Here is a 57,033-nt window from a genome sequence, read left to right as displayed (position 1 = left end):
TCCGAGCGCAGCAGCGTGTTCTCGCAGTCGATGGCCGTAGCAGTGCCGCTGGTGGCCACGCCGCGGGCGTCCTGGGCGCTTTCGCGCCAGACCGCGTCCCAGCCGCCCAGGTCGGACCAGCCGGCCGAGAAGGGGACGACCGACAGCCCGTCGCTGCGTTCCATGATCGCGTAGTCGATCGAGATGTCCCCGGCCCCGGACCAGGGCTCGGGGGCCAGGCGCAGGAAGCCCAGATCGCTTTTCGCCTCGGCGACGGATTGCGCCACGGGGGGCACCAGCTCGGGGGCCAGGGTGCGGAAGGCGTTCAGGATCGTGCCGACGGAGAACAGGAAGATCCCCGCGTTCCACAGGTACATGCCCGAGGCGACCATCTCTTCGGCGCGGGCGGCATCGGGTTTTTCCACGAAGCGCTTGAGCGCGATGGCGCTGTCGCCGGGCGCCTCGGAGAGTTCCAGGTAGCCATAGCCGGTTTCACCGTGGGTCGGGGTGATGCCGAAGGTGACGATCTGGCCGTTCCGGGCGGCCTCGGTGCCCTTTTCGACGGCGGCGCGGAAGGCCTCGGGGTCGGGGATCACGTGATCGGAGGGCGCGATCAGCATCAGCGCATCCGGGTTGCTCTGCTCGAGATAGAGCGCGGCGGCCAGGATGGCGGGGGCGGTATTGCGCCCCTCGGGTTCGATCAGCACGGCGCCGGGGTCGATGCCGATCTCGGACAGCTGTTCGGTGACGATGAAGCGGAAGTCGTTGTTCGTCAGCACCAGGGGCCTGTCGAATGCGCTGCCGGACAGCCGTTCCGCCGAGGCCTGGAACAGGGTCCTGTCGCCCACCAGAGGCACGAACTGCTTGGGGTAGGATTTACGCGAGAGGGGCCAGAGCCGGGTACCGGAGCCGCCGCAGAGAAGAATGGGTGTGATCATATATATGCTCTTGAAACATGTGTGGTTCGGAAGGACAGGGGGGTTACAGGCGCAGGGTGCCGGCGTCCTGCTGGTCGAGAAACCATTGATAGGTGGTGCCGATCCCGTCCCCGAGCGCGATGCTTGCCTGCCACCCCAGCCGCGACAGCCGGTCGACATTCATCAGCTTCCGCATCGTCCCGTCCGGTTTCGACGGGTCGGTGTGGATCTCGCCCTCGAAACCGACAGCCTGGGCCACGATCCGGGCCAGTTCCAGGATCGTGACATCCGAGCCGGTGCCGACATTGATGTGGCTCAGCATGGGATCGGTTTCGCGGTCATAGACCGCGCGGGGCAGGTCCATCACGAAAAGAGAGGCCTCGGCCATGTCGTCCACATGCAGGAATTCGCGCCGGGGTGTCCCGGAGCCCCAGATGGTGACGGCGGGCGCGCCCTGTTCCTTGGCCTCGTGGAAGCGGCGGATGAGCGCGGGCAGGACGTGCGAATTCTCGGGGTGAAAATTGTCGCCCGGCCCGTAGAGGTTGGTGGGCATCACCGAGCGATAGTCGACACCGTGCTGCCGGTTGTAGCTTTCGCAGAGCTTGATCCCGGCGATCTTGGCGATGGCGTAGGGCTCGTTGGTGGGTTCCAGCGGGCCGGTCAGAAGCGCGTCTTCCGCCATCGGTTGCGGGGCGGCCTTGGGATAGATGCAGGAGGAGCCCAGCTGCAGCAGCCTGCCCACGCCGGCGGCGAAGGCCTGGTGGATCACGTTGCACTCGATCATCAGGTTTTCGTAGATGAAATCCGCCGGGTAGGTGTTGTTGGCGTGGATGCCGCCGACCTTGGCGGCGGCCAGGATGACGGCGTCGGGGCGTTCCTTCTGGAAAAAGGCGCGGACGCGCGACTGATCCCTGAGGTCGAGCTCTGCGGAGGTGCGGGTGATGACGTCGCTGTCTGCGGTGGCGCCGAGGCGTCTCAGGATCGCGCCGCCGACCATGCCGCGGTGTCCTGCTAGGAAAATTCTCATTGGCTCTCTCTCAGGCTTTCAACCACGGAAATATACAAGATCGCCCTCGAACTCCATGGATCAATGTGCTTAGTGTTCTCAATAGGTTCAGGGATTACATGAAGATTTTCAATGGTTGTGAAACTAACTGACTTTTGGCGAGATCTGGCTGCCATCCAGTCCACTCTCGACGAGCAGGAGCGCGCGCATGCGCTGACAAGACTGGGGCAGTTCGTTGCGGAGGATGGCTCTGCGGCACGGAAGCGGATCCTGGAGCAGGTCCTGGACACTTTGCAGATCGAGGCCCCGGTTGCCTGGGTCGGCGCGGGTGCGGGGGCGGGTGAGGACGCCGATACGCTTCCCGCGATCACATCCGAGGGCGCAGAGGGCATTTCCGTTGTCACCTGCGCGATGAACAGGACCGAAAACCTGCTGTCCGCGCTCCGGTCCTGGCTTGGGTTCACGGAAATCTCGGAAGTCATCATCGTGGACTGGTCGTCCGACGTGCCCGTCGCACAGAGCCTGCGGGAGCAGGGCATCGACGACCCGCGCATCCGGATCCTGCGGGTGGACGGAGAGGCGCGCTGGATCCTGTCCTATGCCTTCAACGCGGGGTTCCGGGCCGCGCGTTTCGACAAGATCCTCAAGGTCGATGCCGACCTGCTGCTGATGCCCGATTTCTTCGCGCGCAACCCTCTGCCGGCCCGCAGTTTCGTTGCCGGCAACTGGCGGACGGCCGAGCCGGGACAGGCGCATGTGAACGGGTTCTTCTTCGTCACCCGGGACGTTCTGTCCGAGGTGGCGGGGTTCAACGAATTCATCACCACCTATGGCTGGGACGACGACGATCTGTACCATCGGCTGATCGACATCGGCGCCCGGCGGATCGATGTGGCGGGCAACACGATCCACCATCAGGACCACAGTGACGCAGAGCGGATCGGCGGCGGCGACCGGGCGGCGCCCGGCACGGCCCTGGGCGACATCACCTCGGGCACGATGTACTGCATCCGCCGGAATCGCTTTCTGGCCCATGTCATGCCCCTGTGGAACCGGGACCGACAGCTTCTGCCGTTCCGGATTCTGGGCAGCCGGGGGCCGGTCGTGACAATGGCGCGTGCGGGCGAGGTTCCGCATCCGGTGCCCGATCCGGTCTGGGAGGACGCCGGGCATTACGCGCTGGCCGAGATGGCCTCCTGGCGCTTCGGACCATCCATTCTGTCGGTGCCGCGAGAGGCGCTTCCGGGCCTGCTGGATCGCCCCGGGGCCGAGATCGGGCCCGATCTGATCGCCCGCGCCGCACAGCGGCCCGAGGCGCCCCGGATCGTCTCTTCCCGTCCGCGGCTGTTCATCGATGCGCAGCACGGGCTGGGCAACCGCATGCGGGCCATGGGCTCGGCGGCGGCCATTGCCGAGGCGACGGATCGCGAACTCGTGGTCGTCTGGGAGCCGGATCACCACTGCGAGGGGCGGCTGTCGGATCTCTTCGACTACAAGGGCGCCGTCATCGAAGAGGCCTTCGTCCAGCAGGCCTGGGGGCGGGGGTGCCTGGTGTACAACTACATGGAGATCGAGGAGGGCGCGCAGAAGGATGCGCCTCTGGATCTGAGCTGGGGCGGCGATATCTACGCCCGCGCCGCCTATGTACTGAACGCCGCGCCCTCGACCTGGGAGGCGGAAAACCGCTTTCTGCGCGGGCTGACGCCGGTCGAGGCCGTGCGCGACCTGGTGGCCTCGGTCCGGACCCCCAACGCCGTCAGCGCGCATGTGCGGATGGTGGGCGCGCCGGGGTCGGATAACGCAAGTTATGACCGCGCCGAGAACTGGACCGCCGAAGGCCATGCCGCGATCAACCACTGGCGCGAGAAAAGCCATTATTCGCACTTCATGGCGCGCCTCGATGCGCTGATCGGGGAAGGCCGCGCCGAGCGGATCTTCGTTGCCGCCGACATGCCCGAAACCTACGAGGCCTTCACTCAGGTCTACGGGGGTCGGGTTGCCTATCTGCAGCGCTCTCTTTACGACCGGTCGGCGGAGCAGCTGCACTATGCGCTGGCGGATGCGATGCTGCTGGGGGCTGCGCCGTTGCTGCTGGGGTCGAACTGGAGTTCGTTCACGGAGCTGGCGACGCGGCTGTCGCCCAATCAGGTGAAAATGGAAGTGAGCGGGGTGGATTTCTGATGCATGTCGGCGATGATAGCGAAATAAGACCTCTCGTTCTGATTTCGAACTCAATTCCAAAGTCTGGATCTACGTTTCTATTCGAGCTTCAGAAAAGCTTCCTGATTAATAGCCTTCAGGATTTTGTTTGTCCGGGTGGTGGTGATTATCCAGATGATCTAGAGTTTACAGCAGACTACCTTCACAATCCAGATGCAGATAGCTTCCTGAGATACATTGAAGAAAATGATAAGAGGGCGGGGACGTCTATTGTTAAGGTTCATCGCATTGTCTCGAAAGGGCTGTGCGATCAAATTGTAAAAAATCCATGTGTTTATATGTCTCTGGTGGTGCGTGACCCTATAGATATTTACTTGAGCGCAAGAGACCATTTTCGCCGAAATGGTGAGTTTTCAGAGTTTGGGAGGCCCCAGACTGGAGTGGGGATCGTGAATGGATACTTCTCAAGGATTTTTGATAGCGTTCAAGAAATTTCCACGAGAGAAAAGGTTTCCGTGGTGAAGTACGAAGATATTATTTTAGATCCGATCGACGCTCTGCGACAGTCTCTTCCGAGCAGTGTCGTGGAAGATCTATCTAATAAGGAGGTGGAGCGGCGATTGGATTTAGAAGAAGTGAAGCGACGTTCATCCTTCAGGGTAAATCCAGATAGGAAATCGAGAGATGATCGATTTGAAAGTGATGCTGAGAGGGGCTTTGTAGTGCTGGGTCTCCAAGATTTGCGAGTTCGCATGGGGTACGAAAGCCATGAAGAATAACTGAGTCTGAAATTTCCTGATGGGCTTATAGTTTGTCAGTATCTTATCGATGGCTGCATAAGCGCCGGAGATCCAATTTTTCATTTGCACAAGCGGGCGCTTCCTGAAATCGCAGGAAGCGCCCTGTCTCGTCACTCCAAACTGACCGCCATCTCCATCCCGTGCTCTTTCAGCAAGGCATGGCGACGGGCGGTCTTCAGGTCTTCCGCGACCATCTCGGCACACATCTCCTGTGCGGTGATCTCCGGTTCCCAGCCAAGTTTGGCCTTGGCCTTGGCCGGATCGCCCAGCAGCGTTTCCACCTCGGCGGGGCGGAAATAGCGGGGGTCGATGCGCAGGATCACGTCGCCCGGCTTGAGGGCGGGGGAGATGCTGTTGTCGACCGAAACGACGGTGGCGATCTCGTCCACGCCCTCGCCGGTGAACTCCAGCTCGATGCCCAGCTCGGCGGCGGACCAGCGGATGAAGGCGCGCACGGAATATTGCAGGCCGGTGGCGATCACGAAATCCTCGGCCGCGTCCTGCTGCAGCATCATCCACTGCATCCGCACGTAGTCCTTGGCGTGGCCCCAGTCGCGCAGGCTGTCGATGTTGCCCATGTAGAGGCATTCTTCCAGCCCCTGCGAGATGTTGGCCAGGCCGCGGGTGATCTTGCGGGTCACGAAGGTTTCGCCGCGGCGCGGGCTTTCGTGGTTAAACAGGATGCCGTTGCAGGCATACATGCCATAGGCCTCGCGGTAGTTCACCGTGATCCAGTAGGAATACAGCTTGGCCACCGCATAGGGCGAGCGCGGATAGAAGGGCGTCGTCTCGCGCTGCGGGATTTCCTGCACCAGGCCGTAGAGTTCGGAGGTCGAGGCCTGGTAGAAGCGGGTCTTCTTTTCCAGGCCCAGGAAACGGATCGCTTCCAGCAGGCGCAGGGTGCCGATGCCGTCGACGTCCGCGGTGTATTCCGGGGCTTCGAAGCTGACCGCGACGTGGGACTGGGCGCCGAGGTTGTATACTTCGTCCGGCTGCACCTCCTGGATGATGCGCGTCAGGTTCGAGGTATCGGTCAGGTCGCCGTAATGCAGCTGGAAGTTCTGATTGTTGGTATGCGGGTCCTGGTAGATGTGGTCCACGCGCTGTGTGTTGAACAGCGAGGCGCGGCGCTTGATGCCGTGGACCTCGTAGCCTTTTTCCAGAAGGAATTCCGCCAGGTAGGATCCGTCCTGACCTGTAATGCCGGTGATCAATGCTTTGCGTGCCAAACCAAAACTCCTTTTGGGCCAAGTGCCCCAAAACCGGGGGGAAAAGCAACTCCGAATAGGTCGGAGCGGGGGGCCGCGAAGCCCGCCTGCGGCCTGGTCCGCAGCGCATCGACCCCGCGAACCCGGTTCAGCCGCAACCGGGAGGGGCCAGCGATGTGAGGGCAGGATGGCGGCCCTATGCCCGCGGTGCGGCGGCACTCATGACGCCGCAGACGAAAAGCGGGGCGCCGATGCCTTCGGCCCGAGGCCCGGGATCGGGATGCCGGCAAACCCGACCCCGGAAGAATGGGGCCAGCCGTCTCTCTCGCCGCCCTGCGCGTCGGCGGGGGGCCGCCGATGCCCTCAGGCAGGGCGCGCGCAGGCCTGCTCCAGTTCGGCGACAAGGGCGCTTTGCACCCGGCGGCGCTCTGCCAGCCAGTGCTGCGGCTCCGAGAACAGCGCCTGAAGCCTGACATTGGCCTCCCGGACCGCCTCGGCGTCCTGTTGCCGCGCGCGGTCCTGCAGATGCGCTGCCCCGTCCTCCGGCGTCATTCCCCAGAGGTTGACCCAGGATCCCTCCGGCAGGCCCAACTCGTGGATGCGATGCCCGGGGCTGGCCCAGTAGACCGGCAGCGATCCGCAGGCGAAGGCGTCAAAGACTTTCTCGGTGATGTAATCGGGGTGGTGGGTGTTCTCCAGCGCCCCCATCAGGCGGGCGCGCCCGTCCAGGCGCGTCAGCTTGTCCATGTGCCAGTCGGTGCTCAGCGCGAAGCGGCTCTGCCCGCCCTGCCAGCTCTGGCCCAGGCGCTCGACCACGCCGGTGGTGCAGGCCTCGGTCAGGTCGGTGCGCCAGGAGCACAGGCCCGTCAGGTCGGCCCCGGGCCATTCCACCCAGTGGTGCCGTGCGGCGCGGCGTTCGAACATGAAGGTCAGATCGACCGGGCGGCGGGCGAAATCCGCCTGCCAGTCCGCTGCCGGGCGCGCGGCATTGCGGGCAAAGCGGTAGCGGTAGGCATTGGCAAAGCGGTGGTTGGTCAGCAGGTAGTAGGGGATGCGCCGGAACCGGTAGATCGCGCTGGTGCAATGGTTCAGCTGCCGGACCGGCAGGGCCCCCCAGGCGGTTTCCACGTAGATCACCGGATCCAGCGGGCGCCCGCCCCAGATCGTGTCCCAGAAGGGTTCCTCGGACAGCAGCACCACGGGCGGTTGGCGCGCGCGCCAATCCGCGATCACCTCGTAGGGGGCATCCTGGATATCGAGCACATGGGCAAAGACGCAGAGATCGGCCCGGGACGGGCGGTCGACCAGCGTGATCCGGTCCTGGAACAGCGGCCAGAGCGCGGGGTAGCTGAGCGGCGTGCGAATGCCGTGAGGGCCGGATTTATAGACCTTGAGCATGGGCCCCCCGGAGCGTCAGAGCGCGCGCAGGCGCGTGTAGAGATCGTGCAGATAGGCCGGCCCCGGCAGGGCCAGGTCGAGATCGGCGCGCAGCCGGCCATAGGCGGCGGCCAGGATGTCGCTGCGCTGCTGCTGCTGCTCGGAGAGCTGCAGGCTCAGGGTGACCCTGGCGCCCAGGGGGCCCTCGGCGATCTGCGCCTCGAGCAGGCGGGCAAAGGGTCCGGGCTGGCGCGCCATGTCCCGGCGCAGCGGGCGGGGCAGCAGGGCGACGATCCGGGGCAGGGCGGTGAGAAGGGTGGCACTTTGACCCGGCGGGCAGAGCGTCAGGGCCTCGTCCAGGGCGGGCCGCCAGTCGGCAAGGCAGGCGGCGCGTTCGGCCCTGGGCCGCTCACGCAGGGCATGGGTCAGGGCCTGCAGGGTCGGGGCCGGATCCACGGGCGTGAGGGCATGCAGCAGGGCTGGCGCGCGGGTGACGCTCAGCCCGGAGCTGTCCGCCAGCGCCCTTTCGTAGAAGGCGCGCGCATCCGGTGCGGCGGGCCAGGTGGCCAGGCGGGCCAGCCAGTCGGCGGTGCGATAGACCAGCCGGCGCGGATCCGGCAGCAGCCCGGCGCAATCCGCCGCAGCGGGCTGCGGGGGCAGGCTGTCAAAGGCCGCGCTGTCGCTGCGGGGCAGGGGGTGGCTGTCATCGGCCAGCCACCAGGCGCTGTGCAGCAGGGCCAGGTCCGGCGCCGTCTGCGCAAGGGTCCGGCGCAGGCCGGCGAAGGCCTCGGCCTGCAGGCGGTCGCTGGGCGACAGCACCAGGGTATATTCCGTCTCGGCCATGTCCAGCGCGAGGCGCAGCAGGTCGCGATGCCCCCCCACCGGGCTGTCGGTCCGGATGGTCCGCGTGGGGTATTCGGCGGCAAAGCCCTGCAGCCGCGTCAGGCTGCGGTCGTCGCCGGAATGAAAGACCAGCAGGCAGTCGCCGGGGCCGCTGGCCCGGGCCAGGGCGCGCAGGGCCAGCTCCAGCTCGGGGCCCTCGTCGCGGGTGGCCATGGCAAAGGTCAGCATGGCGCCCGCCCCCCGGCCATCTGCAGGGCGATGCGCAGGGCCAGCACGGGGTCGTGCCGGATCAGCCGGGTCTCGTCCCCGGGGGGCAGGCAGGCCTGCCAGAAGCCGCGCACGGCGGTCAGCAGCTCGGCCCGCCACCGCGGGTCGATGTGGTAATAGATCCAGTCGAACAGCCCGCTGGCGAAATGCCGGAAGGCGTGGCGCAGGGGCGCGCGCGCAGGATCCTGCAGGCTGGCGCTGATTTCTTGCAGCGAAGCGATGGCGTCGATCCTTTCACGTCCGCGGGCATTGGTCATCCGGCTGCCGCCGGGCGAGACGGTATGGCTGGCGCAGATCCGGTCCGAGGCGAGGATGGTCCCGGCGGCCGCGAAGCTGTGCCAATGGGGGGCGACGTCCTCGTGCAGCCTGAGATCGGGAAAGCGGATGCCGGAGGCCTGCAGAAAGCCGGTGCGGTAGATCTTGTTCCAGGGGTAATTCGCCGTCTGGGCCAGCCAGGCGGCGGCCTGCCCGGAGATCGGCGCCAGGTGGCGCCCCCCCATGCCCGCCAGCCGCCAGAGCGCATCGTCATGGGGCATCTGGTGCCAGTGGCCCCGGGCGATGCGGCGGGTATCGGCGTGGCGGAACAGGCAGAAGTCGAACTCCCGCCCGGCCAGGTCGCGCCAGAGCGGGACCATGCCGGGGGTGATCATGTCATCGCTGTCGAAGAACAGCACATGGCTGGTCCGGATCGCGTCCAGCCCGCGGTTGCGGGCCGGGCCGGGGCCGGTGGCGCTGTCCTGGCGGATGACCTCTGCCCGGTCGGTCACGACCGGATCGGCGGACCCGTCATCGACCACCACGATCTGATCGAAGAGGCCCAGCCCGCCGGCCCCGGCCAGCAGCCGCTCCAGTGCGGCGCCGTCGTCGCGCACGGGAATGACCAGTCCGAGGCTCATGCCGCCTCAGACGACGAAGAGGCGCAGATCGATGATCGACAGACGGAAGCTGTGGGTCGGCAAAAAGAGGATCAGCTCGCGCCAGGCGGCTTCCGCCGGCACCGGTTCGCGGTAGTGGACGGGGATCGCATCCACGTGGCTGGCCTCTTCGGGGCGGAACAGCAGGTGCTTGTCGAAGAAGCAGTCGACGAACCCGTCGGGCCCGCCCGAGCGCAGCGCCGCGCGGGCCACGAAGACCTCGGGGGCGGCGATGCGCGCGGCAAAGCCGATGGTGCCCACGTGATGCAGCTTCTCGGCCGGCAGCCGCACATGCAGCCCGCACCAGCCGCCCTGGCCATGGGTCTGGGTCTCCAGCTCCAGGATGCGGCCCTCGGGCGAGCTGTAGCGCCCGCTGATCTCCAGGGCCGGGTCGGCGTGCAGGTCCAGGCCGGGCAGGAAATGGACATCGGTGGCCAGATCCCCTTCGCGGGTCTCCTGACGCATGATGGCCATGGCGTGGTTGGCTTGGCCGTCGGGGCCCAGGGCGATGCTGTCCATGGTCTTCCTTCAACGCAGGGAATGGAGTGAGTGATCAAGAGCTTGCTCACATATAGAGAACAGAGCGATCGAAGATCAACCGCCGCGGCCTGCCCCCCGCAGGCCCGGCCCGCCCAGGGCCGGACCCGGGTCCGGCCTGCGATCGGCCCGCGGTTCAGAGCAGCGCGGCGAGATAGCGGCCATAGTCGGTCTTCTGGAACATTTCGGCCCGTTTCGCGAGATCCGCATCGCTGATCCAGCCCTTGGCATGGGCGATTTCCTCGGGGCAGCCGGTCTGCAGCCCCTGCCGCTCGGTCAGGGTGCGCACGAAGTTGCCCGCGTCCAGCAGGCTGGCATGGGTGCCGGTGTCGAGCCAGGCATAGCCCCGCCCCATGCGCTCGACCTGCAGCTTGCCCGCGCGCAGGTAGATCTCGAGCAGGGCGGTGATCTCCAGCTCGCCCCTGGCCGAGGGCCGGACCCGGGCGGCAAGTTCGGGCGCTTCGCTGTCCAGGAAGTACAGCCCGGTCACCGCGTAGTTCGACGGCGGCCTGGCGGGCTTTTCGATGATCTCGCGGGCCGCGCCCTCGGCATCGAAGCCGACGACGCCGTAGCGCTGCGGATCCGCGACGCGATAGCCGAAGACCGTGCCGCCCTGGGACCGGGCATCGGCCTTGGCCAGCATCTCGGGCAGGGCGTGGCCGAAGAACAGGTTGTCGCCCAGCACCATGGCCGAGGGCGCGCCGTCCAGGAAGTCCGCGGCCAGCAGATAGGCCTGGGCCAAGCCGTCGGGGCTGTCCTGTACCAGATAGTGCAGCGAGATGCCCCATTGGCTGCCATCGCCCAGGGCGCGCTGGAACTGCGCCTGATCCTGGGGTGTGGTGATCACCGCGATGTCGCGGATCCCGCCCAGCATCAGGACCGAGATCGGGTAGTAGATCATCGGCTTGTCGTAGATCGGCAGCAGCTGTTTCGAGAGCCCCATCGTGATCGGGTAAAGCCGCGTGCCCGAGCCTCCGGCCAGGATGATGCCTTTGCGTCTGGTCATGATCGGGCTCCGGGATCGTGCAGGAAACGGGTCAGGATAGGGGCCGGGCTGTCGCGCCGGTCGGGCCGGTCGCGCCGGGGCCCGGCGGGGTGGGCGGGACAGTCGCGCCATGGGCCGATACCGCCCGGGAGATCCGCGGGATCGTCATCCCTGCCCCCCGGTGCCCAGCCGTTGCCCCACGCCCGCGCGCCCCTGCAGCGCGCGCCACCACCCGGTGTTGTCCAGATACCACTGGACGGTGCGCTCCAGCCCCTCGTCCAGCGTGCAGGCGGGGCGCCAGCCCAGCTCGTCCCGGACGCGCGCGGGGTCGATGGCATAGCGCAGGTCGTGCCCGGCCCGGTCCTGCACATGGGTGATCTGATCCGCATAGGGCCGCGCGCCGGGGCGCTTGCGGTCGAGGATGGCGCAGAGGCGCTGCACCAGGTCGATGTTGCGGGCCTCGGCCTCGCCGCCGATGTTGTAGCTGCGCCCGGTCCGGCCGCGTTGCAGCACCAGCAGCAGGGCCTCGGCGTGATCCTCGACGAACAGCCAGTCGCGCACGTTCAGCCCCTGCCCGTAGACCGGGATCGGCAGGCCGGCCAGGGCGTTCAGGATCACCACCGGCACCAGCTTTTCCGGGAACTGGAAGGGGCCGTAGTTGTTCGAGCAATTGCTCAGGACGACCGGCAGCCCATAGGTTTCGTGCCAGGCCCGCACCAGGTGGTCGCTGGCCGCCTTCGAGGCGGCATAGGGCGAGCGGGGGGCATAGGGCGTGTCCTCGCTGAAGCGGCCCGTCTGGCCCAGCGTGCCATAGACCTCATCCGTCGAGACATGGTGAAACCGGAAGCTGTCCGGCCGGCCCTGCGCCTGCCAATAGGCCCGGCTGGCCTCGAGCAGGGTGAAGGTGCCGCCCACATTGGTGTCGATGAAGGTGCCCGGCCCGTCGATCGAGCGGTCCACATGGCTTTCGGCGGCCAGATGCATGACCGCATCGGGCCGATGGGCGGCCAGGATCCGGTCCAGCGCGGCGCGATCGCGGATGTCGGCCCGTTCAAAGACATGCTGCGGATTGCCGTCCAGGCTGGCAAGATTGTCCAGGCACCCGGCATAGGTCAGCGCATCCAGCGAGATCACGGTATGGCCCCGCGCCACCGCCAGCCGCGCCACCGCCGAGCCGATAAAGCCGGCCGCCCCGGTCACCAGAAGCTTCATCATGCGTCACCATATGGGATTGGGCTGTAGTCGAAGGGGCTGTCGAGGCTGGCCAGGCCGGGGGCCTCGGCATCCTTGTCCGACAGGATCGGCGGCCCCTGCAGGCCCCAGTCCACGGCGATCTCCGGATCATCGAAGCGCACGGCCCCCTCGCAGTCCGGCGCATAGTAGCCGGTGCATTTATAGCAGATCTCGGTATCGGGCGCGCGGGTCACGAAGCCATGCAGGAAGCCTTGCGGGATCAGCATCTGCAGGCCGTTCTCGGCGCTCAGCTCATGGCCGACCCACTGGCCATAGGTCGGGCTGCCCCGGCGGATATCCACGGCCACATCGAACAGCGCGCCGGCGGCGCAGCGCACCAGCTTGTCCTGGGCATGGGGCGGCGCCTGGAAATGCAGGCCCCTGACGGTGCCGGCGCGCGCCGATCGGGACTGATTGTCCTGCACAAAGTCCAGCGCGATCCCATGGGCGGCCAGCGTCCTGCGGTTCCAGGTTTCGCAAAAGACGCCCCGGGCGTCCCCGAACCGTGCGGGCTGCAACAGAAGCACTCCGGGCAGGGCGGTCTTGGTGATCTGCACGGGCGGGCGCTCCTTGAGATGTGTCCCCCGGGCTTAGCAAGCAATCGCCGGCTTGTCACGCGAGCGAGACAGCCCCCGGCCTTGCCTGCGGCGGCCGCGCCGACAGGGGCTGCGGGGGGAGGGGCCGGGCCATGGTCCCGGGGTCACGGCGGGCCCAAGCTGTCCGACCGTGGCCGGGCGCGCCGGACCTGTTGCGTTCCGCATGGCCTCAGACCTGCGTCTCTCACGCAGGCCCGGCTCTGTCCGGGCCATGCCCGTTCTCCCTGCGTCTCGGCAGGACAGGGGAAAGCGACAGGTCTGATTTGCGCTGTGGATGTAAATCCACTATCCAGAATTCGCACTTCGTTTATGAAGCCACCCGCCTGCAGGAAAAGGCCTCAGAATCAAGGTTATGTTAATATTTCGGGGCGGGCAGCGCCGCGGGTTCGCGGCAGAAGATCCTGACGGCCCCGATCCTGGTCAAGGCCTCGTTAACCGGATGGCAACCAGGAGCCCTGTGAAATCGCGCCATGGACCCCGCCCCTCATATGGATGATCCGCATCACGCCGCCCCCCTCGTCATCTGCGGCGTCGGAGGCAGCGGCACGCGGGTCGTGGCGGGGGCGGTTCAGGCCCTGGGGGTGGATATCGGCTGCTGCCTCAATCCGTCGCTCGACAACCTGTGGTTCACCTTTCTGCTGCGGCGGCGCGACTGGCAGGAGACCTGGCCCGCCAGGTCCGAGATCGAGGCGGCGCTGACGCTTTTCGCGCGCTGCAGCCGTGGCGGGACGGATCCCCGGGATCGGGCCCGGCTGCAGGCCGAGATCGCCGCGCGCGGCGCCGGGTTTCGCAGGGAAATTCACCCCGACATGGCGGATTTGGCCCTGAACGGCCTGCGGGATGGTCCCGCCTGTCCCCGAACGGGGGCCTGGGGCTGGAAAGAGCCCAATGCGCATCTCTTCCTGCCGGATATCGCGCGGGTCTTTCCCGGCGCCAAGGTGGTCTTCCTGTTGCGGTCGGGACCGGACATGGCGCTGTCGGGGAACCAGAACCAGCTGCGCCACTGGGCGGCGCGCTTTGGTCTGCCGCAGCCTCCGCCGGGGCAGGTGCCCGCCGCCCTTGCGCTCGACTTCTGGCTGCGGGCCAACCGGCGGGCATTGCACCATCTGGCCCGCCATTTCGGCCCCCGCGCGCTGGTGCTGCGCTACGAGGATCTCTGCAGCACCCCCGCGCCCGTCCTGCGGCACCTGGCGGATTTCCTGGAGATCCCGGTGCCGCGGTCGGTGCTGCAGGGGCTCGCCGACGGGGTCCATCCGGTTCGGCCCCGGGCCGCGGAGGACAGGCAGGAGGCCATGCCCGCGGCGCGGATTGCGGCGGCGCGCGCGCTTTATGCGCGATACGCCTATGACACCACGGCCCGGTCCGTCATCCGCCGCCAGTCGGTTCCGTCCGAGAAGGCCATGACGGCCCCCCCGCTTTCGTCGGGAACATAGATCATGCAGCCCGCCCCCATGGCCGCCGGATCCGGCAAGCCCGCAACCGCAAAGCTGCCCGGCCGCACCCCGCCGGCGAATTCGGTCCGCCGCGGTGTCGCATAGAGGAACATATGATCCACGTCCTTGCCATGATCGCGCAGCTTGAAAGACCCGCCCTGCACCGTCTTGAAGCGCCAGTTTCCGCCCGAGGCGTCGTCGATCAGCTCGAATTGCGCGCCCCCTGCCCCGCCGGTGTTGCGGACGCAGATCGTGGGTCCGGTGGCGTTGATGGCCACCCCCAGCGCATAGCTCGTATCCGCATCGGGTCCGATGCCCACATGGCCCGTCGCCGGGTCCACCCGCAGCGCCTGCCGCCAGGTCGCGCCGTCGTCGCTGACCTTGATGGCAAAGCCGTCGCTGCCGGCGGTGCCCATCTCGGCCCGGCCCGACCAGCCGGTCTGGAACAGCAGGCTGGCGGTGTCGCTGGCCGTGGCCTTGTTCACCTTGACCTGATGCCCCGCGCCATCGTGGCTCAGCAGCACCGCCTCGGCGGCCACGGCCAGCCGGTTGGTGGCATCCGCCGTGGCATTGACCCCCAGCAGGTCGGTCGGCTGGATCCCCCAGGCGCCATCCTGCCAGACATGGGCCACGCCGGTGCTGGCCAGCCGGGCCTGCCAGCCCTCCCGGGGGGCGATGAAGATCCATCCCCCGCCGCTGAAACCGGCCAGCTGATGCGCCTGTCCGGCCCAATCCCCCGTGGGCGCGGCGCCGAGGGCAAAGATCGTGCCCTCCACCGGCGCGGCGGGCGGCGTCGCGGCCTCGAAGGCCTGCACGGTCAGCTGCACCAGCAGGTCGAGCCGGGCCAGTGCCTCGTTATGCGTGACATGTTTCTGCGCCTGGGAGGGCGCCAGCAGGGGCAGGGTCAACCGGGGAGAGGTCTGGGACATCGGGCGCTCCATTCTGTGCGCCGGGCACCCTTGCAGCGATCCCTGAACGGTTCGGTAAGAGGACGCGCGCCATGGTAAGGAAACCTTTGGATTTCTTCCTGATCGGGGCCCAGAAAAGCGGCACCACCGCGCTGTTCGCCAAGCTGACGGCCCATCCCGGCATCGTCGCCCTGCCGCAGAAGGAACTGCATGTCTTCGACCGGCCGGACCCGGACCCGGCCCGGTTCGACCGCGCCTTTGCCGGGGCCGATCCCGCGCTGCTCTGGGGCGAGGCGACGCCGGCCTATCTTTACTGGCCCGGCGCGGTCGAGGCGCTGGCGCGCTACAACCCCGGGGCGCGGATCCTGGTGATCCTGCGCGATCCGGCCGAGCGGGCGCTGTCGCACTGGAAGATGCAACGCGCCCGCGGGATCGAGCCGCTGTCGTTCGAGGCGGCGATCTCGGCTGTCGGACGGGCCCGGGTCCGGGACGGGGGAGACCGCGAAAAGCGGCTCTATTCCTACGTCGAACGCGGCTTCTACGCCGATCAGATCGCCCGGCTGCTGCGGCATTTCCCGCGCGATCAGATCGCCTTTTGCCGGACCGAAGACCTGTTGCGGGATGAGGCGGGGCTGCTGGCGCGGCTCTTTGGCTTCCTGGGCGTGGAGGCCGGGCTGCGCGTTGAGACGGAAAAGATGATCCGCCCGAACGACAATGCCGCCGTGCAGGTCGAGGCCGGTGCGGCGCTTGCCGGGCTCACCGCGCTTTATGGGCAGGATATACGCCGGACCGGGGCGCTGACCGGGATGGCGCTGGAGGCCTGGCTTGCAGGGCCGCGCCAGGCCAGCGGATAGCCGAAGAGGGCGGCGGCGTCATCCCCCGGGGGGCCCTATCCCCCGCCGGTTCAAGGCGGGGGCCGGTGCAATCAGGGGAAAGGCGATCCGGCCCAGGGCCTTCCGGCCTCGCGGCATCAGGCCTTGCCCGGGCAAGGCCCTGCCCCTCACCCCTTCCGGAACGAGGCCTGCATGATGTGGATCTCGTCATAGGCCGAAAAGTCGAAGGGCTTGGCCATGTTCTTGCTCTCCGAGGTGTTCAGGATGAACGTGCCGGTCACGGGCGGGGTGTAGTCCAGCATCGCGTAATCCCGCTTGTAGAGCATGTAGAGATGGGTCAGCGCCTCTTCGGACAGCGGCTCGCGGTCCGGCTTCTCGCGGCGGTTCAGCTCGGGCAGCACCAGCTTCTCCTCGGGCATGCCCTGCCCGATCAGGATGTCGCGGAACCGGTCCTGCCAGGTCTCGTCCTCGAACCGCAGGATGTCGTCGACATGCGTCGTGTCCCCGATCGACAGGAAGTAATGCTGCGGACAGAAATGCACATAGGAGGGGTCGTAGCGGATATTCGTGGTGTTGAGCTCGAAGACGAATTCCTCGACCGACTTGCGCGCCCGGTAGTTGTGCTGGGAAAAATGCTGCTCGACCGAGGAGTAGAACCGGTCCAGCGGATCGCGCACCACCGTGATGGCGCGGTACTTGCGGACCTGGCCCAGCAGGTTCGGCGGCAGATCGATCAGCGGCATATGCGCCGTATCGCCATAGCGCTGATGGCGCGGCATCCAGTTCCAGCCCCATTGCTGGAACCGCCCGGGGTCGGCCTCCTGGATCATCGTGCGGATCGAGGTTCCGGCACATTTGGGAATGTGGATGAAACAGAACTTGTAGTTGTCCGAAATGATCATCTGCGTCTCACTATGCGGCCTGCGGCGTTGCGCAACCGTCGCAGCACCGTCTTCAGGGCCACGATGGTCGCTTCACCGGTCATTTTTTTTTTAGCAGTTCGATCTGCCAGTTTGCCTTGAAGGCATCCCAGTCCGCGACCAGGCGGGGGTGGGGGCTGGGATAGGCCTCGCGGACCCCGGGCAGCAGATCCGCCAGGTAGCGCTTCTGCGGGCCGAAATAAAGATGCACGAAGGGGATGTCCTCGCGGATGACAATGGTCTTGTCATTGGCATCGCAATAGAGGTTCAGCATCTCTTCATCGTCCACCCCACCGGTGGCGACCTTGCTCCAGAGGTCGCGGCGGAACAGCATGACGTTGATCGAATAGCGCACCTTGGGATCGAAGACGACCGGACCCAGATCCGCGGTCAGCGCCCGGAAGCGCTCTGGCTGCAGGGTGGTTTCCTCGTGGATCCAGCGCGCCAGATGCGGGAACTGCCAGACCGTGCCCCAGCCGCCGGGATCGGCTTCGCCCGGGCCGGCGATGCGGAATTCCTGGTAGCCGGGCACATATTCCCCGGCCATGTGGCTCTGCGCCATGATCGCGCCATAGGCCTCGCGCAGCGCGGGCAGCCGGGTCAGGCGGTGGAAGCCGTAGGGGTTGTTGTTCACCAGGCCGCTGACATAGGCGATCTTGTCCGGGTCCTGTTCGGCATAGGTCTCGATCAGCCCTTCCAGCCAGCCCGGGGTGATCGGAAAGGCGTCGTCGTCCAGCTTGAGGATGTATTCGGCATCGATATGGTTCTCGATCGCATCCTGGATCCCGAAGAACGCCGGCTGGGCCTTCATCGGGTTCAGCCAATGGACCCGGCCATAGTTCTGCCGAGCGGTGAAACGGCACATGTCCTCGCAGATATCCGCGCCGGGCAGGCCGTGGCAGTTGGACAGAAGGTAGACCGGCACCGAGGCGGGCGTGGTCGCCAGGACCTGGCCGATGGTGATGTCGAGCGCCTCGAAATCATTGCAGGTCAGGATGAGGATCGCTGTGTTGGAAAGAGAAATCATGGCGTGGTCCGACCGTCTTTATAGGCTTTGAGCAACCGTTTCCGGCCGCCGTAGAGGCGCGCGATCAGCCAGAGCGCGTGCAGGAACCGGAAGGGGGCTGCAGCCTGGCGTTTGCGCAGATACGCGGTGTCGGTGAAGGGGATCACATCCAGATAGGCGCCCTGCCCGCGTGCGTGCAGAAGCGGGTTGCTTTCCACGATCGGCAGCGGATCCGAGGTCGACCAGGCCGAGGGCGTGATCCAGTCGCGCAGCAGCGCGCGGGGGGGCGGCCGGTCGCCGCCGCCCAGGCGGGGCCGGGCCTGTTTCCGGCTCTGATCGCTGGCTTCCGCCTCCTGCGCAAGATCCCTGGCCGTCAGCGCCTTGGGCTGCGGCGGGATGGGCTGCGGCCGGGAAGCCATGGCGCGCACCCGCTTGAGCGTCTGGCCGATGTCCGAGGCCTGCAGCGCCGCCGGTCCGGCCAGGAAATCCGCCAGGGCGGCGTTGAACATCTTCTGACGGTCCGCCTGCAGGCTCAGCATCAGGTAGCCTGCGATGCGCACCAGCTGCTTGAGCGACAGGCTCAGGCGATCCGCGTTGCGGGCCCGCAGGATCAGGTCGTTGCGGATGTCGTAGTAGTAATAGGCCGGTGCGCCCTCTTCGCCATGGGCCACCACCAGGTTGGGGGGCACGACGGTCACCACGTCCTGGCGCCGGCTTTCATAGCCGAACATGATGTCGTCGCGCTTGATGAACTGCTTTTCCGGCATCGCCGGGGCCGGCCCGTCGAGATCCACCATCAGGCTCCACCAGCCGCTGAAATCGGCCTCGTAGAAGCCATAGACGCGGTGGCGGTCCCAGCCCTGCAGATCGGTGAAGGGATTGATCAGGTCGATCCCGAAGGTATGGGAAGCCGAGACATTGGCCCCCTGCTCCTTCACGATCCGTCCGGCCGTGTTCAGGATTTCGGCCATGGTGCCCACATGCATGCCGCGGGCGAAGCAGGACATGGCATAAAGCCGGTCGATGAAATCCGGCAGGATCGCGATATCGTCGTCCATGATGACGAAATGGCGGTATCCCTTTTTCCTGAAATGGGCATGCCCCGCCAGGAAACCGCCGGTGCCGCCGACGTTGGGCAGCGGCTTGACCTCTGCCATGTCGGGGGCTTCGGGCAGCGGATCGCCGTTGTTGACCACCAGGATGTCCAGCATCCCCGCCCCATAGGCCGCGCTTTCGGCCAGGGTCGCCAGGTTGGGCAGCAGGTAGGCGGCCTTGTTGTAGGTGGTGATCGACACCCCCAGAGGCTGCAGCCTGTCCGGTTTCGGCGCGCTCCAGGCCAGCAGGTCGACCGACAGGGCACCCGCCCAGCTGAGCTCGAAATACAGCCGGTAGGGCTTGCCGCTCAGGGCGACGGGCAGGGCAAGATCCGCGACGCCGGTCCCGGTCTCTTCATGCAGCAGCTCCGGGGCCAGGTTCGCCGTGCGGGTCAGGATGCGCAGCCGCCAGCTCGGCGCCGAGAAACGCGCCAGGCCGGTGACCTCCTCGAGGCCGCAGATGCGGTGGTAATGTTCCACCGGCAGGGCGTTCAGCACGGAATCGTAGCTGCGGGTCCGCCTGTGCTCCGAGGTGACGAAATGCGGCGCGTCCCGGTCGATATAGGCCCCGTTGACCTTGTCGGGATTGCCGAAGCGGTCGTCCTCGATGCAGCGCATCAGGATCAGGTGGTCCGTCCCGCCGACCTTGGTCGTCAGGGCGGCGGCGCTGTCTTGAGGCCGGGTCATGCGCCGACCGCCTCGCCCGCGCGGGTCAGGCACATGTAGACCTTCCATCGAGAGCGACAGCCGCCTGCAGGAAAAGTAGCGGGGCGGATAAATATCGGAGTTCTGGTTTTTGCCACGGTGGCCTCTTCACATTTAAGCGCTATCGGATGAGCCTAGCTGGTCCATAAGCCGAGAAATTCTCGTTCCTCCAGGATTAAGCTGCCGAGCTACTTTTAGTATTTTTGAAGCGGCGAAGGGGTGTTTTTTGATGACAATTTCCGCCGCATCTGCAAGCGCCATACCATTCGCCACCGAAGCCTGGTTGATGAAACTTCCCAACAAAGCTGGAGAGGCCTTCAAAAAGTACTCCTCAAAGCTTTCAGCTTGCTCTTCGGAGTCGACGTCCTCCACGACATCATCCGAGAACGTCACACCGCCCGGGAGCATCGCAAGTCTTTCATTTTCCTCATCAAAGGCGCGGAGGAAAGCAGTGCTTTCAGATCTTGACGCCTTCAATTTTCCGCCAGTGTTGGAAATAAACCCATTCTTCCAGAGCTTTTTTATGTCGGCCTGGCTCACGCCACTTTGCCTCAAAAGCAAAGAGAGGTAAACTGCGTTTCTCTGGATGGATTCATTTACTCGCCCAACTTCAAGAAAATTACGATCATCCACCCCTATCGCTTCATATATATCCTTTGCAATATCTCCGCGTTTGGAAACAGTTGCATCATAGTCCCGAATAATAAAATCAGCACCGGTGAAGATTATTTGCCAATCCATTATCCTTTGATGGAAATCAAGGTAGTGACGAACCTCAGGTGTAATTGTGGGAAGCGGTCGCAACTCCGTACCAAAAACAACCGCTGACTGAGGCGTGCGACCACTCTGTGCCTTGTGGGACAAGGCCAGCTTGTCTTGCCTTCGAAGGTAGATAACAATCGTGATCTTGGAGAAATGCCTTTGCAGCGTATCGCTTAGATCGGCAATCGCCTGTGGATTCAAGAAAAAGAAATCCTCTGCCGAAATTATTGTTTTCGACGCGCTTGAAGAAAGGCAGCTTTCCAGCTTCCTCAGGCCATTTGGCCAGAGCCAGAACTCAGGAAAGGATCCATCCTTTGTAAAATTAACGATATGACCCCAGTTTGAGGGCATATTTCTTTGACGGCAGAATGAGTAGCCTTGCGCAAGAAGTGCGCTCTCGTTCTTCACGCAGCTTTTTTGAAATGCGGATGTCCCAGTTTTATGACACCCGATATGTAGATACAAAGTCTTTTTCATTACGAAAACCTTATCAATCCATACTCGCCGCTACTGAAAACTCCGCGCCACGTCCAGCGCCTCGCGGATGGTCACATCCATGTCGAGATAGCGATAGGTGCCCAGCCGGCCCACGAAGGTGACGTTCCCGACCTTTTCGACCAGCGCCTCGTACTCGGCCAGCAGGGCTTTCTCCTTCACCTGGCGGATCGGGTAGTAGGGGATGTCGTCCGGCCCGCAGGCGCGCGAGAATTCGCGGTAGCACACCGACCCCTCATGCTCTTCCCAGGGGGCGAAATGCTTGTGCTCGGTGATGCGGGTAAAGGGCACGTCTTCCTCGCCGTAGTTCATCACGGCGCAGCCCTGGTAATCGCCCTCGTAGGTGAAGCGTTCGAAATCCAGCGTGCGGTAGCCAAGCCGCCCCAGCTCATAGTCGAAGAACCCGTCCAGCGGGCCGGAATAGAACACGTGGTCATAGTCATCCGCCTGGGCGCGGGTGAAGGCGGTGTTCAGATGCACGGTGATCGCGGGATGATCCAGGATCCGCTCGACCATGGCGGTATAGCCGTTCTCGGGCATGCCCTGGAAGCGGTGGAAGAAGTAGTTGTCGTCGTAGTTGAACCGCACCGGCAGCCGCTTGAGGATCGAGGCGGGCAGATCGCGCGGGCTCATGCCCCACTGCTTGATCGTGTAGCCCTTGAAGAAGGCCTCGTAGAGATCGGGGCCGACGAAGCGCAGCGCCTGCTCCTCGAAGGTCTGGGGGTCGGTGATCGAGGTATCGGCCTGCTCCTCGATAAAGGCGCGCGCCTCGTCCGGGCGCAGGGTCTTGCCGTAGAACTGGTTGATCGTGTGCAGGTTCACCGGCAGCGAGAACACCTGACCCTTCGAGGTCGTCTTGACCCGGTTCTTGTAGGGCAGGAAGGTCTCGTACCGGTTGACGTAGTCCCAGACCTCTTCGTCGTCGGTGTGAAAGATGTGGGGGCCGTAGACATGCACCATCACGCCCGTGTCCGCGTCGCGCACCGTATGGCAGTTGCCGGCCACGTGGTCCCGGGCCTCCATGATCGTGATGCGGTGGCCCGCTTCGGCCAATGTGCGCCCGATGACCGCACAGGACAGTCCTGCGCCGACAAGAAGAATATGCATGCAGAAAGACCTTGCTTACCTATCGTTTGCTGCCAGCGGCCCCGCCGGAGGCCCTGGATGAGGACCGCAGGGATGACCCCGGGGGACACCTGCCACGGAATGGCGGCTTCTGGATGTCATATCCCAAATCAGGGGACAAGGTGCAGGCGGCGCCACCGGCGAATTTCCGGACAGCGCCCGGCTGTCCCGGGCAGATTTTACGCCCGGCCCGCGCGCTCCGGCCCGCCGGGCACGGGCGCAGGGGCCGCCCTGCCCGGCATGCGGACAGGGCGGCAAGAGACGGTCGGGGCGGCTCAGAACACCTCGAAATCACCCGGGCCAAAGCTTGCAAGGCTTTCGTTCGATTCCACCAGAACCACCAGCGCGCCCGCGTAGTAAATGCCGACCACATCCGCCGCGCCGCCGTCATAGAGGAAGGTCACGGCGCCGTCGCCGCCCTCGCGGTCGATCACGATATGGTCGACCCCCAGCTCGAAATCGTCGATTTCGTCCCGGCCCCCGGTGATGGCGTTGAAATAGAAGGTATCGGCCCCGGCCCCGCCCTGAAGCGAATCGTCGCCCGCGCCGCCTTCGAGCGAGTCGTTGCCCGCGCCGCCGAACAGGACGTCATTGCCCAGCCCGCCGCGGATCAGGTCGTTGCCGTCCTCGCCGAAAAAGACATCCTCCCCACCGCGGCCCTCGATCGTGTCGTTGCCGAAACCGGCAAAGACCGTGTCGTTGCCCAGCAGGTCGTCCGTGCTGGAGCCGTGGTAATAATCGTCGCCCTGGTTGAGGTAGACAAGGTCGTCGCCTTCATCGCCATAGACGGTGTCGCTGCCCTCGCCGCCCCGGATGGTATCGTCGCCCTGGCCGCCATAGATCATGTCGTTGCCGGTGCCGCCCAGCATGGAATCGCTGCCCTGATCGCCAAAGAGCGTATCCGCCCCCAGCCCGCCGTACAGCACCTCGTTGCCGGTCCCGCCATAAAGCGCGTCATCGCCGCTGCCGCCCGACAGCGTGCTGTCCCCCGAGGCGCCATAGAGCGTGTCATTGCCGTCCTCGCCATTGAAGAGATCGTTGCCGCCCTCGCTGTAGAGCCGGTCATCGCCGAAACCGCCAAAGACCGTATCCTGCCCCAGCGCGCCGCCCTGGTCCTCGTCGAAGAAGATGTCGTTGCCCTGGTTGAGGTAGACCAGGTCGCGCCCGTTGCCGCCATGGACGGTGTCGGCGCCCTCGCCGGCGTGGATCGTGTCGAACTGGTCGCCGCCATCAAGCCGGTCGTGGCCGGTGCCGCCGAAGATCAGGTCGGCGCCCGCCTCTCCGTGAAAGACATCGTCGCCGCCGCCGCCCTCGATCGTATCGTTCCCCAGCCCGGCCCAGACCGTGTCCTGGCCATGTTCGCCCTCCTGGGCGGTGTCGACGAAGATGTCGTTGCCCTGGTTCAGATAGACCTCGTCGCGCCCGTCGCCGCCATGGACGGTGTCGCTGCCCTCGCCGGCATGGATGGTGTCGTACTGGCCCCCGCCGAAGATCAGATCGGCGCCCAGGCGGCCAAAGATCAGGTCGTTGCCATCCTCGCCATGAAAGACGTCATCGCCGTTGCCGCCCTCGATCGTGTCGTCGCCGAACCCGGCAAAGACCGTGTCCCGGCCGTGCTCGCCGCCCTGGGTGTTGTCGTGGAAGATGTCGTTGCCCTGGTTCAGGCGCACCATGTCGCGCCCGTCGCCGCCATGCACGGTGTCATCGCCCTCGCCGGCATGAATCGTGTCGTATTGGCCCCCGCCATGGATCAGGTCGTTGCCCAGGCGGCCAAAGATCAGGTCGGCGCCGTCCTCGCCGTAAAAGGCGTCATCGCCGTTGCCGCCCTGGATCGTGTCGTCGCCGAACCCGGCAAAGACCGTGTCCCGGCCGTGCTCGCCACCCTGGGCGTTGTCGTGGAAGATGTCGTTGCCCTGGCTCAGAAAGGCCAGGTCGCGCCCGTCCCCGCCATAGACCGTATCGTTGCCCGCGCCGGCATGGACCGTGTCGTACTGCCCGCCGGCCTCGATCAGGTCATTGCCTTGCCCGCCCCAGATCGCGTCCTCACCCGCGCCGCCCCGCAGGATGTCGTGGTTGATGCCGCCGAACATGACGTCGTCAAAGCCGGAGCCACGGACCGTCACGGGCTGGGTCAGCAGATCTGCGAACTGCGGGTCCAGCAGCTCTGTCATGTCCAGTGCCGCCCCCGCGCCGGCGGCGTTCAGGGTGATCGGGCCACCGCTGTTGAACAGATCGGCAAGCGGCTGCAGGCTGCCCCAGGCGGCGGCGTCCAGCGCCTGGACAAGATCGACCAGGCCCCAGTTGATCCCGGTGACCGTGCCCTGCACCGCGCCCTCGGCAAAAACCGAAACCCCGCTCACCACACCGGCGCTCGGCTCCCCATCCAGGAACTGGAAGCCCGTGCCGGTGATGGTCGTCCTGTGGTCCGTCGCGGGGTTGAAGAGGACCACCTGCGTGCCGCTGGCAGACAGAACGTCCGGGTCGAAATCGTCAAAATCGTCAAAAAAGGCATCGCCCAGGAAGCTGGTATTCGTCCCGGGGAAAGTGAATGTCGTCATTGGTGTCCGTCCCTGCGCGGCTTATGCTATGCCCCGGGCCGCTCACCGACCAGGGCGTCAAAACAAAATATGTATAGACCTCATGAGCCTACAGGGGCCGCGGCGCCCCCTGCAAGCCTCGGCGCTCCCGGCGCCCTTGTCATCTCCCGACACCGCCCCTGCCCCCCGGAACCCGACACCGCCCCCCCCCGCCGGACCCGGCACAGGACCCGGCATCGGGCGCAGGCCCTCCCCCTTGCGCGCCCGTCGGCGGCCTCTCCCGCGCCGGGCCGGGCCGCTTGACCGGAGGCGGTCCAGAGACCTGCCCGGGCGCTGCAAAAACGTTTCTGGATATGGCAAAACCGGGATAAGGTCCTGCTGACCCCAACAGGCCGCGCGCCACCGGCCCCAGGACGCGGCAGAGACCCCATGTTCGCTTTGCGTATGATCAGTGTCGGATTTTGCCTTGCCATGACCCTTCCCGGGAATGCCTCTGCCAGCAGCCCCGACAGAACCGTGGTCCGCCTGCACTGCGCCCCCGAAAACCTGAGCCCGGCCCTGCGCCAACCCCTGTGCCAGCAGCTGCTGCAGGGGCTGATGCAGGTCGTCCCCCGCGCCGCGCCGCGGCTGGTGGCGCAGGACCAGTGGCAGCCCCGCCGCGCCGGGGATATCTCTGTCCGCCTCGCGCTGTCTGCCGGTGCGGGCCGGCTGCTGTGGCAGCAGGGCCCGGACGGGGCGCTGCGGACCGGACCGGAGGTTCCCCGTCCTGCGGCGGTTTCCCCGCAGGCCGGGACGATCGGGGCCTTCGCCGATAGCCTGGCCATCTCCATCCGCCCCATGCTGGCCCGGAGCCTGCCAGGCAGGACTTTGCCGTAAGATTTCGATAGAGGTACGATTTTCATGTGCAATATCTGCCTGCTGACACAGAACTTCGACCCGCGGCGCCACGCCCCGGGCGCCCCGGCCTTTGCCAATATCACCGAAACCCACGACGCTGCGGAAAGCACATCGACCACCTATTCGATGACCCCCGGCGACACGTTTTACGGCACCATTTCCAATGCCGATGACGAGGATTGGATCCGCATCGCGCTGACCGCCGGGACGACCTACGAGATCTCCCATGCCGGCATTGGGCTCAGCGACCCCTACCTGCGCATCTACGATGCCTCGGGCAACCAGATCGCCTATGACGACGATGGCGGGGATGGCTATGACGCCCTGCTGTCCTTCACCCCCACGACCGGCGGCACCTATTACATCTCGGCCGATGCCTATGGGTCCGATACCGGCAGCTATGCGCTCTCGGTCTCCGAAGCCGCGCCGCCTCCGCCGCCCGCCGGCGGGGAGGGGACGCTGGCCCAGCTGGCCCGCTACCTGCAGGAAGGGGCCGAGGGGATTTCCCGCACCTTCGATACCAGCCTGTCGACCATGATCACCGTCAACCTGAGCGGGCTGACGACCGAGGGGCGGCAGCTGGCCCGCTGGGCGATGGAGGCCTGGGAAATGGTGGTGAACCTCGATTTCGTCGAGGTGTCCTCGGGGGAGATGATCACGGTCGACGACGAGGACAGCGGCGCCTTCGCCTATTACCCCAACTCCGGCTCCACCAGCATCGCGGAGGGAGACAATACCAACGGCGTCGAACTGAATATCGCGCAGGACTGGCTGCCCGCCTATGGCACCACGCTCGACAGCTATTCCTTCCGGACCTTCGTCCATGAATTCGGCCATACCATCGGGTTGCATCACCTGGGGGATTACGACGCCTCGCAGGGGGCCATCACCTATGAAAACAGCGCCTATTTCAGCAATGACAGCTGGCAGATCTCGGCGATGTCCTATTTCAGCCAGACGGACAACACCTCGATCAATGCCTCCTACGCCTATACCAGCGGGGCGATGATGGCCGACATCCTGGCCATCCAGGACTTTTACGGCCCGCCGGATGCCAACAGCGCCACGGCCGGGGACACCATCTATGGGCAGGGGTCCAATCTGGGCAATTACATGGACCAGATCTTTGCCTGGTTCGCCACCGGTGCAACCTCTGCAAACGTGACGGGCAACCCGATGGCCTTTACGGTCTATGACCGGGACGGGATCGACAGCTTCGACTTTTCCTTCATGACCGAGGCCGCGCGCCTGGACATGCGGGTGAGGCAGTTTTCCGACTTCGGCAGTGCCATCGGCATCATGGGCATCGCCCATAACACCATCATCGAACACGCGATCACCGGGTCGGGCAACGATACGGTGACGGGCAATGTCGCGGCCAACCGGATCACCACCAACGGGGGGCATGATCTGGTCCTTGGCGGCGACGGCCATGACACCGTGCATGCCGGTGAGGGCAGTGACACCGTCCATGGCGGCAACGGGCGCGACCTGGTCTTTCTCAACCAGGGCGACGATGTCTTCCACGACAACGCCCAGGGCGGCGCGCTGGGGCGCGATACGGTCTGGGCCGGGCTCGGCGACGATACGATCGAGGGCGGCAACGGCGATGACCTGTTCCATGGCCAGGAGGGCAACGACCTGATCCATGGCCGGCTGGGCAACGACCTGATCTTCGGCGGAGACCAGTCCGATACCGTGCATGCCGGCGAGGGCAGAGATACGGTCCATGGCGGCAACGGGCGCGATCTGGTCTATCTCAACCAGGGCAACGATGTCTTTCACGACAATGCCCAGGGCGGCGCGCTGGGGCGCGATACGGTCTGGGCCGGGCTTGGCGACGATACGATCGAGGGCGGAAACGGCGATGACCTGTTCCACGGCGAGGCCGGGGCTGACCTGATCCATGGCCGCCTTGGCAACGACCTGATCTTCGGCGGCGATCAGTCCGATACCGTGCATGCCGGCGAGGGCAGTGACACCGTCCATGGCGGCAACGGGCGCGACCTGGTCTTTCTCAACCAGGGCAACGATGTCTTCCACGACAATGCGCAGGGCGGGGACCTGGGGCGCGACACGGTCTGGGCCGGGCTCGGCAACGACACGATCGAGGGCGGCAACGGTGGGGATCTGTTCCACGGCCAGCAGGGCAACGACCTGATCTATGGCCGCTTGGGCAATGACAGCCTCTATGGTGGCGATCAGTCCGACACGATCCACGGCGGCGAGGGCAACGACTTGATCTATGGCGGCAATGGCCAGGACCGGATTTACATGGGCGGGGGCAACGACCGCTACATCGACACCGGCCAGGGCGGCGATCTTGGCCGCGACACGATCACCGGGGGACCGGGCGAGGACAGCTTTGTCTTCGGGCCGGTGATCTCGCAGGATGTGATCACGGATTTCACCCTCGGCGTGGACGAGCTGGCGCTCGCCTCGGGCCTTGTCGGCGCCTTGAGCGCGGCGCAGGTGGCCGACGCCGCCTCGGTGACCGATACCGGTGTGCTGCTCGACTTTGGCGCGGGACAGTCGATCCTGCTGCTGGGGCTGAGCCATACCCGGGGGCTGGCCGAGGATATCGACATCTTCTGAGGCCCGCTGTCTGCTTTCGGGGCCGGGCCGGGGCCTAGGGACCGGGCCCCGCAGCCTTTGCTGGGCAGGCATGCAGAGGGCGCCCGAAAGGGCGGTCTTGCCGTCCCGCCCCGATGCCCGGCCCGCAAGATCCCGGCCTACAGGATCTGGAAATCCCCCCAGTCAACGCCGGACAGATCCTCGGCCGACTGCAGGATCGCCATGGCCGCCCCCTCCCAGGACACCGTGACCTCGTTCGCGGCGGCCTCATAGGCAAAGGTCAGCCCCCCCGCCCCGGTCTCCCCGGTCAGTACGAAGAGATCCTGCCCCGGGGTGAAATCGGTCACCACATCGGTCCCGGCCTGGCCTGTGACAAAGACAAAGCGATCCGCCCCATCGTCCCCGGTCAGCCGATCGCTGCCGCCGCCGCCATGCAGCGTATCGCGCCCCGCGCCGCCGCTCAGGCTGTCATTGCCCAAGCGGCCATGGATCAGGTCGTTGCCCTGCTGGCCGTGGAACAGATCCCCGCCGTTGCCGCCCTGGATCGTATCGTCGCCGAACCCGGCAAAGACCGTGTCGCGCCCCAGCGCGCCGCCCTGGGCATTGTCGTGGAAAACATCGTTTCCCTGGTTGAGATAGACCAGGTCGCGCCCGTTGCCGCCATGGACCGTATCGCTGCCCTCGCCGGCATGCACGGTATCGAACTGATCGCCGCCAAAGATCAGGTCGTTGCCAAGGCGGCCATGGATCAGGTCAGCCCCGGCCTCGCCGTGGAACAGGTCATCGCCGTTGCCGCCCTCGATCGTATCGTCGCCAAGCCCGGCAAAGACCGTGTCCCGGCCCAGGTCCCCGCCCTGCGCATTGTCGTGGAAAACGTCGTTGCCCTGGTTGAGATAGACCAGATCGCGCCCGTTGCCGCCATGGACCGTATCGCTGCCCTCGCCGGCATGCACGGTATCGAACTGATCGCCGCCGAAGATCAGGTCGTTGCCAAGGCGACCATGGATCAGGTCGTTGCCCTGCTGGCCATGGAACAGATCCCCGCCGTTGCCGCCCTCGATCGTGTCGTCGCCGAACCCGGCCCAGACCGTATCGCGCCCCGGATCACCGCCCTGGGCGTTGTCGTGGAAGACATCGTCGCCCTGGTTCAGAAAGACCAGGTCGCGCCCGTTGCCGCCATGGACGCTGTCCTGCCCCTCGCCCCCAAGGATCCGGTCATGGCCGTCGCCGCCGAAGATCAGGTCGTTGCCCGGGGCGCCGTCCAGGGTGTCATTGCCGCCGCCCCCCTCCAGCCGGTCATGGTGGTCCCCGCCATGCAGGCTGTCATTGCCCTCGCCCCCGAACAGGCTGTCATTGCCCAGCCCGCCCCGGATCGTGTCCGCGCCCGCCTCGCCGTAAAAGAGATCCCGGCCCATATCGCCCATGATCCGGTCGCTGCCCTCCCCGCCGAACACCGTATCGTTGCCCAGATCGCCCCCCTGGGCCGTATCCAGATAGACATCGTCCCCCTGCCCCAGCCAGGCCAGGTCCCGTCCCAGCCCGCCATCGACCGTGTCATGACCCGCCCCGCCCTGCAGCGTATCGAACTGGGCGCCGCCGAACAGCTGGTCATCCCCCGCATCGCCCTGCAGCAGATCCTCTCCCTCGCCACCCCAGAGACTGTCCTGGCCTGCCCCCCCGGCGATCACATCGCGCCCGCCCTCGCCATGGACCGCGTCGGAGGCCCCGCTTTCCGTCTCGCCCGCCGCGAAGGTATCGTTGCCCGCGCCCAGCCAGGCCAGATCCCGACCGGCGCCGCCGACCACCATGTCCGCGCCCCCGCGCCCGTGCAGCGTGTCGTGACCCTCGCCGCCCTCCAGGCGATCGTCGCCCGCCCCGCCGCGCAGCGCGTCCGGCCCGTCGAACCCCAGCAGCACCGCCCCGCCCTCCGGGGCCTGCAGCCGGTCCGCGCCGGCGCCGCCGCGGATCACCTCGGTCAGGATCAGCGGCGGGCGGTCGACCGTCCAGTCCAGCGCCGCCAGGACCTGGGCCTGGCTCAGGGGGCGACCGTCCGCACTGCGCAATTCCAGGCTGTCGCCACTGCCCCAGCTGATCTCGGCCCCCCAGGGGCGCTGGGTGATGGTCAGCCGGTCGGGCCCGTAGAGCATGGGCACATGGGACAGGTCGATGCGGTCCTCCCCGGCGGTGAAATCGGTGATCACCTCCCGCGCCCCATCCGCCACCAGCACAAAGCTGTCGCGCCCGGCCCCGCCGGTCAGCCGGTCCGCGCCCGCGCCGTCGATCAGCATATCCGCACCGGCCCCGCCGATCAGCGTATTGGCACCGGAGCCGCCTTCCAGCAGGTCGTCCCCGCCGGTCCCGGACAGCCTGCCGCTCTGCTGGAAAGCGGTGATCCCCTGCCCGGACAGATCATAGCCGAGCTGAACCAGCCCGTATCCGGTTTCACTGGCCGCCAGGATCGCCAGGCTGTCGCCGACCGCGGCCATCTCCAGGGCCGAGATCGACCCCAAACCGCTGCCCGGGGTCTCTTCTATCGTATCCAGATGCAGCAGCCGCCCGCCCGGCGACAGGGCAAACAGACTCAGCCCGCCATCCGCGCCGCCCGCCAGCACATAGGCGCGGCCCTCTGACTGGGCCGTGGCCAGCCCGGTGGCATGGCCGAACCGCGTCCCGTGACTGTCGAGGATATGATCGGTGATCCTCAGGTGGCCATCCTCTCCGATGGCCATCACGCTCAGGGCCGCGCCCGCCCCGTTGGCGGCCGCCGAAAGCACCACCCCATGGGCCACGCCCCCCAGCAGCACCGTCTCAAGCGCCAGGGGTTCGTCCTGCAGCCCCAGACCGTTCTCGGCGTTCAGGGTTTCCACCAGGCGCGGGGCCCCGCTGGCCGGATCGAGGGCAAACACGGTGATCCCCCCGCCCTCCCGCGAGAGCGTCAGCAACAGGTCGGCCCCGGCGCGGTCCGTCAGCCCGGCCATGGCCACGATCCCGCCCAGCCGGTCGGCCGCCGCCCCGGACAGCGCCGCGCCCGCGTCGAAGGCCGCGCCGGTCGGAACCTCCCTGTGCCAGATCAGCCCGCTGTCCTCGGAGGCGGCGTAGAGCACCCCGTTCAGGCTCAGCGCCAGGGCCCGGTCGAGACCGCCCTCGACGGTGACCTCCGCCTCGGTGAACCGGCCGGTGTCGCTGTCGATCACGCGGCCCTGCAGGGTGCCGTCGCCGCGACAGCCCGTCAGCGCCACCAGCCCCGCCCGGGTGTCGATCAGCGACAGGCCAAAACTGCCGATATCGGCGGCGCCGCGCCCGTGCGGCAGTTCATGCAGCAGCCGCGCCGCGCCGGACTCGGTGATGCGCACCGACATCAGCCCCCCGCCGGAACCGCCGGCCGCCAGGAAGATCGCCCCGCCCTCGCCCGACAGGGTCGTCATCTCGCGGATGTCGCGATGCAGGGCGTTCTCCGCCTCGAGAAGACGGCCGTTCCAGGTCAGCTCTGCCATGTGTCACCTCTGCGCTGTCCCGTGGGAATGCGCGCGGCGCCGGGCAGGCAGAGGGATGCAAAGAGGGCGACTTTGAGACGCTTGCGGCCAATTTGGCGCGTCTTCGATGCAAGCGGTCAGCCGGCCTGCATCAGGGTCTGGTGATAGGCGATGCCCTGCTCCAGATCCTCGAAGTAGCGGATCTGCCCCTGCTCCAGCACGATGGCCGCGTCGCAGAAGGCCCGGACATCGCCCATCGAGTGGCTCACCAGGATCGCGCCGCTGCGCTGCATGCGGTCGGCAAAGACCGCGCGGCTCTTGCGCTTGAAGGCGGCGTCCCCCACGGCGGTCACCTCGTCCACCAGGTAGGTGTCGAAATGGATCCCCATGGAGGCCCCGAAGGTCAGCCGCGATTTCATGCCCGACGAATAGGTCCGCACCGGCATGTGGAAATGCTTGCCGATATCGGCGAAATCCTCGACGAAATCGGCCAGGGCGTCGGTATCGACCCCGTAGATGCGCGCCAGGAAGCGCACGTTCTGCGCCCCGGTCATCTCGCCATGGAACGAGCCGCCAAAGGCCACGGGCCAGGACACGGTGCCGCTGTGGACGATGCGCCCGCTGTCCGGCGCCAGCGAGCCGGCGATCATCTCCATCAGGGTCGATTTCCCCGCCCCGTTGCGCCCCAGCAGCGCCAGCGACTTGCCCGGGGGCAGGGTGATGTTGAGATTGTCGACCACCACCTTCTGGCTGCCGCGGACCCAGAAACTCTTGCTCAGGTTCTCGAAGCGGATCATCGGCCGCCTACTGCCGGTCGCGGATCGAGTAATAGACCAGGGCCCCCACACCCCAGAGCAGGGTCAGGAAGAGGAAGGTCAGCCCGACCAGGACGAAGCGGCGCGGGAATTCCGAGGTCTCGGGCTCCGTCGGCTGGATGAAGGTGGCCAGATAGCGGCTTTGACGGGTGGCGTTGGAGCGCGCCAGCTCTACCGCGGCAAGCGCCTGGCGATAGGTTTCCTCGGCGAATTCGCGATCCACCATCAGGCTTTCGTATTCCGCCAGCAGGACGGGATAATCCTCGGCCACGGTGCTGGTGGGATCGGAGCCGGTGAAATTGTTCCGCTCGCTCTGAATGCGTTCCTGGATCACCTCGATCCGGCGCCGGGCCTGGGTCAGGCGCGGGTCGTTCGGGCTGTCGGAATCCCGCAGCAGATCGTATTCGATCAGCGCTTCGGCCAGCTGCTGCTGCAGGTTGGTCATGACGCCCATGCGGCCCTGCAGATCCGCCTCGGGATCGACGATCTGGGTGCTGGAGCGGAACCGCGTCATGGCCTCGCGCGCGGTTTTCAGCCGCTCCACGGCGGTGTCGAGATCCGCCAGCGAATAGCGCATGGCATCGGCCCGCGCCGCATCGTTGAGCCCGTTGATCATCTCCTGGCTCTGGGTCAGGATTTCCTGTGCGATCGCCCGGGCCATGTCGGGATCGAAGGCCAGGACCTGCACTTCGATCAAGCCGGTGCCCTGGTCGAAGGAGATCCGCACCATGCGCTGCCAGTATTCCAGCAGATCCTCGATGCTGGCATCGGGCCAGAGCGAGAACACCGGGTCGACCTGCATGACCCCATGCCCCGCGACGCCGGGCCAGTACTGGGCATAATGGCCGCGGATGTCGAGCCGGGCATCCACTTCCGAGACCAGGCGCTGGCTCTGGACGAACTCGTAAAGCACGTCGCCGTCCGAAGACACCGAGCTGCCCATGAATTGCGCCAGACCGCTCAGGCTCGAGGCGGCGGAATTGCCCTCGTCCTGACGCACGACGAAGCCGGTGGTCGAGCGGTACTGATCCTGCGCAAAGAGCGCCAGGTAGCCCGTGGCCAGCATCACCGGGATCAGCACGACGGCCAGGAAGCTGAACAGCAGTTTCCAGTGCCGCGGGCGCATCTGCGCCGCCGGGGCGACCGGCTGGATCGCGACGGGCGGACCGCCGGGCTTTTGCGGCTTGCCCGGGCCCGGTGCGTTTGCGTTTCCGGGCCCTTTCCCGGGCCCCTGCCCCGGACCGCCGGGCTTGCTCTGGCCCGGGCCCTGTCCGGGCGCCGGCCTGTTCGGCACGGGATGTGCCGCCGCGCTCTGCTGCGGCCCTGCCTTGATTTCGCTGCCCATGAGTCCGAACCCCTGATCCGACACTTCTTATTGCCGCCGAACCTAGTTAAAGACGGGCGGGAATGCACGTCCTTACCGAACCAGAAGCCCCGGTGTGAGCATGTCCGACATCTCTTCTTCGCGCCCAGGACAAGACGCACCCGCGGTCCCGCCGCCGGTGGCCCGCGCGCCCCGGCGCCACAGCTGGGCCTCGGGCCGGGTCATCCTGGCCCTGATGCTGCGCGAGATGTCGACCCGCTATGGCCGCTCGCCGGGCGGCTACCTCTGGGCCTTCCTGGAACCGATCGGCGGTATCCTCGTGCTGGCGATCGGCTTCTCGCTGCTGATCCGCACACCGCCCCTGGGGTCCAGCTTCATCCTGTTCTTCGCAACCGGGATGCTGCCCTTCACGCTCTATCAGAACATCGCCCTGGCGGTGGCCGGCGCCATCGGCTTTTCCAAGGGGCTGCTGAGATATCCGATCGTGACCTGGGTGGATTCCATGATCGCCCGCTTCACGCTGAACGCGCTGACCAGCCTGCTCATCACCTTCATCGTGCTGCTCGGGCTGCTCGAGATGACGCAGACCCGGGTGATCATCGACATCGGGCCGATCCTGCTGGCCCTGTCGCTGGCGACGGGCCTCGGGCTGGGGATCGGCGCGCTGAACTGCGCCCTGCAGGGCATGATCGTGCCCTGGCCGATGATCTGGTCGGTCATCACCCGCCCGCTGTTCATCGTCTCCGGCATCATGATCATGTACGAAGACCTGCCCGAAGTGGCCCAGAACTTCGTCTGGTACGTGCCCCAGATGCATATCGCGGGCATCATGCGCAGCGGCTTCTACCCCAACTACAGCCCCGCTTACGTCAGCATCCCCTATGTCCTGGGCTTCTCCCTGGCGGCGCTCTGCCTGGGGCTGCTACTGCTTGGGCGCTTCCACCGCGACATCCTCAACAACGGTCGCTAGGGCCACCACCTCGGCGTGGGATCGGCTGAGATCGCGGCGCAGCCCGTCGCGGATCGCCGCCCGCATCACCCGTTTGAACACCGCCCGGTCGCCGCCGTAGTGGCGCGCCTTGCGCCACCATTTCGGCAGGATCAGCAGCAGCGCGGGCCAGAAGAACACCCCGGCGGCGCGGCGGTAGACCAGCAGCAGGTTGCGGTGGTTGTAATAGGCCTTCCAGAGCGGGCGGAACCGCTGAACCGGGCCCTGCAGCGACTTGAAGTCATGCTCGAAGCGCAGCCCCGGCACGAAGGCGATCCGCAGGCCCCGCTCGCGCATGCGCAGGCTGTAAAGCACGTCATCGCCGTAGATGAAGACCGCCGCATCCGGGTAGCCGGTCCGCTCGATGGCCCCGCGCGACACGAAAAGCCCCACGAAGGACCCGATGTCGACCTCGCGGATCTCGGCGCTTTCATAGGCCTCGGCGGTCAGGTGAAAGCCGTCCCGCGCCTTGCCGGTGAACACGCCCAGAACGGTGTCGAGGAAGGCCCGGCCATGCCAGAAGGGATTCACCGAGGGGCGGTTGATGTCGCAGATCCTCCCGTTCGGATGATAGACCGCCGCCGCCAGCGCGTCCCAGCCGCCCCGGTCCATGGCGTGAAAAGCCGCCAGGGCGCCCGGCTCGGGGCGGGCGTCGTCATCCATCACCAGCACCCAGTCGGGCGGGATGTCCCGTGCCATGGCATGGCGCATGCCCGCCTCGAACCCCCCGGCGCCGCCGCCGTTGACCGCCAGGCGCAGGACATCCAGACGCGGATCGGACTGCGCGGCCAGCCAGGCCGCGGTTCCGTCGTCCGAGGCATTGTCGACCACCACCAGCCCGTCCAGATCGGCCGCGGGGCTGTCCAGCAGCCGGCCGACGGTCGTTTTCAGGTGATCAAGCCGGTTGTGGGTGACGACGACGGCAACCAGGCGCGGCGCGGGATTGGGGGACACGGGCAGGCAGTCTTTCGGAATGCGTCCCGGTCGGCGACCGGGACCAGGATCAATCGGGCCGGGTCGCGCGCCCGGCCGGCATCTCAGAACCCGTCGGATCCATGCCAGCGATGCGCATCGCGCAGCATCTGGGGCATGGTCGAGCGGTCGGGCGTCCAACCCAGCCGGGTCCGGGCCTTGTCCGATCCGCAGACCAGGCGCACCGCATCGCCGGCGCGGCGGGGGCCTTCCTGCATCGGCACCGGGCCATTGGTCACGCTGGCGGCGGCGGCCACCACTTCGCGCACGGAAAAGCCGGCCCCCGTGCCCAGGCAGAACACCTCGGAGGATTTGCCCGCGATCAGCCATTCCAGCCCGGCCACATGGGCCTCGACCAGGTCGCTGACATGCACGTAATCGCGGATGCAGGTGCCATCGGGCGTGTCGTAATCCGTGCCGAAGATGGTCAGGGCGCCCCGCGTCCCCGCCACCGCCTGCAGGATCAGCGGCACCAGATGGGTTTCGGGGTCATGGGCCTCGCCGACCTCGGCCTGGGGATCGGCGCCGGCCACGTTGAAGTAGCGGAAGATCACGTGGTTCAGGCCCTTGGGCGCGAAATCCCGCAGCATCTGCTCGATCGCCAGCTTGGAGCCGCCATAGGCATTGATCGGGCGCTGCTCGGTGGTCTCGTCCAGCACCACGCCGTCCTGGTCGCCATAGGTCGCGCAGGTCGAGGAGAAGATGAACTTGTCGATGCCCGCCGCCAGCGCCGCCTCGATCAGGTTCAGGGCGCCCATCACGTTCTCGCGCCAGTAGCGGGCCGGGTCCTGCATGGATTCCCCGACCTGGCTGAGGGCCGCGAAATGCATCACCGCGATCGGCTGGTATTCGGCCAGCGCCGCGTCGATCGCGGCGCGCTCCATCAGGTCGCCCACGACCAGCGGGCCGAACTTGACCGCCGCCCGGTGACCGGTGCTGAGATTGTCGAAGACCACGGGCGTATAGCCGGCCTGCGCCAGCGCCTTGCACGCGTGGGCCCCGATATAGCCGGCGCCGCCAGTCACAAGTACGTTTGCCATGCTTACTCCTGTTGTCCCGGGTCATGTGGCACGCTTCACCGGATCAGACAACCGCCAGAACAGCCGGGCACCGGATCCGCCAACCCGGTAAGGCGGCCTACCGCTGGCCGAGGGATTTCACGAAGCCCAGAAAGGCCGCATCCGCGCTGCGCAGCCGCGGCTGGCCGCTGCGCTGCCAATAGCTCTGCCAGTCGGCCACAAGCGCATAGACATCCGCGCCGGGGCGCAGCGCCCGCGCGGCTTCCAGCGCCCGGGGCGAGGGACCGGGAAGCGCCCCCGGCTCCAGCACCGCGTCGCGGGGCGTCACGCGGATGATGTCGCCGGGTTCCTCGCTCAGGTGGTAATCGGGCATCTGGCCGGCCGCGATGATGTCGCGGACCATCTTGCGGAACACCCGGCGCGGGGAATTGGAGCCCGACTTCTTCAGCAGCGTCTCGACCGAGACCTGCCAGCTGCGCTGGCGCCCGCAATGCTTGCGCGCCAGTTCGTAGATGCGCCGCTCCAGCGGTTTGCGCAGCCGGAAGTAATCGCGGTTCAGCGTCAGCACCGATTTCGCCAGCACCGCCCGGTACAGCCAGTCCGACAGGGTCACCGCCACGGACACCATGCGCCCGCCCCGGGTCTTGCGCACGATCTCCCAGCTTTCGATCAGGCCGAAACCGGTCGTCACCTCGATCGGGTCCTCCCGGGGGCCGGTCGCGATATTGGTGGTGATCCGCGTGCCCGCCAGCCGCTCGAAGGCATCCTTGAGCCGGCGATAGGCATCCCCGCTGGTTTCCCGGTTGGTCGCCACCATCAGGTCATGCGCCTTGAGCACCAGCCGCCGCGAGGTGGCGCGCCCGGCATTCACCGCCGCCATCAGCTGGCTGACGCAGAAGATCAGGATGTCCTTGTCGTGGATCGTCGCCAGCCCCCGCACCGACGGGGTCACGGTGATCTCGACGTCGTTGTGGGCATAGTTCAGGATGCGCCGGTCGGGCCGCGTCGCCAGCGAGAAGATCGGGTGCTCCATGCTGGCCAGATCGCTTTTGGGCACGACATCGAAGATGTCGCACAGAAAGAAATCCCCATTGGGATGATGATGCGGGGCCAATGCCCCCTGCCCGCCTGCCATGCTGCCCCCGCTGGTCCCCGGGACCGCTCTGGGGCGGCTTGCGGGAATCGTGGTTTCAATGACACCCAGAGTGGCCTTATCCACAGGCCCCTGTCCAGCCTGAGAGCCGCCGCGGATCGGGGGTTCAGAGTCGGCACGACGTGGTTTCAGAGTCGCCCTATCGGGGGTTCAGAGTCGCCAAGCCCCTGTGAAAGGCGGATTTCTGCTTTTAAAACAGCAAGAAGACCAGGGCAGCATCAGCCCTTAACTATCAAATAACAGAATTTAACACTGGAATTTTTTTCCGACCGGCCCCAGCCTGCCCTCCAAGACCCCCCGTATTTGCTGAGAAAATCACCGGGTGGATACGAATATCGTTCCATGTACGCCCTTTTGTGGTATGTCCCGGTAAACGCAGTACATCGGGCAGGTTTCATGGATCATCCCCCCTATTTCTCCATCGCGCCGGACCGCGCCCGGGCCGAGCTTGGCGCCCCCGCCGGCACCCGGAGCTTCCTGTCCATTTCCGAGGCCTGCGCCCGTGGCATGGGCGATCTGGCCTCTCGCGGGATCGGCGAAGAGGGGCGCAAGTCGCTGCGGCTGTTTTCGACCTGGGAAATCACCAAGTATCTGATCCCCGTGGCCCAGGCCCATTTCCGCCGGGTGCTGCGCGCCAACCCCGAGCTGCCCCAGGGCCGGTCGGAAACCGAGGGCGGGGCCAAGTGGTTCACCCTGGACGAGGTGCTGCGGCTGCGGGCCTTTTTTGCCGCCGAAGGCTCCAAGTCCAAGGAATACCTGCCCTACCGTCCCCCGGGGCTGCCCGCCAAGATGGTCGCGGTGGCCAATTTCAAGGGTGGGGTCGGCAAGACCTCGACCGCGGCGCATCTGGCCATGTCGGCGGCGCTGGACGGCTACCGGGTGCTGGTGATCGACCTGGACAGCCAGGGCTCGATGACAAGCATCTTCGGCGGCAAGGTGCAGGACGAATGGCAGACGGTCTTCCCGCTTCTGGCGCGCCATTACGCCGACCACATGCAGGGCGAGAACCGCGCGCGGGTGTCGCGCGGCGACCCGCCGCTGCCGCTGGACGAGGCGCTGAACGACGCGCGCGGCATCACCGCCGGCGACCTGATCCAGAACACCCACTGGCCCAATATCGACCTGATTGGCGCCCAGCTGAACCTCTATTGGGCCGAGTTCCAGATCCCGGTCTGGCGCATGGCCGGGCGCGGCTGGAAGCTGTGGGATGCGCTGACCGACCGGCTAGAGGCGGACGGGGTGCTGGGGCAATACGACGTGATCTTCCTCGATACGCCCCCCGCGCTTGGCTATCTGACGATCAATGGGCTGGCGGCGGCCGATATCCTGCTGGTGCCCCTGGGGGCCTCTTTCCTCGAGTTCGATTCCACCGGGCGGTTCTTCGACATGCTGCATGCCACCTTCTCCTCGATCGAGGAGGGCGAGAACATCGCCGCCCGAGCCCTGGGGCAGCCCGAGCTGTCCTTCGAATGGGATGCGGTGCGCGCGGTGATCACCCGGTTCGACGGCACCCAGCAGGCCGAGATGGCGGCGCTGATGCAGGCCTACCTGGGGCCCACCCTGTCGCCGCACCGCCAGGATTTCACCGCGCTGATCGGCCAGGCCGGCGAAAGCGTGAACGGCATCTACGAGGCCGATTACCGCGACTTCAACCGCGAGACCTATGCCCGTGGCCGCGAGACCTTCGACGAGACCTATGCCGCCTTCAAGAAGCTGCTGATCGGGGCCTGGGCGCGCGATGCCGCCGAAGCGCAGGCCGAGGCGGCGGCGGCGCAGCCCGGGGCCGAAACCGGGGTGGCGGCAAGATGATCCGCCCCGCCGCCTGCCCCATCCCCCTGTCCCCTGCCCGCCTCGGCCTGCGCGGGATACATGTTTTCTCAACCCCTCTCGCAGGAGGCTGACATGGCCAAACGCAAACGTCTTGCCGCGCCGGACCTTGCCCGGATCGCCACACCGGAGAGTGATGCCGTGGAGCTGCCCCCGGGCCCTGCGCCCGACCAGATGCGCCGGCGCGCCCCGATTGCCGATGTGGCCAGCCAGGCCGCCACGACGGCGGCGCTGGAAACCGTGGCCGGGGAAATGCAGGCCGCCCGGGACGAGGGGCGGCTGGTGCAGAAGATCCCGCTCGATGCCATCGACGCGGCCCATATGATCCGCGACCGGATCGCCATCGACCCCGAAGAGATGGCCACGCTCGAAGCCTCGCTTCTGGCGCGCGGCCAGCAGACACCCATCGAGGTGGTCGAAACAGCGCCGGGCCACTACGGGCTGATTTCGGGCTGGCGCCGGCTCAGCGCGCTGCGCAGCCTGGCGCAGCGCGGCGCCGGGCCGGGCAGCGTGCTGGCCCTGATCCGGCGGCCCGAGACCGCCTCGGATGCCTATGTCGCCATGGTCGAGGAAAACGAGATCCGTGTCGGGCTGAGCTATTTCGAACGCGCCAGCATCGTCGCGGGGGCCGTGCGCGAAGGTGTGTTTCGCGACGAAAAAGAGGCCCTGAACAGCCTGTTTTCCGCCGCCTCCCGTGCCAAGCGGTCTAAGATCAAGAGCTTCCTGCCCGTGGTCGGGGCCCTGGGCGCCTGGATCCGCCACCCCGCCGCGCTGACCGAACGGCTGGGGCTTGCGGTATCCGCCCGGCTGCAGGCGGATCCGGACTGGGGACGGCGGCTGCAGGACCGGCTGCGCAAGGCCGATCCGGCCACCCCCGAAGAAGAAGGCGCGCTGTTCCTGAAGGCCCTGAACAGCGGCCCGGGGAGGGAAGAGACCGCACCCGCCCCCGCGCCACCCGCGCCAAGGCCCCCTGCCCCGGCCATCTCGCTGAGCCGCAGCAAGGGCGCGCTGCGCCTGTCCGGGCCGGCGGTGAGCGAGGAGCTGCTGGATGCCATCGAGGCGCTGGTGCGCGACTGGACGGGCTAGGCGGGCCGTCGGCCCTGCTTTATGCAGGGGACCCGATGAGCACCGGTTTTTGGTCTTCTATTCGAATACATAAAATAAAGGGAAATGGATTTGTATCTGCCTCTCTCTGTGAGCGGTCCGGGGGCTGCGGGGATACGCCAGTTGCACCGGGATCATTGCCTGATGGTTCTGGGGATGCATCGCAGCGGCACCAGTGCCCTGACCGGCGTCCTGCGTCAAAGCGGTCTGTACCTGGGGGCGGCGCTGGACAGCGCCATCCCCCTCAATCCCACCGGCCTGCAGGAGGCGCCCTCGGTGCTGCACATGCACGAGGACCTGCTGAACGCAAACGGCGGCTGCTGGCATGCGCCGCCCGACCGGGTGACCTGGGGCAAGCTGCATTGCGCGGTGCGCGATCTCTTCATCGAATCCCGCATCGGCACCGGACTCTGGGGGTTCAAGGATCCCCGCACGCTGCTGGTCATCGACGGCTGGATCGAGGTTCTGCCGCGCTGGTCGGCGATCGGCATCTTCCGCGCGCCCCAGGCGGTGACGCGCTCTCTCATGGCGCGCAACGGACTGGAAGAGGCCGCCTGTCACCGGCTCTGGCATGCCTACAACAGCCGGCTTCTGCGCCTGCACAGGCTGTATGACATTCCCCTGATCGCGTTTCGCAGCGATGCCCAGGCGACCCGGGCCGATATCGCCCGGGTCCTGACCGATATGGGGCTGACCCCGGACACCGGGCTGCTGGACGGGGGCATTCCCAACCACGGCAGCGAGGCGGACGAGGACAGCGTTCCGGACGCCCTGCTGGGGCTCTGGCAGGATTTGCAGGCCGCGGCCCATGTCGCGGCATGAGCGGCTCTATACCCCGCTGACGACACGGCTGTTCCCGAAAGCGGGCGGCGCGGATCGCTACCGGATCAGCGGTCTGGCCGCGCGCTGCGACTGGGTGGTGCTGAGCGATACGCAGCCCCCCTGTCACAGCGGCGTCCGCAACCGGCTGACCGACACCCCGCGCCACATCTTCCTGTCGCTGCGAAACCCCTTTCACGCGATCCGCCATTTCGCGCAGGATGTGCTGCCGGGGCTCACCGCGCCCTTCATCCTGATCAGCGGTTCCGAAGACGCGACCCTGCCGCGCCAGACCGACCGGCGCTGGCGCCCCTTCGATGCCGAAGAACGGGCGCTGATCGCGCGGATCCTGGCCTCGCCGCTGCTGGTGCGCTGGTTCGTGGAGAACCTCGACGATCCCGCGGTGCCCAAGATGGTGCCGCTGCCGCTTGGCCGGGTCTTGCCGGAGGGGCAGGGGGCCGTGCCCCTGCCGGAGACCGGCCTGGCGCTGCCGGAGCGGCCCCTGCGGGTGCTCTGCGGGCATCGGCTGCGCCCGGGGCCGCAGTGGGAGACCCGGCGTCATGTGACCGACCTGGCCCGGGGTCCCTGGGCGGAGTTCACCACCCTGCTGCAGGAGGATCTCTCCGAACCCGATTTCCTGGCGCAGGTGGCCGGGCACAGTTTTGTCCTCTGCGTCGAGGGCGGCGGGGTCGATCCCTCGCCCAAGGCCTGGCAGGCGCTGGAGCAGGGGGCCATTCCGATCATCCGCTCGCACAGCCTGGCCGCCGCCTATGCCCGGCTGCCCGTGGTGATCGTCCCCGACTGGGCGCCCGGCCACATCACCCCCGCGGCGCTGGCCCTCTGGCGGGCGCAGCGGGCGCCGCAGTTCGCCGAAGGCCCCGCGCGGCAAAAGCTGCTGCACCGGCTCAGCCTGGACTTCTGGTGGGGCGAGATCCTGGCCGCCTGGGAAGAGGCGCAGGTGGACGGGGATGTTTCGCACGCGAAACAGTTTTAGTTAAATCATTGAAGTTAAACGATTAATTTCGGGGCCTCCCGGAATTGTTTCGCACCCCGGCCCCGGCTGCCGCTTTCCCCCGGTCCCCGGCTGCGATAGTTTTGCGTCAGTGCCAAACCTCAAAGGGTCTTCTCTCCCCGTGTTCATTCTCCATGCCGGATTGCACAAGACCGGGACGACGGCGATCCAGAGCCACCTGTATCACCATGCCCCCGCCAATGTGCATTACCTCCCCTGGCGGGAGCCCAACCATTCCGACCTCGCCGTCCTGATGTTCCATGACCGGCCCGAGGAGTACTGGGTCTTCAGCCGCGAGGGCCGCTCGGCCCATGACATGCAGCGCTGGCGCGGCGAAACCATGGGGCGGCTGGAGGCGGCGCTGGCCGCGGCGGTCGGCAAGACGCAGGTGCTTTCGGCGGAATGGCTGGCGGTGGCACCGATCGAGGCGGTGCTGCGGCTGAAGGAATTCTTCGCGGCCCAGGCGCCCTTCCGGGTCGTCCTCTATCTCCGCCCGGCCGAGGCCTATATGGCCAGCATGGCGCAGCAGTATATCCGCACCGGGACCGGGGACATCCGGCTGGTTTGGCCCGCGTATCGCCAGGCCGTCGAGAAATTCGATATCGTCTTCGGGCGCGATGCGGTCGACCTGCGGATCTACCGGCCCGAGGGGGTGCCCGGTTGGGACGCGGTCACGGATTTCTGCCAGGCAACCGGGCTGCCCCGCCCGGCGGGCCGCCCGTCGCGCGAAAATGTCGGCATGGGCGCTCGGCACCTGGCGCTGCTGCTGGAGCGCCGGATCGCCATCGGCCATGCGCCCCGCACGCCCGAGGAAACCCGGGCCGACCATCGGTTCCTGACAGAGCTGCTGAAAACCCCGTCCCCGCCCTTTGCACTGCACCCCGATCTTGTCGGGGCCGAGGTGGCCCGCCATGGCGAGGACCTGCGCTGGATCGAGGACCGTTTGGGCGGCATTCCCATGTCCCGCCCGCAGCCGCCGGGCGCGGATCACGTGCTGTTTGCCAGCACCGAAGATGTGCTGGCCTATGCCCGGCGCTGTCGCAGCGAAACGGGGTAGGGGCGGGCCCGGCATTCGAAGGACGCGATCGGGCCCTGCTGTCCAGGCGGTGCGGATGTCGGCGCAGGGCGTGAGGCCGCCGGGCTTTCTGTCCGAGGTGCCCGCGCCGCAGCCCGGCCTGCCCTTTTCGGCCCGGACCGTGCTGCGCGTCTGCCTGGGCCTGCTGGGGGCGCAGCTGGGGCTGGTTCAGGTGCCGTCGCTGGGAAGGGCCTCTGCCGCCGGAGGTCGCGGCGGCGGGGCAAGATGTACCGCCTGACCGATCCTCGGCGCATACCTGTTTCTTCCGCGGGTCCGCAGCGGGCGAATCCTGCTCCGAAGACGGCGCCGAGGCCTGGCGGCTGATCGCGGACGGAGGGGCAATAAAGGATGTATCAAAAGGCTGTGTTATTCTAAAAGGTATGTATTTTTATTAACGAAAGTTTGTAAAAAACTGCAAAAGCGCGGCCTGTATGGTGAATCCTGCCAATATTGTAGATTTTCCGATTGCCCTCGAAATCAAGAGCGATAAGGAGCATCCAAAAGGCGATCACATAGGTTTGATTTCTCATTCTGGTTGTGTCGCGAAGAGGTGTTTTTCCACTGTCCCGCGTGCGTGGAAAGGCGCTCTGTCCTGTAACTGAAGAGGTTAGGAAATGCGTGTGAAATTCAATCCGAGAAGCTTTCTCCGTCGGTTCACAAGCGATGAAAGCGGTGCGACGGCGATCGAATACGGGCTGTTTGCGGCGCTGATCGCTGCGGTGATCGTCGGAACCGTCGCGACCCTGGGGACGAATGTGAAGACCGGTCTCGATACAGTGAAAGACGCGATTACGGTTCCTTCGCCCTGATCCAGGGATAGGGGGTGGATCTTGGTATGTCGTATAATATCAGCATCTTGCCACGGCGCGTGCTGCTGGTTCTTTCGACATCCGTGATCCTGGCGGTGGTGGTGACATGGGCCAGCCTTCGCGCCGAAGGCGGCCCGTCGACACCGGTCCCTGCCGCAGTCGCCGCAGAACCCGGCGCGGTTGGCGTTTCGGTGCTGATCGCTGCCGAGGCGCTTGCGGAGGGCGTGGAATTGGCGCCGGACAGGATAAAGGCGATCCTGCTGCCGGAGCATGTCGTCGGAGAGGATTTCCTGCGCGATACCGAAACGACGCGCCGGGCCCTGACGCAAATGCGCGCCACGCGAGCCATACCAAAGGATACGCCTTTCGTGCATTCGGACCTGCGACCCCTTTCGGTGAAGGCTTCCGATCCTACCGATATTGCCGCCCCGCCGCGCGCCGCCGACAGGCTTGCCTCGGGGATGCGGGCGATCTCTGTGCCGCTGACTCGCGAGACCTCGATTTCGGGTCTGATCGCGCCCGAGGATCGGGTCGATATCATGGTCTCCTACGGACTGGCGGATGGGGTCCGGGCGGTGCGGACGGTTCTGGCCCATGTCCGGGTGGTCGCAATCGACGGCGCCGGCGGCGGCAATGCCGGTGCAAGGATGATAACCCTTGAGCTGCATCCCGAGGGCGCCAAGGTGCTGGCGCTGGCGCAGGGCACGGGGAACCTCGTGTTCGTGCTGTCGCCGCCGGGCGGCGGCGGGCTGCCGAGAATCGCAAGCGACGTGCCGCTGCTTTCGACCCAGATTTCGGGTCAGCCCGAAGCGCCCGCCCGCCCCGTGACGGTTTTCCGTGGCCAGGCGGGCCTGCGCGGCGAGGGGGCCGAGCTCCGGGGAGCGGGGATCGTGGCGCGTCCGGTCGATCATTCCGGCGACGCGGTCGCCCCCGTCGCCCGCTGAACAGGACAGAAACAGGATGACAACGATGTTGCCGAGCATCTTCCAGGCCGCGGCCCTGCTTGCCGCAAGCGCCCTGGCGCTGGTTCCCGACCGGGGCCAGGCCCAGACCGTCATCGAGGCCACGGGACGGCCGGTCGATCTTTTCGCGGGCGAAGGCAAGCTGATCCGGCTGGAGCAGCCCTCCGGCACCGTGTTCCTGGCCAATCCCGAGATTGCCGATGTCGAGGTCAAATCCCCCCATCTGGTCTATGTCTACGGCAAGGCCATGGGCGAGACGACGCTTTTCGTGCTGGACGATTCCGAAGCCGTGACGCTGTCGAGCGCGATCAAGGTGACGCCGAATATCGCCGCGCTGAGCTCCGCGGCGCATTTCGCCGTGCCGCATGGGGATTACCGGGTTCGCGAAACGGACGGCGTGATCGTCCTGTCGGGCCGGGTGCCGACGCTGGGCGATGCCCAGCGGATCGAAACCGTGGTCCGTTCGCTTGCGGGGGAAGCCGTACCGCTGGTGAACAGCCTCGCGCTGGACACGCCGGCGCAGGTGAACCTGCAGGTCAAGATCGCAGAGGTCTCGCGTACCGTGACCGAGGATCTCGGCACCGGCTGGACCGCGCCCGGCGAGGGGCTGAACGGGGGGTCGTCGCTGTCCGGGGGCTTCGCGCTCAACACCAGCTTCCGGGTGGGGTCGCAGTTGCAGGGGGTCAGCCTCGAGGCGCTGAAGCAGGAGGGGCTGGTGACCATCCTGTCGGAACCGAACCTGACCGCGCGATCCGGCGACAAGGCCCGCTTCCTCGCCGGCGGACGCTTTCCCTACCAGACCTGGGTTTCCGAGACCGAGACCAAGGTGGTGTTCGAACCCTATGGGGTGGAGCTGGAGTTCCAGCCCGAGGTCATGCAGTCCAACAAGATCAAGCTGGAGGTCGACACCAAGGTCCGGGAGCTGGATTTCGCCAGCGGCAGCGAGACCGGGGTCCAGCAGCTTCCGCTGATCCTGGAGCGCAGTGCCGCCACCACCATCGAGGTCGGAAGCGGGCAGAGTTTTGCCATCGCCGGCCTGTTCAAGGCGACCTCGCAGCAGACCGTCGAGGATGTTCCGGGGCTGGGCGACATCCCCCTGCTTGGCGCGCTGTTCCGGTCGACCAGCTATCAGAGCGGCGAAAGCGAACTGGTGATCATTGTCACGCCCTATCTGGTGGAGCCCGGCAGTCCGAAGAACTTCCACACGCCGGTCGAGGGCTTCGCCTCGGCGGATACATTGCGCCGCCACCTGAACGGCCAGTTGTCGGTCGAGGATGAAGGGGCGGTTTCGGTCAGGAACATCCATGGCAAGGCGGGGCTTCTTCTGCAATGATCCATCTTCGTCCCTTTCGTGCGGTTGCCGTCGGCCTCGCCCTGGCGGTCGGCCTGGCGGCCTGTGCGCCATCGCGGCCCAGCGTTTCGGTGACCGACCGGCTCAGCGCGCCCTATGTCGAGGCACAGCATGAGTTCCATTTCAGCCGTGGCGCGGCCAGGCTGTCCGGGGCCGAACGACAGCGGCTCAACAGCTTCCTGCAGGCCATGGCGCTGCGCAGCGAGGACGTGGTGATCGTCACGATCCCCACCAGCGGGGCGCCGCGAACCGACACGGCCCGGGTGCAGGACGTCACCGCGGCGCTGGCCCTGGCGCCATCGCGTATCCGTCTGGCGATACAGGAAAACCTGGGCGGACACCCGCGCCAGCGCCATCAGGCGGGGCTGATCCGGGTCGCCCGCGCAGAGGGCATCAAGGTCGACTGCCGGCCCGGGGTGGGCGACCTGGGCTGTGCCAATGCCAGAAACCTCGCGGAAATGATCCACCGCCCGGCCGACGTTCTGTGGCCGGTGCCGACCGCGCGCGGCGCCGGGCGCTGAACCCGGCGGCCTGGACCTGCAGACCTGAGGAGGACACCCCGTGATCCGTGCCAAAGCAGCCGCCCCGTCGCAATCGGTGCGCATCCAGATCGAGGCCTTCGTGGACAGCGCCGAGGCCAGGCAGGCGGCGGAACGGCTGGTGGCGCAATCGGGGGAGGGCGTCGGCGTGACCTTCCATGCCGGCACCCTGAGCGCGGCGGCGCGGCTGACCGGCGCGGCGCCGCTGGGCGATCTGCTGATCGCCGAGGCGGGCGCCTCCTTCGAGGCGGATCTCGAACGGATCGCGGAACTGTCGGCGGCGGGGGCGCGGGTGATCGTCCTGGGGCATCGCGACGATGTGGCGACGTTCCGGGCCGTCATGGCGGCGGGCGCGTGTGATTACTTTGCCCTGCCGGTCACCGATGACGACGATCTCATGCTTGGCATGGTCGAGCCGCCCGCCGCGCCCGAGGCGGCACAGGCCATGCGCACGATCGCCATCTGCGGGGTTTCGGGCGGTGTCGGTGCCAGCGCGCTGGCGCAGAACCTGGCCCTGGCCTATGTCGATGCCGGTCGCAGCGCGCAGCTTGCCCGCGACCCGGAAGGGCGCGTGGCCCTTCTGGATGCGGATCTGGAATTCGGCTCGGCGGCGGTCGATCTGGACGTCGAGCAGACGCCGGGCCTGTTCGACGCGCTGCAGGTGCCCGAGCGGGTCGACAAGACCTTCCTGGTTTCCACGATGGGCGAGCCGATCGACGGGCTGTGGCTGTATTCGGCGGGGGTGAGCGATGCCGCCCAGATACCGCAGCTTCAGGACGGGGTCTCGCGGCTGCTGCGCAGGCTGTGCAAAGTCTTCCCGACCCTGGTGGTCGATCTGCCCCGCGCGCTTCTGGCCGCGCAGCCGGAGCTGGCGGAGGAGTTCGACGAGATCGTCTTCGTGCTGGGCCCGGGGTTTTCCTCGGTGCGCAACTGTAGCCGCCTGATCGAGCGCATCGGAACGCATTCCGACGGCCCGCGTGTGTCGCTGGTGCTGTCGCATACCCGCCGGGGCGCGGGGCTCCGGCGCGCCGAGATCACGCAGGCGCTTGGCATGTCCAGCCTCCACGAGCTGCCGGAAAGCGCTGCGGATCTCGCAAGGGCGGCGGTGAAGGGGCAGCCGCTTCAGAGGCTGGCCCGGAAAGGCGCCTATGGCCGGGCGGTCAGCCGCCTGCTGGCCCATATCGAAAGCCCGCGGGACGCGCAGCAGGGCAGGCCCCGTGGCAAGGGGCTCTTCGGGCGGATGGGCCTGCGGCCATGACGGAGGTGACGCCATTGCCCGCGCGTTCGACGGATGCGCTGCACAAGATGCTGCTGTGGAAAGTCGACGAGCTGATCGGGGCCGGGGCCGCGCCCGGTCCGCATGTGGTGGGCCGCGCCATCGACTGGTACGAGGGCCGGACCGGGGAAACCATCCCGATGGAGGAGCAGCGCAAGCTGGTGCGAGAGCTCGGGCAGCTGTCCGCCGCCGCCGCCGCTGCCGCCGCGCCCGCCAAGCCGGAGCCCGCGGCCCGCGCCGGCAGCCAGGGGCCCGCGTTTTCCCGCTGGCTCAACGCGCTGAGCCAGCGCATCCTGCCGGATGTCATGGCCCTGCTCGACCTCGCCGAGCTGGCGGACCTGGCCGAGGATGTGCAGCGTGAAACCATCGCCCAGGCGGTGCGCAGTGTCAGCCGGCTCCAGAAACTCGAACTCAACGGCGCCGAAAGCGCCGAACTGATCGACTACGTGCTGGACGACATGATGGGCTTCGGCCCGCTCGAACGGCTGCTGGCGGACGATACGGTGTCGGACATCATGGTCAACGGTCCGCAGCAGGTCTACGTCGAGCGCGCGGGCCGGATGGAACTGACCGACATGTCGTTCCGCGACGACGGGCATGTGCTCAATATCGCCACGCGGATCGTTTCGGCTGCGGGGCGCCGTGTCGACGAGACCACGCCGCTGGTCGATGCGCGCCTGCCCGATGGCAGCCGCATCAACGTGACAATCCCGCCGCTGGCGCTGGACGGCCCGACGCTGACGATCCGGAAATTTCCCAAGGACGAACTGCACCTGGCCGATCTGGTGGCGCGCTCCAGCATGTCGCCGGCCATGGCCGCCTTTCTGCGTCTCGCGGCGAAGATGCGGCTGAACCTGCTGATCTCGGGGGGCACCGGTTCGGGCAAGACGACGCTGCTCAATGCGATCTCGCGCGAGATCCCGGCGAACGAACGGATCGTAACCATAGAGGATGCCGCCGAACTGCGGCTGCAGCAGCCGCATGTGGTGCGTCTGGAAACCCGCCCGCCGACGATCGAGGGGCTGGGCGAGATCACCATGCGGCACCTGTTCCGCAACTCGCTGCGGATGCGCCCCGACCGGATCATCATCGGCGAGGTGCGCGGCGACGAGGCCTTCGACCTGCTGCAGGCGATGAATACCGGCCATGACGGTTCGATGAGCACGCTGCACGCAAATTCCCCGCGCGAGGCGCTGACCCGGCTGGAGAACATGATCGCCATGTCCGGGATCGCCCTGCCGGTCGCCTTCATCCGCCAGCAGATGAAGGACGCGATACATCTGGTGGTCCAGATCGCACGCATGCGGGACGGGGTGCGGCGGGTGTCCTCGATCTCGGAGATCGTCGGCATGGGGGGAGATACCGTCAGCATCCAGGAACTGTTCCGTTTCCAGGCCGAGCCCGGCCAGGGCGGCGATGCGGTCGTCGGGCGGTTCATGGCCACCGGGGCGGGGCCGCTCTTCATGCCGCGCGCCGCCGAGATGGGGCTGGAAGCGGCGTTGCGCCAGACGCTCGAGGGCTGACATGCTGCAGGTGATGGCTCTATTTCTGCTGGCCTTCTGCGTCTTCGCGGGGGTCGGTCTGGCCTTGGTCCTGACGCTTGACCGTTCGCGCCGGGCGCGGCAGAGGCGGCTTGTCAGATTCACCGTCAACCATCCGCAGCAGGCGGATGACAAGGTTGCCCGGCGGCTGGATGCGGGGGACGAGCGTAAATCCCCCGGGGCCCGAACCGGTGGCGTCGCGGCGCTGCTGCAGGCGCGGATACGCGAGGCCGGCCTCGACATGACGCCGGGCGCGGCGGTTGCGATCATGGCGGCTGTCGCGGGGGCGGTGTTTGTCGCGCTTCTGCTGGCGGGGCTGCTGTCGCCGCTGCTATCGGTGCCGGTTGCCGGCGGCGCGGGCTATCTGCTGTTCAATCTCTATCTCGGGTTCCTTCGGTCGCGCCGGGTGGCGGCGTTCACCGAGGCGCTGCCGGACAGCCTCGATATGCTGGCGCGCAGCCTGCGCTCGGGTCAGCCGGTTGCGGCGGCGCTGAAGGTCGTGGCCGAACACGCGACCGGCGTGACCGAGGAGGAATTCGCTTTCTGTTGCGAGGAGATGCGGCTGGGGGTCGGCCTTGTGGAGGCCTTCGGCGGTATCGCCGAGCGGGTGGGGTCCCCCGAGGCGCGCTTCATCGCCATCGCCACCGGCCTGCAGGTGGAAACCGGCGGCAACCTGATAGAGACGCTGGAAAACCTGGCGACCATGCTGCGCGAACGGCGCAAGCTGCGCCGGAAGGCGGCGGCGCTGTCGGCCGAGGTCCGGGTAAGCGCCGGCATTCTCTGCTCGCTGCCCTTTGTCGTCGGTGCCGCGCTCTGGGTGATGAACGGCGACTATCTGATGCCGCTGTTCAGCGACCCGCGGGGCCGGGTCATGGCACTGGCGGGCCTGGCCTGCCTGGGGCTGGGCATCTACAGCATGTACAGGTTGGCGCGTCTCGATGTTTGACAGGCTCTCCCTTGTCCCGGCCCTGATCCTCTGCGCGCCCCTGATCTACCTCGGCCAGATGGCGGTGCTGCAGGCCTTCGACCGCCGCACCAGGATGGCGCGCCTGGACCGGGCGCTTCGCGCGTCTCGTCCCGAGAGGATCAGGCCGCGCCGCCCGAAATCGCGCCGCCTGCTGGAGAGCGTGGCCCGGTTTGCCATCCATATCTCGGAACGGTTTTCGGTGATCAGGGGCGGCGAGGCCGAGGCCTCGGCCGAATTGCTGCGCGCGGCGGGGTTCCGGGGGCGGGACGCCCTGCTGATCTATGCCTTCCTGAAGCTGCTGCTGCCGTTCGGGGGTGCCGGGTTCGCCCTGCTCTGGTTCGCGCTGAACCGGCCGGACGGGCAGGGGCGGCTCATTGCCGTCATCGTGGTCCTGGGCAGCGCGCTGGCCCTGTCGAAGTTGCCCGATGCCCTCTTGAAGATGCGGCAGAGGAAGCGCTTTGCCGAAGCCCGCCGCGCCTTTCCCGACATGCTGGAACTGCTGGTGATCGCCAGCGAGGCGGGCCTCGGTTTCGGCCCGGCGCTTGGCCGCGTGGCCCGGGATATCCAGCCCGCCGCCCCGGTGCTGGCCTTCGAGATCCGTCAATTGTCGGTCGAACTCGGGGTGCTGCCGGATCGCGAGACGGCCTGGGCCAGGCTTTCCGAGCGCCTGCCGCTGTCCGAGGTGACCATCTTCGCCAATGCCATGATGCAGGCCGAACGCTATGGCACGCCGATCGCCCGTGCGCTGCGCGGCCTGATGCGCGACCAGCGCGCCATGTGGCTGCTGCGCATCGAGGAACAGGCCGGGCGCATTCCGGCCCTGATGACGGTGCCGCTGATCCTGTTCATCATGCCGGCGCTCTTCATCGTGCTGATCGGCCCGGCGGTCCTGAATATCCTCGACAATATCATGGATGGAGGGTTCGGATGAGGCGTCGTGCCATATCCTTTGCGCAGCGCGAAGACGGCGCGGTGGCGGTGGAATTCGCCCTTGTCCTGCCGCTGCTGCTGGCGATCCTGTTCGGGATCGTCTGTTTCGGCCAGTATTTCGCCATCGCCAACAGCCTGCAACAACTCGCGGCCGAGGCGGCGCGCCACTCTGTGCTGGAACTGGCGGCGGCGAAACGGGTCGAGAAAGCCAATGCGTTCATCGCCGACGCGCAAAGCCGTTTTCCCATTCTGCGCAGCGGCAAGGTCTCGCATCGGGTCGCGCTGCGCGACATATCCGGGCCCGGCATCGAGGTGACGCTGACCTATGACCTCTCGGGCTCCGCCGTCGACGTGGTGGACGGCTTCCTCGGGCTGGAGATACCCGAGGTATCGAGGAGCAGCTATCTTGCGTATTGAACGGTACCTGCGCGGTTTCCTCGGCGAGGAGCGGGGCGCCGTGATCCTGATCGTGGCGCTGGCGCTGACGGTCATGATGGGGTTCCTCGCTCTGGGCGTGGATCTCGGGGCGCTGTATCTGCGCCAGAAGACGCTGCAGACCCATGCCGACCTTGCGGCGATTAGCGCGGTGTCGAACCTGGGGGGCGGGCCGCGCGACCGTGCGCTGGATACCATCGGGGGCAATGGCCTGCCCCCCGAGGCGCTGCAGCAGATCGGCTATGGCCGCTATATACGCGACGCCACGCGTGCCCCGGACGACCGGCTGGAGGCGCGCGCGCTCTCCGATACCGATGTGAATGCCGCACGGGTGGAGCTTGCGGAAGATGCGCCGCTCTATTTCATGCGCAGCTTCGTCGACGGGGACAGCACGCGGCTTTCGGCGACGGCGACGGCGGCACGGTTCGACATGGCCTCGTTCAGCCTGGGGTCGCGGCTTGCCGCGCTGGAGGCCGGGCTGCTCAACGCGCTGCTGTCAGAGGCGCTTGGCACCTCGGTGGGGCTCGACCTTCTGGATTACGAGGCGCTGGCCGATGTCGATGTCGATCTGCTGACCTTTATCGAGGCCCTGGCCATCCGGCTGGATCTCACCGCCGTCGACTATCGCGACGTGCTGATGGCAGAGGCCGACCTTGCCGATATTGCGGGGGCGCTGCTGGACGCCAACGGCCTGGGCGGCCCGGTCGATGTCCTGACCGCGGTGCTGAACGGCACCGGATCGGCGGTTCTGGACATCTCCCGGCTGATCATGATCGAAGGCGAGGATGTCGCCGCGCAGATCGACGATATCCTGCCCGAGATCACGGTTTCGGCGCTCGATATTCTCATGGCCTCGGTGGGGATCGTCAGCGCGGACAGATACGTACAGACCGACCTGGCGCTGACCGTGCCGGGGGTGACGGCGATCGATCTGGCGCTGGTCATCGGCGAACGCCCGGCGGATTCGGGCTGGATCACCGTGGGCGAGCGCGGCGCGACGCTGCATACCGCGCAGACCCGCCTGAAACTGGAACTGCTCCTCGATCCATCGCTTCTGTCCGGGCTTGGGCTCGACATCGCCTCGGTGCATCTGCCGGTCTATATCGAGATCGCCAGCGCGACCGCCACGCTGTCGGCGCTCAACTGCTCGGCGTCCAGGCCGACGGATGTGGTGGCCAGTTTCGACACCGGGACCGATCCGCTGACCGGTGTGACCGGCACCCATGTTGCCGAGGTGTTCCTGGGCGAGTTCGACGCCCCGGATTTCGAGGATACCACGACGCCGCTGTCCCAGGCGGCGCTGTCCCCGGCGAAGCTTCTGGGGGTGCGGATCCGGCCGCTCGGCATTGGCATACTGGACGCCAACGTGATGATCAGGGCGCATGCCCCGGTCGGAATTTCAGAGCAGGCGCAGCTTGACTTCACATTGGGCGAACTGCCCGCAGCCGGGGGTGCCGCGACCAAGACCTTCGGGTCGGGCAGGGTGCTCGAGGCGCTGATCTCGGCCCTGGCGGCGGATGCCGAACTGGATATCGAACTTGCCCTGCTGGGCATCGAACTGGGCCTGGTCAATTCCCTGCTGAACCTGGTTCTGGGGATCGTGCAGACCCAGCTCGCCCCCATCCTGACCGCCTTGATGATCCCGCTGGATAGCGTCATCGACGGGTTGCTGGACACTCTGGGCATCGGTATCGGCGAGGCCGATCTGGTGCTGCACGGGGTGGCCTGCGACCGGATCCTGCTGGTCCGCTGACCCTCACCCCCTTTCGAACATCCCTGCCGCTGGAGACGAATTTGCACATGCCCAAGACCCTGCTTCACGCCCTCGGGGCGCTTGCGACCGCCCTCTTCCTGTCCGCCTGCGCAACCCCCCAGGACCGGGGGGCCGGCCCGGAGGCGGCGGACGCGGGTTCGGCCAGCCTGCGGCTGGCGCAGGCGACGGCAAAATCCGGCGATCCCGAAACCGCGGCGCAGCTTTTCGAGAAGGTGGTAAAGGCCGAGCCGGACTCGGTGCCCGCCCTGCTGGGGCTGGGCGACAGCTATTCCCGGCTTGGCCAGCACAGCCGCGCCGATGCGGTGCTGACCCGCGCGCATGAACTGGACAGGCGCAATGTCGAGGTCCTGGCGGTCCTCGCCCGGGTGAAGCTGTCGCAGCAGCAGGCCGAAACCGCGATCGGCTATTACGACAAGGCGCTGAAGATCGACCCCGCGAACCTGTCCGCGCTCACCGGCAAGGGCGTCGCCCTGGACACGCTGTCGCGCCACGCTCAGGCGCAGGCGGTCTATCAGGAGGGGCTGGCGCGCTATCCGGCGAATTTCGTGCTGCGCAACAATTACGCGCTGTCTCTGGCGCTCGGCGGGCAGCAGGCCAGGAGCCTCTCGATCCTGCAGGAGCTGGTGCGCGATCCGACCGCGGCGCCGCATGTGCGGGACAACCTGGCGTTGGTCTACGGGCTATACGGGCGCGAAAGCGATGCCCGTGCGACCCTGGCGCTGGATATGAAGACGCAGGAAATAGAAGAGAATATCGCGATCTACCGTGCCCTGCGGCGCCTGCTTGGCGAAGGCAAGCCGATCGGCGCGCTTGTTTTCGCATGACAGGCCCCGATCGGGCCCGGATCAGGCCGGACGGCCATGTGACCGGCCTGATCGACAAGGCGGCATCCTCCGGCCCGCCGGCGACGCAACGGGAGAAGGGGTCGTTGACGGCATACAGGGACAGCCGTCCGTCATGCGTTCCCGGGCCGGCGATGCCCGCCCCGGGGCAGGGTGCTTGTTCATCTGCCCTCGGCGCCTATGCTGGCAGGAGAATGGGGTGTCAGTGAGGGCAGAGGATGGGTTTGCTCGATAAAAAGACGGTCGAAGCGGGAGAGGGGGATATCGCCGCGGCCCCGGGGGAAGACCTGGCCGCACAGGTCGCCCTGCTCAGGGATCAGCTGATGGTGGCGCAGACGATGCTGGAAGAGGAGGCCAGGGCACGGATCGCCCTGGAGGCGCGGCTTATGCAGGCGGGGCCAGCGCGGTAGAATAGCCCAGACGCTCGGCCAGGACCGCGTGGTTGGGGCTGTCGCGGATGTCCCGGGCCTGATCCTCGGGGATCTCGTAGCGCGGGCGGAGCGCCAGCCTGTTCCCCTTGCGCCCGCTGTCGCCGGACAGCGAAACGGCCGGCATCAGGTGGGGAAAGTCGGGATTGAACGGCAGCGCCAGCGCCCGACACAGGGCGCTTCCGCCTTTCTGCGGGTCGGTGATGAAATCCTCGTAGCGGATGAGCGGCACGCCGGCGTGGTCGTCCAGGAACACCAGCATGCGCCGGCAATATTCGTCGAAGGTGGCGGGCTGACAATGGACCCAGCCGTTTCTCCGAAGCGAGAGATAGCTGTCGATGGGATCGCGCACCGTGACGGCGGATCTGAGATCGTAGGCATCGCTCAGGAAATCACGCAGGCCGGGGTAGCTGCCGATGTCCTCGCCATAGGTGTATTTGCCGTGGCTGTGGTCGCGCAGCACAAGGTAGCTGCCCCTGTCCGCGTTTTCCTGCACCAGCACGTCCAGGCTGGCCTTGAACAGCCTGGCCTGTGTATCGCTGCTGACCGCGCGCGAGCCGATCTTGGCCAGCCCGATCATATCCGTCGGGCGAAAGGGATGGGCGTGGCCCAGGGGGCTGAAGGGGTCCACCTCGCTGAGCAGGGCCACATTCGGCTGGGTCGCGACGGCTTTGGAAATGACCGTGCCGCCGGTGCAGGCCAGGTGGTGCAGGGTGCGCAGGACCGGCTTGGCGGGCCTGTCCGCCAGCAGCCGCGCCGCAGCCTTGAGCGACTCCTGCAGGGCCTTGCGGGCCTCTGCCCGATCTCCGTGCGGGGCCAGGCCGGACATGTCCCTGACCCGCGCGGGGGCGGCCTGTTCCAGCGCCTGCAGCGCCGCGTGCAGAAGCTTGTCGGGGGCCGCTGTCATGTGCGTTTCGCGGTCTTCTTGCCGCCCTGTTTCTTGCCCTGCAGGAAGGTCAGGCTGTGCAGCGTGGTCCTGAGCAGGTCAGCCAGCTGATCGTTCTCCGCCTTCAGGGCCCGATACCTGTCCTTCAGCTCGTCCAGATCCGTCTCTCTGAGGCCCTGCAGGCGCAGCGCAAGGGTCAGATCCTCTTCGGCCTTGGTCCTGGCGCGCTGGGTGGAAGACGCGGTTTCGGCGGCTTTTGCGAGGGCGGCCCCGTGCTGGACCTTGGAGGTTTCGATCCAGTCTTCCAGTTCGCGGCATTTGGCCCAGGCCTGGTCCAGCTCCTGGCGCAGGCCCTCTGCCTCGGCGCGGGCTGCGGCGAGGGCGCCTTCCAGATCGCCGAGTCTGTGCTGGGCGGTATCCTTTTCGGCGGTGATCTCTGCGAGGTCCGCCCGTTCCGCCTCTGCATCGGCCTGTGACTCGGCCCGTGCCGCCGTGAGCGCCGCGTTCTTCTGCCGGAGGTCTTGCGCCGCGGCCTGTGCCTGGTCCAGCTCCTGGCGCAGGCCCTCCGCCTCGGCGCGGGCTGCGGCGAGGGCGCCTTCCA

50 protein-coding genes (1 of these 50 only partly in view) are annotated in these 57,033 nt (G+C 66.8%); 25 read left to right on the top strand and 25 right to left on the bottom strand.

Annotation, left to right across the window (positions count from 1 at the left end):
• Positions 1–917 carry the 5' portion of a mannose-1-phosphate guanylyltransferase/mannose-6-phosphate isomerase gene (locus ACN5KJ_RS19940; RefSeq protein ID WP_418595900.1) on the bottom strand. The gene continues 496 nt to the left of window position 1, outside the view, so the window shows 917 of its 1,413 coding nt (coding positions 1–917); the start codon lies at positions 915–917; its stop codon lies off the left edge, out of view.
• Positions 918–960: 43 nt separating this feature from the next.
• Entirely contained in the window at positions 961–1,923 is a 963-nt protein-coding gene (gene fcl, locus ACN5KJ_RS19935; RefSeq protein ID WP_418595898.1) for a GDP-L-fucose synthase, read from the bottom strand.
• Positions 1,924–2,034: 111 nt separating this feature from the next.
• Here fcl and ACN5KJ_RS19930 point away from each other — a divergent pair, with 111 nt between their 5' ends.
• Together ACN5KJ_RS19930 and ACN5KJ_RS19925 are read left to right on the top strand one after the other, a co-directional pair.
• Entirely contained in the window at positions 2,035–4,083 is a 2,049-nt protein-coding gene (locus ACN5KJ_RS19930; RefSeq protein WP_418595896.1) for a glycosyltransferase, read from the top strand.
• Complete coding sequence (locus ACN5KJ_RS19925; protein WP_418595894.1) at positions 4,083–4,841, top strand: sulfotransferase domain-containing protein; 759 nt, start codon at positions 4,083–4,085, stop codon at positions 4,839–4,841. Before ACN5KJ_RS19930 ends, ACN5KJ_RS19925 begins: the two co-directional genes overlap by 1 nt.
• 131 nt (positions 4,842–4,972) lie before the next feature.
• Here ACN5KJ_RS19925 and gmd read toward each other — a convergent pair whose 3' ends face one another.
• From gmd to rfbC, 8 genes are all read right to left on the bottom strand, one after another.
• A complete protein-coding gene (gene gmd, locus ACN5KJ_RS19920; RefSeq protein WP_347168126.1) occupies positions 4,973–6,091 on the bottom strand; it encodes a GDP-mannose 4,6-dehydratase in 1,119 nt (372 codons plus the stop codon).
• Between the two features lie 342 nt (positions 6,092–6,433).
• A complete protein-coding gene (locus ACN5KJ_RS19915; RefSeq protein WP_418595892.1) occupies positions 6,434–7,468 on the bottom strand; it encodes a glycosyltransferase family 10 domain-containing protein in 1,035 nt (344 codons plus the stop codon).
• Between the two features lie 15 nt (positions 7,469–7,483).
• Entirely contained in the window at positions 7,484–8,518 is a 1,035-nt protein-coding gene (locus ACN5KJ_RS19910) for a hypothetical protein (protein ID WP_418595890.1), read from the bottom strand.
• A complete protein-coding gene (locus ACN5KJ_RS19905) occupies positions 8,512–9,453 on the bottom strand; it encodes a glycosyltransferase family 2 protein (RefSeq protein WP_418595889.1) in 942 nt (313 codons plus the stop codon). Before ACN5KJ_RS19905 ends, ACN5KJ_RS19910 begins: the two co-directional genes overlap by 7 nt.
• A gap of 6 nt (positions 9,454–9,459) precedes the next feature.
• Positions 9,460–9,990 (bottom strand): hypothetical protein, encoded by a 531-nt coding sequence (locus ACN5KJ_RS19900; RefSeq protein WP_418595887.1) that lies wholly within the window; start codon positions 9,988–9,990, stop codon positions 9,460–9,462.
• A 154-nt stretch (positions 9,991–10,144) separates the two neighbouring features.
• Positions 10,145–11,014 (bottom strand): glucose-1-phosphate thymidylyltransferase RfbA, encoded by an 870-nt coding sequence (rfbA, locus tag ACN5KJ_RS19895; protein WP_418595885.1) that lies wholly within the window; start codon positions 11,012–11,014, stop codon positions 10,145–10,147.
• Between the two features lie 144 nt (positions 11,015–11,158).
• Positions 11,159–12,205 carry a dTDP-glucose 4,6-dehydratase gene (gene rfbB / locus ACN5KJ_RS19890; protein WP_418595908.1) on the bottom strand — a complete coding sequence of 349 codons (1,047 nt, stop codon included), beginning with the start codon at positions 12,203–12,205 and terminating at the stop codon, positions 11,159–11,161.
• The gene (gene rfbC / locus ACN5KJ_RS19885; RefSeq protein ID WP_418595883.1) at positions 12,205–12,783 is read right to left on the bottom strand and encodes a dTDP-4-dehydrorhamnose 3,5-epimerase; all 579 of its coding nucleotides are present in this window, start codon (positions 12,781–12,783) and stop codon (positions 12,205–12,207) included. Before rfbC ends, rfbB begins: the two co-directional genes overlap by 1 nt.
• Before the next feature lie 509 nt (positions 12,784–13,292).
• Here rfbC and ACN5KJ_RS19880 point away from each other — a divergent pair.
• On the top strand, positions 13,293–14,255 hold the full coding sequence (locus ACN5KJ_RS19880) for a sulfotransferase (RefSeq protein WP_418595881.1): 963 nt from the start codon (positions 13,293–13,295) through the stop codon (positions 14,253–14,255).
• Here the strand turns inward: ACN5KJ_RS19880 and ACN5KJ_RS19875 are convergent.
• On the bottom strand, positions 14,165–15,184 hold the full coding sequence (locus ACN5KJ_RS19875) for a DUF2793 domain-containing protein (RefSeq protein WP_418595880.1): 1,020 nt from the start codon (positions 15,182–15,184) through the stop codon (positions 14,165–14,167). The genes ACN5KJ_RS19880 and ACN5KJ_RS19875 overlap by 91 nt on opposite strands.
• 71 nt (positions 15,185–15,255) lie before the next feature.
• Here ACN5KJ_RS19875 and ACN5KJ_RS19870 point away from each other — a divergent pair, with 71 nt between their 5' ends.
• Positions 15,256–16,017 carry a sulfotransferase family protein gene (locus ACN5KJ_RS19870; protein WP_418595878.1) on the top strand — a complete coding sequence of 254 codons (762 nt, stop codon included), beginning with the start codon at positions 15,256–15,258 and terminating at the stop codon, positions 16,015–16,017.
• A 146-nt stretch (positions 16,018–16,163) separates the two neighbouring features.
• Here ACN5KJ_RS19870 and ACN5KJ_RS19865 read toward each other — a convergent pair whose 3' ends face one another.
• The 6 genes from ACN5KJ_RS19865 to ACN5KJ_RS19840 all read right to left on the bottom strand — a co-directional run bounded on the left by ACN5KJ_RS19865 (position 16,164) and on the right by ACN5KJ_RS19840 (position 24,661).
• A complete protein-coding gene (locus ACN5KJ_RS19865; protein WP_418595875.1) occupies positions 16,164–16,898 on the bottom strand; it encodes a sulfotransferase family 2 domain-containing protein in 735 nt (244 codons plus the stop codon).
• Between the two features lie 79 nt (positions 16,899–16,977).
• Complete coding sequence (locus ACN5KJ_RS19860; RefSeq protein WP_418595873.1) at positions 16,978–17,943, bottom strand: glycosyltransferase family 2 protein; 966 nt, start codon at positions 17,941–17,943, stop codon at positions 16,978–16,980.
• The gene (locus ACN5KJ_RS19855) at positions 17,940–19,703 is read right to left on the bottom strand and encodes a glycosyltransferase family 2 protein (protein ID WP_418595871.1); all 1,764 of its coding nucleotides are present in this window, start codon (positions 19,701–19,703) and stop codon (positions 17,940–17,942) included. The genes ACN5KJ_RS19860 and ACN5KJ_RS19855 overlap by 4 nt, the downstream gene beginning before the upstream one ends.
• A gap of 132 nt (positions 19,704–19,835) precedes the next feature.
• Positions 19,836–20,891 (bottom strand): hypothetical protein, encoded by a 1,056-nt coding sequence (locus ACN5KJ_RS19850; protein WP_418595869.1) that lies wholly within the window; start codon positions 20,889–20,891, stop codon positions 19,836–19,838.
• A 99-nt stretch (positions 20,892–20,990) separates the two neighbouring features.
• On the bottom strand, positions 20,991–22,085 hold the full coding sequence (gene glf, locus ACN5KJ_RS19845; RefSeq protein WP_418595868.1) for a UDP-galactopyranose mutase: 1,095 nt from the start codon (positions 22,083–22,085) through the stop codon (positions 20,991–20,993).
• Positions 22,086–22,378: 293 nt separating this feature from the next.
• A complete protein-coding gene (locus tag ACN5KJ_RS19840; RefSeq protein ID WP_418595866.1) occupies positions 22,379–24,661 on the bottom strand; it encodes a calcium-binding protein in 2,283 nt (760 codons plus the stop codon).
• A 450-nt stretch (positions 24,662–25,111) separates the two neighbouring features.
• On the opposite strand from ACN5KJ_RS19840, the gene ACN5KJ_RS19835 reads away from it, so the two are divergent.
• On the top strand, positions 25,112–25,516 hold the full coding sequence (locus tag ACN5KJ_RS19835; RefSeq protein WP_418595864.1) for a hypothetical protein: 405 nt from the start codon (positions 25,112–25,114) through the stop codon (positions 25,514–25,516).
• 24 nt (positions 25,517–25,540) lie between these two features.
• Complete coding sequence (locus ACN5KJ_RS19830) at positions 25,541–28,132, top strand: M10 family metallopeptidase C-terminal domain-containing protein (RefSeq protein WP_418595862.1); 2,592 nt, start codon at positions 25,541–25,543, stop codon at positions 28,130–28,132.
• Positions 28,133–28,269: 137 nt separating this feature from the next.
• On the opposite strand, the gene ACN5KJ_RS19825 is transcribed toward ACN5KJ_RS19830, so the two are convergent.
• The 3 genes from ACN5KJ_RS19825 to ACN5KJ_RS19815 all read right to left on the bottom strand — a co-directional run bounded on the left by ACN5KJ_RS19825 (position 28,270) and on the right by ACN5KJ_RS19815 (position 33,525).
• The gene (locus tag ACN5KJ_RS19825) at positions 28,270–31,605 is read right to left on the bottom strand and encodes a calcium-binding protein (protein ID WP_418595860.1); all 3,336 of its coding nucleotides are present in this window, start codon (positions 31,603–31,605) and stop codon (positions 28,270–28,272) included.
• Between the two features lie 116 nt (positions 31,606–31,721).
• Positions 31,722–32,381 carry an ABC transporter ATP-binding protein gene (locus ACN5KJ_RS19820; protein WP_347168100.1) on the bottom strand — a complete coding sequence of 220 codons (660 nt, stop codon included), beginning with the start codon at positions 32,379–32,381 and terminating at the stop codon, positions 31,722–31,724.
• A gap of 7 nt (positions 32,382–32,388) precedes the next feature.
• Complete coding sequence (locus tag ACN5KJ_RS19815; protein ID WP_418595858.1) at positions 32,389–33,525, bottom strand: sugar transporter; 1,137 nt, start codon at positions 33,523–33,525, stop codon at positions 32,389–32,391.
• Positions 33,526–33,844: 319 nt separating this feature from the next.
• Between ACN5KJ_RS19815 and ACN5KJ_RS19810 the strand changes: the two genes are divergently transcribed.
• Entirely contained in the window at positions 33,845–34,693 is an 849-nt protein-coding gene (locus tag ACN5KJ_RS19810; protein ID WP_418595906.1) for an ABC transporter permease, read from the top strand.
• On the opposite strand, the gene ACN5KJ_RS19805 is transcribed toward ACN5KJ_RS19810, so the two are convergent.
• From ACN5KJ_RS19805 to ACN5KJ_RS19795, 3 genes are all read right to left on the bottom strand, one after another.
• Positions 34,646–35,665 carry a glycosyltransferase gene (locus ACN5KJ_RS19805; RefSeq protein WP_418595856.1) on the bottom strand — a complete coding sequence of 340 codons (1,020 nt, stop codon included), beginning with the start codon at positions 35,663–35,665 and terminating at the stop codon, positions 34,646–34,648. The genes ACN5KJ_RS19810 and ACN5KJ_RS19805 overlap by 48 nt on opposite strands.
• A gap of 83 nt (positions 35,666–35,748) precedes the next feature.
• Positions 35,749–36,723, bottom strand: a complete 975-nt coding sequence (gene galE / locus ACN5KJ_RS19800; RefSeq protein ID WP_418595855.1) for a UDP-glucose 4-epimerase GalE — start codon at positions 36,721–36,723, stop codon at positions 35,749–35,751.
• A 97-nt stretch (positions 36,724–36,820) separates the two neighbouring features.
• Complete coding sequence (locus ACN5KJ_RS19795) at positions 36,821–37,837, bottom strand: replication initiator protein A (protein ID WP_418595853.1); 1,017 nt, start codon at positions 37,835–37,837, stop codon at positions 36,821–36,823.
• Between the two features lie 414 nt (positions 37,838–38,251).
• Here ACN5KJ_RS19795 and ACN5KJ_RS19790 point away from each other — a divergent pair, with 414 nt between their 5' ends.
• The 18 genes from ACN5KJ_RS19790 to ACN5KJ_RS19705 all read left to right on the top strand — a co-directional run bounded on the left by ACN5KJ_RS19790 (position 38,252) and on the right by ACN5KJ_RS19705 (position 55,528).
• Positions 38,252–39,664: an AAA family ATPase gene (locus tag ACN5KJ_RS19790; RefSeq protein WP_418595852.1), complete on the top strand. Its 1,413-nt coding sequence runs from the start codon at positions 38,252–38,254 to the stop codon at positions 39,662–39,664.
• A 93-nt stretch (positions 39,665–39,757) separates the two neighbouring features.
• Positions 39,758–40,768 (top strand): ParB/RepB/Spo0J family partition protein, encoded by a 1,011-nt coding sequence (locus ACN5KJ_RS19785; protein ID WP_418595850.1) that lies wholly within the window; start codon positions 39,758–39,760, stop codon positions 40,766–40,768.
• 141 nt (positions 40,769–40,909) lie between these two features.
• Positions 40,910–41,608, top strand: a complete 699-nt coding sequence (locus ACN5KJ_RS19780) for a hypothetical protein (protein WP_418595848.1) — start codon at positions 40,910–40,912, stop codon at positions 41,606–41,608.
• Entirely contained in the window at positions 41,595–42,599 is a 1,005-nt protein-coding gene (locus tag ACN5KJ_RS19775) for a hypothetical protein (RefSeq protein ID WP_418595847.1), read from the top strand. Before ACN5KJ_RS19780 ends, ACN5KJ_RS19775 begins: the two co-directional genes overlap by 14 nt.
• A 139-nt stretch (positions 42,600–42,738) precedes the next feature.
• Complete coding sequence (locus ACN5KJ_RS19770; protein WP_418595845.1) at positions 42,739–43,674, top strand: hypothetical protein; 936 nt, start codon at positions 42,739–42,741, stop codon at positions 43,672–43,674.
• Positions 43,675–43,729: 55 nt separating this feature from the next.
• Positions 43,730–43,930, top strand: coding sequence for a hypothetical protein (locus ACN5KJ_RS19765; RefSeq protein ID WP_418595843.1), 201 nt, complete (start codon positions 43,730–43,732; stop codon positions 43,928–43,930).
• Positions 43,931–44,306: 376 nt separating this feature from the next.
• Entirely contained in the window at positions 44,307–44,501 is a 195-nt protein-coding gene (locus tag ACN5KJ_RS19760; RefSeq protein WP_418595841.1) for a Flp family type IVb pilin, read from the top strand.
• Positions 44,502–44,527: 26 nt separating this feature from the next.
• Entirely contained in the window at positions 44,528–45,445 is a 918-nt protein-coding gene (cpaB, locus tag ACN5KJ_RS19755) for a Flp pilus assembly protein CpaB (protein WP_418595839.1), read from the top strand.
• Between the two features lie 25 nt (positions 45,446–45,470).
• Complete coding sequence (locus tag ACN5KJ_RS19750; RefSeq protein WP_347168112.1) at positions 45,471–46,796, top strand: type II and III secretion system protein family protein; 1,326 nt, start codon at positions 45,471–45,473, stop codon at positions 46,794–46,796.
• Positions 46,793–47,335 carry a hypothetical protein gene (locus ACN5KJ_RS19745; RefSeq protein ID WP_418595837.1) on the top strand — a complete coding sequence of 181 codons (543 nt, stop codon included), beginning with the start codon at positions 46,793–46,795 and terminating at the stop codon, positions 47,333–47,335. Before ACN5KJ_RS19750 ends, ACN5KJ_RS19745 begins: the two co-directional genes overlap by 4 nt.
• A 40-nt stretch (positions 47,336–47,375) precedes the next feature.
• On the top strand, positions 47,376–48,611 hold the full coding sequence (locus ACN5KJ_RS19740) for an AAA family ATPase (RefSeq protein ID WP_418595835.1): 1,236 nt from the start codon (positions 47,376–47,378) through the stop codon (positions 48,609–48,611).
• On the top strand, positions 48,608–50,152 hold the full coding sequence (locus ACN5KJ_RS19735; RefSeq protein WP_418595833.1) for a CpaF family protein: 1,545 nt from the start codon (positions 48,608–48,610) through the stop codon (positions 50,150–50,152). The genes ACN5KJ_RS19740 and ACN5KJ_RS19735 overlap by 4 nt, the downstream gene beginning before the upstream one ends.
• Position 50,153: 1 nt before the next feature.
• Complete coding sequence (locus tag ACN5KJ_RS19730) at positions 50,154–51,116, top strand: type II secretion system F family protein (protein ID WP_418595831.1); 963 nt, start codon at positions 50,154–50,156, stop codon at positions 51,114–51,116.
• Complete coding sequence (locus ACN5KJ_RS19725; RefSeq protein WP_418595829.1) at positions 51,109–52,068, top strand: type II secretion system F family protein; 960 nt, start codon at positions 51,109–51,111, stop codon at positions 52,066–52,068. The genes ACN5KJ_RS19730 and ACN5KJ_RS19725 overlap by 8 nt, the downstream gene beginning before the upstream one ends.
• The gene (locus ACN5KJ_RS19720) at positions 52,065–52,484 is read left to right on the top strand and encodes a TadE/TadG family type IV pilus assembly protein (protein WP_347168118.1); all 420 of its coding nucleotides are present in this window, start codon (positions 52,065–52,067) and stop codon (positions 52,482–52,484) included. Before ACN5KJ_RS19725 ends, ACN5KJ_RS19720 begins: the two co-directional genes overlap by 4 nt.
• Positions 52,474–54,255 (top strand): pilus assembly protein TadG-related protein, encoded by a 1,782-nt coding sequence (locus tag ACN5KJ_RS19715; protein ID WP_418595827.1) that lies wholly within the window; start codon positions 52,474–52,476, stop codon positions 54,253–54,255. Before ACN5KJ_RS19720 ends, ACN5KJ_RS19715 begins: the two co-directional genes overlap by 11 nt.
• Positions 54,256–54,302: 47 nt before the next feature.
• A complete protein-coding gene (locus ACN5KJ_RS19710; protein ID WP_418595825.1) occupies positions 54,303–55,100 on the top strand; it encodes a tetratricopeptide repeat protein in 798 nt (265 codons plus the stop codon).
• Between the two features lie 242 nt (positions 55,101–55,342).
• The gene (locus ACN5KJ_RS19705) at positions 55,343–55,528 is read left to right on the top strand and encodes a hypothetical protein (protein ID WP_418595823.1); all 186 of its coding nucleotides are present in this window, start codon (positions 55,343–55,345) and stop codon (positions 55,526–55,528) included.
• On the opposite strand, the gene ACN5KJ_RS19700 is transcribed toward ACN5KJ_RS19705, so the two are convergent.
• Positions 55,503–56,453, bottom strand: a complete 951-nt coding sequence (locus ACN5KJ_RS19700; protein ID WP_418595821.1) for a hypothetical protein — start codon at positions 56,451–56,453, stop codon at positions 55,503–55,505. The genes ACN5KJ_RS19705 and ACN5KJ_RS19700 overlap by 26 nt on opposite strands.
• Positions 56,450–57,033 (bottom strand): hypothetical protein (locus tag ACN5KJ_RS19695; protein WP_418595819.1); only part of this gene is annotated, 584 nt, incomplete at its 5' end. The genes ACN5KJ_RS19700 and ACN5KJ_RS19695, both read right to left, overlap by 4 nt.

It is taken from the genome of Ponticoccus sp. (in: a-proteobacteria) (assembly GCF_048381735.1).
Note: the sequence above shows the minus strand (reverse complement) of the source record. Positions and strands in the feature narration are given on the sequence as shown.

Bases quoted from the DNA above. Each gene is read 5' to 3' on its own strand.
- ACN5KJ_RS19720 (WP_347168118.1), top strand. From the start codon at position 52,065: ATGAGGCGTCGTGCCATATCCTTTGCGCAGCGCGAAGACGGCGCGGTG.
- glf (WP_418595868.1), bottom strand. From the start codon at position 22,085: ATGCATATTCTTCTTGTCGGCGCAGGACTGTCCTGTGCGGTCATCGGG.
- rfbB (WP_418595908.1), bottom strand. From the start codon at position 12,205: ATGAAGCTTCTGGTGACCGGGGCGGCCGGCTTTATCGGCTCGGCGGTG.
- ACN5KJ_RS19815 (WP_418595858.1), bottom strand. From the start codon at position 33,525: ATGCGCCCGCGGCACTGGAAACTGCTGTTCAGCTTCCTGGCCGTCGTG.
- ACN5KJ_RS19725 (WP_418595829.1), top strand. From the start codon at position 51,109: ATGTTTGACAGGCTCTCCCTTGTCCCGGCCCTGATCCTCTGCGCGCCC.
- ACN5KJ_RS19925 (WP_418595894.1), top strand. From the start codon at position 4,083: ATGCATGTCGGCGATGATAGCGAAATAAGACCTCTCGTTCTGATTTCG.
- ACN5KJ_RS19710 (WP_418595825.1), top strand. From the start codon at position 54,303: ATGCCCAAGACCCTGCTTCACGCCCTCGGGGCGCTTGCGACCGCCCTC.
- ACN5KJ_RS19765 (WP_418595843.1), top strand. From the start codon at position 43,730: ATGTCGGCGCAGGGCGTGAGGCCGCCGGGCTTTCTGTCCGAGGTGCCC.
- ACN5KJ_RS19750 (WP_347168112.1), top strand. From the start codon at position 45,471: ATGTTGCCGAGCATCTTCCAGGCCGCGGCCCTGCTTGCCGCAAGCGCC.
- ACN5KJ_RS19785 (WP_418595850.1), top strand. From the start codon at position 39,758: ATGGCCAAACGCAAACGTCTTGCCGCGCCGGACCTTGCCCGGATCGCC.
- ACN5KJ_RS19905 (WP_418595889.1), bottom strand. From the start codon at position 9,453: ATGAGCCTCGGACTGGTCATTCCCGTGCGCGACGACGGCGCCGCACTG.
- cpaB (WP_418595839.1), top strand. From the start codon at position 44,528: ATGTCGTATAATATCAGCATCTTGCCACGGCGCGTGCTGCTGGTTCTT.
- ACN5KJ_RS19745 (WP_418595837.1), top strand. From the start codon at position 46,793: ATGATCCATCTTCGTCCCTTTCGTGCGGTTGCCGTCGGCCTCGCCCTG.
- ACN5KJ_RS19870 (WP_418595878.1), top strand. From the start codon at position 15,256: ATGGTAAGGAAACCTTTGGATTTCTTCCTGATCGGGGCCCAGAAAAGC.
- ACN5KJ_RS19735 (WP_418595833.1), top strand. From the start codon at position 48,608: ATGACGGAGGTGACGCCATTGCCCGCGCGTTCGACGGATGCGCTGCAC.
- ACN5KJ_RS19835 (WP_418595864.1), top strand. From the start codon at position 25,112: ATGACCCTTCCCGGGAATGCCTCTGCCAGCAGCCCCGACAGAACCGTG.
- ACN5KJ_RS19700 (WP_418595821.1), bottom strand. From the start codon at position 56,453: ATGACAGCGGCCCCCGACAAGCTTCTGCACGCGGCGCTGCAGGCGCTG.
- rfbA (WP_418595885.1), bottom strand. From the start codon at position 11,014: ATGACCAGACGCAAAGGCATCATCCTGGCCGGAGGCTCGGGCACGCGG.
- ACN5KJ_RS19855 (WP_418595871.1), bottom strand. From the start codon at position 19,703: ATGACCCGGCCTCAAGACAGCGCCGCCGCCCTGACGACCAAGGTCGGC.
- ACN5KJ_RS19910 (WP_418595890.1), bottom strand. From the start codon at position 8,518: ATGCTGACCTTTGCCATGGCCACCCGCGACGAGGGCCCCGAGCTGGAG.
- ACN5KJ_RS19820 (WP_347168100.1), bottom strand. From the start codon at position 32,381: ATGATCCGCTTCGAGAACCTGAGCAAGAGTTTCTGGGTCCGCGGCAGC.
- ACN5KJ_RS19860 (WP_418595873.1), bottom strand. From the start codon at position 17,943: ATGATTTCTCTTTCCAACACAGCGATCCTCATCCTGACCTGCAATGAT.
- ACN5KJ_RS19830 (WP_418595862.1), top strand. From the start codon at position 25,541: ATGTGCAATATCTGCCTGCTGACACAGAACTTCGACCCGCGGCGCCAC.
- ACN5KJ_RS19840 (WP_418595866.1), bottom strand. From the start codon at position 24,661: ATGACGACATTCACTTTCCCCGGGACGAATACCAGCTTCCTGGGCGAT.
- fcl (WP_418595898.1), bottom strand. From the start codon at position 1,923: ATGAGAATTTTCCTAGCAGGACACCGCGGCATGGTCGGCGGCGCGATC.
- ACN5KJ_RS19760 (WP_418595841.1), top strand. From the start codon at position 44,307: ATGCGTGTGAAATTCAATCCGAGAAGCTTTCTCCGTCGGTTCACAAGC.
- ACN5KJ_RS19790 (WP_418595852.1), top strand. From the start codon at position 38,252: ATGGATCATCCCCCCTATTTCTCCATCGCGCCGGACCGCGCCCGGGCC.
- ACN5KJ_RS19875 (WP_418595880.1), bottom strand. From the start codon at position 15,184: ATGTCCCAGACCTCTCCCCGGTTGACCCTGCCCCTGCTGGCGCCCTCC.
- ACN5KJ_RS19825 (WP_418595860.1), bottom strand. From the start codon at position 31,605: ATGGCAGAGCTGACCTGGAACGGCCGTCTTCTCGAGGCGGAGAACGCC.
- galE (WP_418595855.1), bottom strand. From the start codon at position 36,723: ATGGCAAACGTACTTGTGACTGGCGGCGCCGGCTATATCGGGGCCCAC.
- ACN5KJ_RS19810 (WP_418595906.1), top strand. From the start codon at position 33,845: ATGTCCGACATCTCTTCTTCGCGCCCAGGACAAGACGCACCCGCGGTC.
- ACN5KJ_RS19865 (WP_418595875.1), bottom strand. From the start codon at position 16,898: ATGATCATTTCGGACAACTACAAGTTCTGTTTCATCCACATTCCCAAA.
- ACN5KJ_RS19900 (WP_418595887.1), bottom strand. From the start codon at position 9,990: ATGGACAGCATCGCCCTGGGCCCCGACGGCCAAGCCAACCACGCCATG.
- ACN5KJ_RS19930 (WP_418595896.1), top strand. From the start codon at position 2,035: ATGGTTGTGAAACTAACTGACTTTTGGCGAGATCTGGCTGCCATCCAG.
- ACN5KJ_RS19730 (WP_418595831.1), top strand. From the start codon at position 50,154: ATGCTGCAGGTGATGGCTCTATTTCTGCTGGCCTTCTGCGTCTTCGCG.
- ACN5KJ_RS19795 (WP_418595853.1), bottom strand. From the start codon at position 37,837: ATGGCAGGCGGGCAGGGGGCATTGGCCCCGCATCATCATCCCAATGGG.
- ACN5KJ_RS19775 (WP_418595847.1), top strand. From the start codon at position 41,595: ATGTCGCGGCATGAGCGGCTCTATACCCCGCTGACGACACGGCTGTTC.
- ACN5KJ_RS19880 (WP_418595881.1), top strand. From the start codon at position 13,293: ATGGACCCCGCCCCTCATATGGATGATCCGCATCACGCCGCCCCCCTC.
- ACN5KJ_RS19915 (WP_418595892.1), bottom strand. From the start codon at position 7,468: ATGCTCAAGGTCTATAAATCCGGCCCTCACGGCATTCGCACGCCGCTC.